This window comes from Parabacteroides caecihominis, from assembly GCF_023656785.1.
GTDB lineage: Bacteria > Bacteroidota > Bacteroidia > Bacteroidales > Tannerellaceae > Parabacteroides > Parabacteroides segnis.
Map to the genome: position 1 here is coordinate 1 of NZ_JAMOKS010000014.1, position 57,671 is coordinate 57,671.

The following is a 57,671-nucleotide window of genomic DNA, read 5'->3' on the forward strand; positions in this document are numbered from 1 at the left end:
ATTCTATCGAATCCGGGAAGTAAAGGCAGCCGTTAAAGTTGCTGTGGAGTTTTACAATCACGAACGCCCTCACTGGAGCCTGGACGGAATGACACCTTCCGAGGCCGCCGAAGGTGAAGGAGAGCTGAAGAAAAGATGGATAAGTTACCGTGAGAGAGCTATTAAAAGGCTGAAAGAGATGGGGATGACAGGATAGATCTTCCATTAAGTAAGGACTGATTATAACCTAAGACTCTTTGGAGGCTTCGCGCCTCCAGCCGTATGGCAAACCTCCGCGGTGGTTTTTTCATTACCCGTTTGGGGTGAATAGAGATTTTGATTATTTTTGCGAAAAACTGGCAGGTAGAGTTAACCTGTTTCATAAATAAGCAAGAAATAAGTCAACCGTTATTATTATTAAGTTTAAACCGAGTCAACCTTTTATATATATAAGACTGAAAGTAGTCAACTAAAAACGTTAACATACAGACCTCTGGTAAAATACATACTAAGTAAAATCTGTTTCTCCCTATTGGAACACTTGTTTCATTAGGGAGAAACATTTGTTTCATTACTATGAAACAGTATCAAGGTTGTATGTTTATATTTGAATACAATAGCTTGCAGGTTAGAAAGCATTAGTTTTTATCTTTGTATCCGTTTAAGAAAACAAAAACAAGATGGAGATTATAAGATTGACAGCAACGGATCATCCGCGGTATACTGCTTTTAGAAACATATATGATATAAGTTTCCCAATCTATGAACAACGGACTGTGGAGCAGCAACAGGATGCGTTTTCAGACAGCCGGTATCATCTGGATTGTTATATTGATCCGGTCAATGATCTTTTATTGGGTTTTATCGCTTATTGGAGATTCGACAGTTATACGTATGTGGAACATTTTGCAATCCATCCGAATGAGCGGGGGAAAGGTCTGGGAGGTTTGATTCTGAGGAATCTGATAGAACAGGAAAGTGGACGTGTATTATTAGAAATAGACCCTGTTACGGATAAAGTCTCTGCTGCCCGCCTGCATTTTTATCAGTTACATGGGTTTGTAGAAAATCCGTATCCTCATACCCATCCGGCTTACAGAAATGGATATCCGGATCATTCGTTAGTTGTTCTTTCCTCCGGGGAAACCATCCCGGATATTGAATATAAGCGGTTCGCTTCAGATTTGAATCGGGTTATAATGAAAAAGGGAAGGTGACGAACCTTCCCTTTTTCATTATATAGTTTCTTTTTATTCTTTACTCAACGCTTTCAGGGATGCGAAGAATGTGGAACCTTTACCTTCTTCCGATTCGAACCAGAGCTTTCCGTCATGCTGTTCAACAAAGTCTTTGCAAAGCATCAAACCTAATCCGGAACCTTTTTCATTATTCGTTCCATAGGACGTGAAGTGAGTATTCTGTTTTAACAACTTTTCCTGGTCTTCTTTCTTTATCCCCTTGCCGGAGTCTTTGACGCTGATAACAACATGATCTCCTTCTATCTTGGAACCGATAGTAATTGTTCCGCCTTCAAAGCTGAACTTAATAGCATTTGAAATAAGGTTCCTGATGACTGTTTTGATCATATCTATATCAACAAAACCGGATAATTCTTTGTCCATGTCCTGTAATTGGATAGTCAGTCCTTTTTGGGTAGCCATCGGGATATATATTTCTGCTGTGCTTGAAACCAGACTGTTTATATCAGTTTCCTGTTTATATACGTTTTGTTTCTTCAGACGGTTTTTGGCCCACTTAAGCAAATTATCCAACAGCAGGAAGATTTCTTCCGATGTCTTGTTCATCATCTGGAGCATTTCAAATACTTCCGGACTTACCTGGTCCTTATCTACCATCATAAGGATCGCATTGTTCATCATTTTCAGAGAACCCAGAGGCGAACGCAGGTCATGGGCGATAACGGAATAAAGGGTGTCACGGGATTCTATGGTGTTTTCCAGTTCCTGCTTAATTCGTTTAATGCTGAATAACTCGAAACGGTGGGCTACGCGCTTAACCAATTCCTCTCTCTGGAACGGTTTCGTCACATATTCTGTTGCTCCGAGTTGGTAACCTTTTACTATACTCTGCATATCACTCAGGGCCGACATGATAATAACAGGTATATCGTTTGTGTCCGGATTGCTTTTAAGATGCTGTAATACTTCGTATCCATCCATCTCCGGCATCATGATATCTAATAGTATGAGATTAGGGTGCTTGTCATGTGCCAGACGTAAAGCCTTGGCTCCGCTGTCACAGGTTAATAGCCTGTAGCCTTCTTTTTTTAATATAGCTTGTACTAACATGACGTTGGTTGGTACATCGTCAACGATCAATACTGTATATCCTGCTGCTAAATTATCCATATCAAATTTAAACTTTTCTTGATATTCAATCACTATGCGTACGCAAAAATATTAATAATGTTTGAATTTACAGGCGTTTTCCTTGTTACATTTTAGAATTATTTTTTTTATTGAATTCTTTTTGCTTTCTCCCATGCTCCATTCCCTTTATTTCCAGCTAAATAGAAAAAACCTCTTATCACATTTATATTCATGAAAGAGAAGTAGTAGGGGATAAAAAACAACTTGTTTCGAACATTTTTCTGTTCCATCATATAACCTGCATAAGCCATTATATAGAATGCGACTTGTAAAAGTAGTAAAAATATATAAGTAAACTTACCATAACAGGCTAATATTATATTTAATGGTATTAAAAGAAATAACATGACCGGTGTAATGGTCCATCGTAAGACACGATGGCTCACAAATTGAAAACTAAGCATACCATAACGGAAGATGTTGAACAGGTTTCGCAGACGCCAGACAGATTGCAATCCTCCGGCAGCAATGCGTATTTTGCGTTTTTCTTCTTCTTTCATATTGAGGGAAGCGGTTTCGGTAGCGTAGGCTTCTTTACAATAGGCTATTTTATAGCCTTTTTGTGCAATACGTAATGAAAGAATGAAGTCGTCAAGAAGGGTGTCTGACGGCATTTGTTCGAATAACTCCGTCCGTACGGCAAATAACTCTCCTGCTGCTCCGACAGCCGAATACAACCGGTAGTCTAATGCTTTCAGGGCTGATTCGTATTTCCAGTAAATGCCTTCTCCCGCCGTAGCTCCATGGGCAGTGTTTGTTTCCACTCTTTTTTCTCCGGCTACGCAGCCGACCTCCGGATTGGAGAATTGGCGGATAATTTCATGCACGGCTTCTTTATTAAGCATGGTATTTGCATCCGTAAAGATGACGTAGGGCGTTGTTATATATTGTATACCTCGGTTCAGGGCGGCTGTTTTACCTCTTCGTTCCGGTTGGAAAAGCACGGTTACTTCCGGGTATTGTTTCAGGAGTTCATTCGTACGGTCGTTTGACCCGTCTGTAACCCAAACGATTTTCAGTTTATCAGTCGGATAGGCAAGGGCATGGCTGTTCTCCATCTTGGATGCAACGATGTCTTCTTCATTGTATGCCGCAATGAAGAGGGTAACTTCAGGAAGAGGCTTAGGCAATCCTATGCTTATGGGTTTTTTGAAGAGTTCTTTTACTTTTACTAATACATATAATAATGTACCGTATCCCAGATAGGTATAGAAGACTATAAAGATACCGATCCAAAATAGCCATTCGATTACAGTGTAAAATACTTCTTGCATGGTTTTATATTTATTTATCTGATAAAAGAGATTCCGTCTATTCCTCCTTTAAGCAAAGGAAGTATCAGCTTGAATTTTCCTTGGCATAAATAAGTCAGAAAGTGCTTAGGTAAAGCAACAAAAAGCTGATATAGATATGAACATTTCCTTTCAAATGGGTCAGACAATGTCCTTTGGGCAAATATCAAACGATTGCGGGTATGAAAATATACTTGTAGCGGACTTTGCAGACCGACACTGGCACTTTCTTTATGTCCGACGATAGCCTGAGGTTCATACCAGATACTAAATCCGGCTTTATGCATGAAAGTACACCAATCCAGTTCTTCATAATATAAAAAATAGTATTCGCTCATATAACCGAACTTTTGAGTATCAGCCGTCCGGATCATCATGGCTGCTCCATTGGCAAAGGCTGTTTCCTGCGGGACATCAAACCTTCCGTCGTCTTCCCGTGAGTAGCCAATGAACTCGTTACGGAGTGTTATGTAACTCATTGGAGTGGCTCCTGCATATTGCAGTTTATTGTTTTGCGGCCAGAAAGTCGTTTTAGGGGAGACACATCCTATTTTTTCATCACTATCCAGCCGTTTTACCAGTATCTCAAGAATGGGGCGGGTAATGATCGTATCGTTATTCAGGAAAAACAAGTAATCACCGGTTGCCTGTTTGACACCGATGTTATTTCCTTCTGCAAATCCGAGGTTTATATCGTTTCGTATTACTTTTGCATCAGGATATTTTTCTTTTAACAAAGTGTAATCATTCAAACTGGCTGAACCGTTATCCACAACAATCAGTTCGTAAGGATAATTTTCATGCTGTTTTAATGATTCAATCATTTCACATGTATCTGTGACCCCGTTATAATTAACAGTGATTATGGAGACTTTTTTATTCATGATTATTCTTTTTAGTGATATGATGCGGTGTATTGTTGAAACTCATGTCTTTCTTTTTTACGCGGCAAATCGAAGCCGTGTAACTGCGTAACAGCGCTATCATCATTGATGGTAGTTTTGTTATGCTGACGAAAAAGTCCCGGGTGTACATATTCCGGGGTATTGCTAAGAGATATGTTCCTATTTTGATGATTAGCAGGCAATACCATTTAATTGCAACGGGAAACGATACGACAGACCAGAAGAGTATCATCAGGAATATCAGCAAAAAACGAACTGGTCTGGGGAAAGGGATCCATTGGATGACCTTGTCAATATATGACAGATTTAACTTTCTTATTTTAAAATCCTTTGTTATCAGGGAAAATGCAAGAATCTGAGCATGGAACCATCTTGACCGTTGTCTGATCAGAATGTCTTGTCTGGCGGTCTTTTCATCATATACATATATATCATCACTATAATCTACGAATATGTTGTCTCTGGCCAGGATGGCTTCCAGTTCTTTGTCTTCCGCAAAGGTTTTGCACTCATGCATATGTTGTTTCAGCCATTCAAAATCAAAAACCATTCCAGAACCGATCAAAGCTGATGATAGTCCAACGTTCACACGTCCTTTTCTGAATATAGTATTATTTATCTCTTCTGAAATGCCATCCCACACGGCAACGGATGTGTTTTCATTTTTCCGGGTTCTGTGGGCCTGTAATACTTTAACTGTTTGTGTGGCTTGGTTTATGCGGCTCAGAAAGTCTGTGTCGGTAATATTATCTGCATCCATAATAATAACCCGGTCAAATCCATCCAGGTGATCTAATGCATAAGATATGGATTTATGCTTCATACTTTCTTGAAAGTCAGGAGTAAAAAGAGTTATTGGCAATTGCCCCAAAGCGAGATTGGTTACCTCCTCCATATGATCAGAGATCACTACTACCTGAAATTTATCTTGGGGATAATCTTGCTTCAAAAAACTTTCAACAGATTCTTTTATTACCTGGTCTTCCTTATAGGCAGCAAAGATAACTGCAATGCTTTGTGTTTTAACATGGTCTGTCTTTCCTTTTTTTCTTTTGACAAAAGAGGCCAAAGTGAAAAAAAGATTATATCCTGTGAATATCGCAGTGATGATGAACAGGAATGTATCCAATTGAAATAGAAGGTTCATTTTCTTTTTTTACAAAAGTAAATATAATATTTAGATACTTTGAATTTCAATGAGTTTTTTTATTGCATCCTCATTTAGAATTATATTTTCTTGATCTATTGGTGTACGATGTCCCATACATTTAATTTTTGATGAATTATTTTTCTATCGCTTTTAAAACTTTATCCATTTGAGCTTCCCATGAAAGTGAAAGAATTGAATTTCTTATTTCTGATGGATTGAGCTTTAGTCTTTTATGGAAATCTATTATTTTGTTTATATTAATAGGGCTTTCATCTGCCGGTACTTTTAAAATATAGGCTTTATTTTCAAAATCACTATCTTGTTCTGAATAAATGAAAGATAATCCACGAGCTGCATATTCCCGGTTTTTTAATGTTTTTATGTTTGTTATGCCACTACGGTGGCGGGCAAGACTGCCAATCGCCATATCAGATTGTTCAAAAAGCAGATCTAAATCTCCTCCATGTTTTGCTCCATGTAGAATTATGTAGGGTTCTAAATGGTGTCTGCTAATCAAGGGTACAATATCATTGCTTTCTCTTTCTCCAAAGAAGTTACCAACAATATGAAAAAAAACTTTGTAAACAGGGTTTCCTTTATAATAATCAACAAGACCTTGTACGAGGCGATCAAATCCGTGCCAGTAGTGTATTTCTGCGACTCCAATCAGATGAAGTTCATGGGATGTATCGTTGATGTTTTGCTTTAGCTTTATTTTGCGAAAGTCTATGCCATTGGATATTTGAATAGTTGGAGTCCCAAAAATAGATTTGTAATCAGAGAAAGTAATAATGCGATATAAATATTTAGCAAAAGTTTTTCTAAAACATTTGTCTATAAACAATATTATCTTTCCGTAAAAGCTAGAGTATTCATTGTCATATGGGTAAGTCGGTATTTCCATTACAACACGAATATTGGCTTTGTGCATTTTTTTTACCATATTAATAGTAAAGGGGTTGGCATTGTGATCAGAGCGAATATATACAAAACGAATTTCCTCTCGAATTACATAATCTGCAATAGAATTAAATTCAACTCGTTTTAAAATTTTACTACTTACACCTTGTCCGTAATCTCTCAAAATATTATTATCAATCATCCTGTATTTATTTCTATCAGATTCTAACAAATAACAGGTACGTACATCTAAAGCACAATTTTTTAAGGCATCTACTTGATAATATATCTTTTTGCTGATGCCATTTGTTTCACTGAAACCATGGTATATGAGGAATAATACTTTCATTTTTTTATTTTCGATTTGATAAAGTTAATAATATTATATTCTCCTCTTATTTGCACGTATGCAACATAAATTATAGTGAATACACTACCTTTTAATAGCAGACTGGCATATATGGAACTTTTATCTGAAATATAATAGATAGGTAATAAACAAACTATTAATATACCTGTAAGTAGAGTAGGGGACAAAAACTGTTTCCAAAATTTCCAAAGATCTTCTTTAAAGGTAATCTTATACATCCATATATAACACTGTACAAAATTGATTGTAAATGTAATACATATACACCATGCTACAGCCTCCAAGGTTTTGAAAAAAAATATACCGGTCAATATACCTATAATATTGAGTAGTGTAGAAAATAAACCGCATATAAATAAACTTCTAGTATCATTTGCCGCTTGAAAAATAGAACCGGAGGTCGATAAGATGATCTGTATACCGACTGATATGGATAAGATTTGAAATACAGGAACAGAAGGCATCCATTGTTCTCCAAAAATGATTAATATGATTTCTTTGGAACAAGAACATAATAATACAGATAAAGGAAATCCTATAAATGCCAAAAAGCGAATTACCTTATTGTATGAAATTGATAATTTTGTCAAATCATTTTGAAAGTCTGAAAATATAGGATGCATTACAGGTGAAATGACATGTGTAATATTTTGAAGAGGTAACATCATCAGCCGATATGATTTTTCATAGTATCCTAACGCAACCATATCCATATATTTTCCGATCAATAGCTTATCCAGATTACGACTGAAATAATTGATCACATTAAACATGAATTGGTATGCTGAGAAGCTAAAAATTTTTTTCATGGATTGAATACCCCATGTCCGAGATAATTTTTGTGGGTTTTTCCGAAAAGAAATAATGAATAATAATATACTTGACAATATGGGATTAATGACCAGTGCATATAACCCGGCTCCCATAAGAGCTGCAATGATGGCCATACTGCCTCCGATAATTTGGATTGTTAAACTTCGGTATGCAATGAACTTAAATTCCTTTTTCTTAAACAATAATGCATTAGGCACAATATTGGCTGATGCGAAGAATAAGTTTAATGATAGCAGTTGGCATATAGTTAATAATGTATTGTTGTTGTAAAAATGAGATATGGGCCATGAAGATAAAAAAAATAAAATGGCTATGCTAATACCTAACCAAAGTGTAAAGGTAAAGATATTGCTGAAATCTTTTTTTAAGAGTGTTTTATTCTGTATGATTGCCGGTGCTATTCCGAGATCGCTGAATATATTAAAGAAAGAAATAATCACAGTAGCAATTGCCACTACACCAAAGTCTTCCGGATCTATAAGGCGGGCAAGTATCCCTGCAACGACTAAGGATACTATTATTCCTGAATATTTAGCTATTGCGGTATAGAAAACACCGGATAGAAGTTCTTTTTTAGTGGAAGTCATATGATTTACTTTTTGAAAAATGATTTAAATAGTAAAATTGCTAGATTTTTCCGAGAAACATACTTCGTATAATTTTTGATACAATGTTTAGTGATGTATAAGCGGTCCTTGAATGGCATTTTGTAAGATAACCACACTGCGGCATTGAGCATTTTAGACAAGTACTTATCGATTATGTTTTGTGTTTCTATATGATTGGACGCATAATGTAATAATTTGTCAGTAATGATGAAATAGCTATCCATATTTTTCAATGAGAATTTACTCGTCATAATTGAGTCGCAACGAAGTCTTCTCTTGAAAAAATCTTCATGTATGCACATAATTCGTTTTGCCTGTAAGTATAATAAGGTTATAAATAATTGATCTTCATGAATAATTCCGGGAAGAAAACGAAGATTTATCTCGTTTAGAAATTTTGTGTTTATAAGATTTAAGCAGGGAGACGGAGAATATTTGCTATTTTCTACCAAGAGTGTAAATAATTGTACGCCATCATATAGGATATCAGGGTTAGTACAATCTTTACGCTGATAATTGATATGAATATCAAAATTTGCTTCTTTATTAAGAATGTCAGCATCAAAAAAAATAAAATCTAAAGCATTTTTTTCACATTTGAAGAAACATGATTCTAAAGTTTCAGGTTCAAGATAGTCATCGCTGTCCATGAAATACAGATATTTTCCTTTAGCAATACTTATTCCTTGATTGCGTGTAGTAGAAGGACCTTGATTTTCTTTGCTATAGACTTGTATGCGGTCATCCTCATACGCCAATTTTTGAATTACAGATAAAGAATTATCTGTTGAACCATCATTAATAATAATAATTTCTATATTCTTTAATGTTTGGTCCATTATAGATTTCACAGCCTTTTCTACATATTTTTCGGTATTGTAGACAGGGATTATTACACTTACTTTGGGTGATTTCATGATAATCTATTTATTGGGAACTTTATAAATCTTTTAATCCGTAATTTTTTGAAAACCAAAAATCATTAGGATTATTTATATTAAAATTTTTTCTAACACCACCGAAATGGTCTTGTATGATTTCTATACCCGGTCCATTATTCCCTTCAATGAGAATCGGTCCTGATTCTGAATATGCAATATCCCATCCAATGTATTTTATTGGTGAATATTTAGAAGCAATATCTTTTGCAAATTTTATAATTTCATTCCAAAATGGGATTTTATAATTGTTAAATAAGAATTGAGTATCTGGATGTTCTGTATATGTTTTTCGATTATCGGCTATTGCTTCTTCTCCTAATAATCCAGATTCTGAATTTATTTTGATATAGATACCTCCAGAACTGGCATTGTCAATTTGCATTCCTCCGCATCCCATGCGTAAAAGAGAAAAGATAATTTTAGGTTCTTCACCTTGATTATATTCTGTTATTATGCGAAATGTATTTATAGCATATGGATAAATTTTGTTTATATCCGTATGTTGATTTACTCCTTCCTGAATAATATAACTGTTTTTTGCTATTTCTGATATATAATTTTCATCTAAAACAATATTGTCATTACGATCCAAAAAAATGTTATCCTTTTTGTTGAAAACTTTAATACCTTTTCCTCCAACACCAAATGTCGGTTTTACGAATATTTTATTAGCATTTGATTTTTTGATTAAATTATAACAATCTGTTGTGTCTATTAAATCTAACGAAGTAGACAGTTTCAAATTATTTTCAGTGAAAAATAATGTATTAGGTTGTGGTATGTTTAATCCTGTATTTATAATATGCATGAGTTTTTTATCTTCGCATAAAATATTTCTATCTTTAAATGATTTTGGATATAGTAAATAATATGCAAAATAATCAGGAATGTAGTCTTTCATTTCTTCAATATTTAGAGTACAGTCTTTTCTGTATAAGTTATACCTAAAATATTGAATAGGATAGGTATTCCAATATTTTTTTAGTATTCTTATTTCATTCTTAATGATATTTGCACTTTTTTTCTCTTCGCATGATGTATACATATCTAAATATTTCGCATAATAGTTACGGTAATAATCTCTATGCGATTTTTCTGAATTTACTTTTATGAAGTAATATAAATATTCTTTGATGGTTTTCATTGCTTTTTTGTATTAATCCATTTGTTTAATTTGAGATCAAAATATTTTATAACTTTGGCAGGATTCCCAACTGCGACCGAATAATCAGGGATGTTTTTTGTTACAACACTTCCAGCTCCTATTTGACATCTTTTTCCGATATGTACTCCCGCAACTACAACAGAGTTTGCTCCTATATGAGAATCATCTTCAATGATAACTTCTTTTTTAATCAATGGTTGCTCATTAGAATCAAGATTTCCATTTTCATATCCATGATTAAAGCCGGAAATGAAAACATGTTGTCCCAAACCAACTTTATTTCCTAGCTTAACAGGACCAATTACAACTGATCCTATGCCTATTCTCGCATCATTGCCAATGATGACATCACCAGCTCCATTATTAATGGTAGTAAAATCTTCTATCAAAGTATTATTCCCTATTATGAACTGATTCCAAGGAAAGACGTCAATCCTTGATTTGCTTTTTCGAATGATAGCTCCTTTTCCTTTTTTATGGAAAAAAGGGTTTACGAACCATTTAACCCAAATTCTGGGTTTAGGATTCTTAGGAGATGATATTAAAAACAAAACGAAATGTTTTAATGTCTCATTTTGTTTTATCTTTTGTTTAAGGTTATTATTCATTGTGTTATTTTAAAATATTCTGATAGATTTCTAATAAAGACAATGCAGTACTTTCCCAGGAAAATTTCTTTACTCGTTGTAAGCCATATTCTACCTGCTGAGTGTAATATAGATGATCATTTTCTAATAAAAGTAGCTTATTGGAAATATCTTCCTCATTGAATGGATCTGCCAATAGGCCTTTTTCTCCCGCAATTTCTGGCATTGCGGATGTATTGCCTGTAATTACCGGTGTTCCGCAAGCCATGGCTTCAAGTATAGGAATACCGAAACTTTCTCGAAGTGAAGTATATAGAAATACATATGCTCCATTATATAAATAAGCTAAATCTTTGTTCGGTATATATCCGGGATAATATAGATAAGGCTTGATATCTTCTATTCCTTGCTCTTTTAATATGCTATCCAGTTTGTCTTCTTTTAAATCAGCTATCAAAAGAGGACGTTTTTTATCAGATTTCTTTAGATATAGACTGTAGGCCTTTAATGTGCGTGGGACATTCTTTTTAGGGTCTGTGTTTCCAAGGAAAAAGAGATATTCATCCTCTTTTACGTATTTCCTAGTAACGGAAGAAATGTCGGATATCGGATAGAAATGTCGGCTATATCCATTATATATTGATGTTATTTGGTTATTAGGTAGATGTAACGCATTTTGAATACGTTTTCGCTCAAAATTGGAAACGGTAATAATCTTTTTGCATAGAGGTAAAATACGTGGAACAACCAATCGACGATAATACCATCCCATATTTTGGTACCATGACTTATTTCCGCTTTGACGTGGTTCCAAAAAGATGATATCATGTAATGTGAGTATTAATGGAACCGGACAATAGATGGGAGCTGTGTTACTAGTGCAATGTAACAGATCTGCTTTTATCTTTGCTACAGCACGAGGTAAGGCTATCTGTTCCCATAGAGGATATGTGGGACAGTTTACTTCTATAATATGCATATTAGGAGTTTCTTCCAGACAGCGGTCGTTGCCTGGACTTACAAAAATATAGTACTCATTTTCTTTGTCTATTTTTTGTAACTTCCGTATGCTTTCTAAGGCAACAAAGTCCATCCCATGTTTGTTGGAACGAAATATACGTTGTGCTTCAATGGCTATTTTCATCTTTAACAGTGTGTTTTGTATGAATAAATTGTTTATTACCTCCCCTTAATCGAAAAAGATTGAAAAACATTAAAAGAAATAATACAGGCAAACTGATAATCGCCTTTTTAAATTGTTTATCTACTAAATAGTCAGGAACAGCCAGGCTGAAAGTTATGCCGATAAAAAGTAATAATCCCCACCATTTGATTGACAAAAATATGTTAATTACACTCAGGAAACAGGCAATAAGGATAACAAATCCTAATAGCAGGATGCGGGGAGGCATCATCCATTGGAATAGTTTATCACAATAATCCCATTTTCCTCTCAATATGGCCCCTGGTAACTGGGATATTCCTGAAAATAAATTATAAAATTGGGTGGCTAACCACCGACGTCGTTGATTATAGAATTCTTTTTTACCTCTTACTTTTTCATCAAAAGTATATACATCTTCTAGATACTCGATATATATATTTTGTAAAAGTAATTTACGCTCCATATGTTTATCTTCACCTATTTTATCGATTCCCTGGATTATGTTTTTAAATAAACTGTATTCAAAAGCCATGCCTGATCCGCTTAATCCGGATGAAAAACCGAGACGTGTATGCCCCTTTCTGAAGATAGAATTATTGATCTCCTCACTAACAGCATCAAGGACGGCCGTATTTGTATCTCGATTTTTGGCAACTCTATGTGTCTGTATGGCTAGACATCCGGAGTAAAAAGCATCATTGATTTTCTGTAAAAAATCTGGTTTTACGACATTATCTGCATCGAGAATTACCACCATATCAAAAGACAGTTTTTCTTGTTCAATATATTCGATAGCTTTCTCCAATGCATAAATTTTGGTGCTCATCGGATCGGATATTTGAGTGACTTTAGCTGTTATTTCTCTTAATTTGAAAATTGTTTCTTCCTGCATTTGGTCTGAAACAACAATTATATCATATAAATCTCTGGGATAATCTTGTTTGAGAAATGATTGAATGGAATCAACGATCACATTATCTTCCATGTAAGCCGGAAATAATATAGCATACCTGCATTGTTTATTTGCTTTAGGATAAGTATAAGGTGCTTTCTTTTTTGAATAGGCAGCGAATATAAACAGATATAATACTGCTATCAAGAAAAGTAAAAAAAGGATGGCATCAATAAGTAGGAATATATATTCCTGTTTATCGATCCAGTTGTTCTTTATATTAAATAATAATTCTATCATATTTTTATCAGCTAGAAGTTTGTCTATTTTTTATTCTTATTATTAAGTTCTTTGTCAAAATATTTTCCATTCAAAATAAAACTCATCCCCATAAAAGCTATGACCATTGTTGGGAATTGTCCCCAAAATGAATTTCCATATGCGCTCAGGAACATTCCGAATATTGCACATAACCAACCTGTTAATATCCCTTTAAGCTCCGGGTCATATATATTGAACATTAAAATCCATGCTCCACGCCCTATAGTAATAAGAACCATTCCCATATATATGATTAAGCCGACTATTCCTGTTTCAACCCATATTTTAACGTACCAGGAGTCGGTAGGAATAGAAGTTGTGAAACGCCTGGATAGTTTTAACCCCAAACCGTCACCGGATAATCCCAGACCTTCTCCAAATGGTTTATATTTTAGATATTCCTTTAATTTCTTTTGGTTTTCCTTGCGGACGATGTATGAAGCATCTTCACTTGGTTTAAACGCTGTTCTCATTCTTCTGATCGATGGATTACTCTGTCCGATCATCGTGAAAGCAAAAAATACATAAATTAGGGCTAAAGATATACTTCCTGTTATTATTGATCGTGTTTGTTTGCTCACTACGGTATAAAGGGCCAATCCGGCTAAAGGGACGATTATGGCTCCCCGAGTACCGGAAAGCATCATAGTATATAAAGATGTAATAGCTACAATTATATAATAAATTTTGAGTGTTCTATTTTTTATGTGTAAAGATGCTATACCTAAAACAATACCTGCACCTCCCATATTTGAACCCATATTACTGGCATCGGTGAAAAATGAAAAATAACGTATGCCAGAATGTATTAAATGAGTTGTCGCACCTCCATTATTGAGCCATCGGGTTTCAAAAGTATCAAAGCCTATATATTTTTGCATAAATGTTTTTAGTATTGCTAATACTGTAAAAAGTGAATAGGTAAATAAGAGGGCTTTTAATATTTTATATTTTGTACATAATAAAGAGGTTAGTACTGTAATGATTAACCCATTAATAATTAATCCTCTGGATAAAATCCAACCATCTAATACCGCACTAGGATTCATAATCTCCAATATACAATAGGAAGCCCATAATAATGAAAATGCACTTAATAGATGAAAACATCTTTTCCATTCGACATTGTGATAGAGTGCGCTATGTATAATAATCAATATGAGGGTCAAGACATACAATATATCCATAATTATGCTGATTCCCTCTATTGGTATATAGCGGGTGATCCCGAGTATGAAATAATTGATAGTAAAGATGATGAATAACATTAACTGAGGATATCTCAGGATTAAAATTCCGCCGGTACATATAAAAGGAAATGTAATAATTACTGCAAATAGAGGTATATTCATGGATAATAAGGCCATAAAAATACCAGCTAATCCTACCAATATTAAAAGATAGAGAAGCTTAACAGAACGAGTTTCGACAGGTATGTAATTATTACTATCCATGTTATTCTCTAATTGCAGAGTTTCTTGCCGTTAATCCCATATAAATAATGCGGTTTGAAAGTGAACGGATAGAGGTCTCCGGAGGTAATTGACCTGTAAAGTCTTCTACTGCCTCACGTGAAGCATTATTTAAATAGAGATATAATGGTTTACCCTGAGCCATATCATGTAAGTAATTCACAAACTCTTCATCGCTGTTTTTCCATACTCTGCGAGCATTAGCAATTAAGAGATTTATGTCTGCTTTGTTTAATAGATTAACAGGTAGACTATTATCTTTAATAGCTGGATATTCTAATAAAAGAATATCTGGACGGTCATTATCTCCCATGTAGAAACTGATTTCTCCAGAAGATAAATAACTCGCATCAATTGGAAAATCTTTTCCTGCAACTAGATGCTTGACATTGAATCCGATCTCCTTCCAATATTCTGTTAGATATTGGCAAACAAAACTTTTACCTTCTTTTTTTTCTATACTTAATATATTAATATGGAATGTATGACCTTTTTTCATGTATTGCATCAGTCGGTTACAAGTATAGGCGGCTGATATTCTGTTACAGGCTTTTATAAATCCTCTGTATTTCAATTGCTGATTACCGGTGAACGCACCTAATACAGTCATATTAGTAAGTCTCCGGGTACGTTCTGCATCCCGCAAAGTTCTGTCTAGCAGCTCAACAATTAAATTTAGACCAATAATGAATATTATACTACCTGCAAATGCTGCAATGATCAATAATAATCGTTTACTTTTGTCACTGAAAAGAGGAAATGTAGGTTCTGATATTGTGTTTAATGTGGCAGAAGTTAATTGTAAATTCTTTTGTTTCATTTTTGCCATATTCAAAGCATGCAACACCTGTAAATATGATTCTTCTGTTACGTGGATTTCACGTTCTTGTCTGTTGATCTGGGTTCCAACGGGAGAGTAGGTTTTATACTGTTCAGTAAAATCTATTTTCCTTTGGTCTAATATTTTTAATTCTGCTTTAGCTTTGATATTAATAATAGTTTGGGCTAGCCATTCATTTACTAATCCGTCAATAGAAATACCCTCTTTACTTTCTTTGTAGTTATTGATCTGTTCTGTCAGAGTAGCAACCTTTTTCTCCGCATTCTTTAAGTCTTCTTTGTATTTTAATAATTCCAGGTCATCATCCTGAGTATTTTCGGTCGTAAATATTTCTATTTCTGTTATTTTTCCATTTATTTTAGATATTTCTTCTAAAGCTTTGATAAACTCGTCATTAGCCTGCACCAGCTTGACACGAACTCGCATATATTGTTCAAGACCTTGAAGTAATTGTGAAGAACTATTGATTCTGCTAATTACTTCCTCATAACGATTCTCAAAATCGGAAAAAGAACCGGCAATAGCTTTTGTTTGTTCCTGATAGTTTATTACGCTATTTTTAATGTTATAATCAGTAAGTTCATTTTCAAGTTTATTTAATTGGCTTTGTAATCTCTTTTGTTCATCCTCGTAATATTTTACGATGTCGTCAGCAGTTTTATATTTTAATTGATTATATGAAATGCGTAATTCTTCACTAAGGAATTTCACTGTTGTTAATGTGATGCCTGGATCTGTTGATGTGTAAGCAATATCAATCAGATCACTATTACCCAAGCGTTTTACAATGATTTGGGATAATGCACCATAACTATAGTAAGGAGTGAATCCGTTAAATAACTTATACAAGAAATTATGTGTATCATTTTGCTTATATTTCTCAAGGTTACTTATCGTTTTCTTAAAAGAATCTTTATCAATTAAATTCAGGACTTCTTTAGGAACAAAGCTAACTAGGTTATGATAGTTTTTGGCAGTTATATATTTATTATCTACATTGGGATCTCCATTAATAAGATTCAATGCTAATAATTTCATTGATACGGTTTCTAAAGTACCTTTTGATTTAGTAAGGTTTACCAAATTGTCGAAGGTATTGTTTACACTCATCCAATCCGGTTTACTTTCACTCTCTAATCCGGTATTAGATGTAATGCCGGTATAGATAGAAGTATTCACAGTATATTTTTTTTGCATGAACTGTGTAAAGTATGCAACTAATGCTGTGACAACTAACGTTCCTAATATTAGTTGATAGCGAATGCGATGTAGAAAACGGGATATATAGAGTGTGATATCCATAAGTCATCTGTTTATGATCTTTACATTTGTGAGCATCTCTAGTAGAGTGACAGCATTATGTAAAGCTGTTCGTCCTTCCTGATAAAGGATGATTGCATTAGTACGTCTTCCTTTCTCTATGGAAAGTTCTCCAATACCAATTTTCCCATTAATGAAGTCCTGTTCGGATATTTTCATTTGGGCGTTATACAATGCCGCAGCATCCGATTTCGCTTTTAGAGTGGCTAAAGATTGTAATACATTGTTATACGCCTCCAATATTTTTAATTTTCGTTCCTCTATTGACATTTCGTACTCGTAATCTAATTGACGGAAATGTGCTTTCTTTGCTCTTATCTTTTGTCTGTGACTAAACAAATCGCCGAAAGGTATTGATATGGATAAGCCTGCGCTATATGTACTTTGATTACTACCCAGGCTAGTCATAAACATTGGATCTTCGACTGTTTTTGTAGTAGATAACTGAACGATCTTTCCGTACTGGTACTGTCCGTATATTCTGAAATAGTCCAACCATTCTCTCCTCGACACTTTCATTTCAGCATCAGCTTCTTCCCGTTTGGCCTCATATATTTTTATAGAGGGATGATCGTAAACAGATTGTAAGAAAGCAGAAAGGGGAGGAAGTTGAACCCGTTCATAGTCGTCTAACATGGCCTGTATAGAGTCTGCATTGGCCATGGCTGTTACTTCTACTGTTGTAGCTTTGTCAAAATAGTTGCTTTTCTTTTTTTGACAGAAACAGTAGGAAGTATTTATCAGTAACAATATAATGAAAATATTTTTCATCAGATTTATACATCCTCCTTTTGGATAAATGCTGTAAACGTTCTTATAATGATCATCATATCCATATGAAAAGAAAAGTCTTTCGCATATTTAATATCCAGTTGTTTCCGCTCTTCAGCAGACATTTTTCCTGCACCACCGCGTTTTTCGACTTGCCAGAGTCCGGTCAATCCTGCCGGAGCCATGAAACGTTGGACGTATTCATCGCTTGTAAGCAGTTCGGCTTCGTAGAGGGGGAGAGGACGGTTTCCTACAACAGACATATCACCTTTTAGGATGTTGAATAATTGTGGGAGTTCATCAATACTATATTTTCGAATGAAATGACCGACGCGAGTGATTCGTGGGTCGTTTTCCAGTTTGAAAAAAGCGTTAGAACGTTCGGTTCGTTTAGTTTTCAGGTAATTATTTTCGGAAGTACTTAAATTGTCAGAGAATAAAAGTATATCCTGTTCATGCCCGCTGGAAGAGGATTGCTGAGATATCTCAGCGGCCGAAGAAGAGTCTTTGAACTCTTCTTCGGCTATACTTTTTGTATACTGATTTAATTGCTGATATTCAGCCAGCCGTTTGTCTGCATCCGAATACATGGAACGGAACTTATAAAAGTCAAAAATCTTATAGTTGCTGCCTACACGTTTTGATTTGTATACAATCTTTCCATTACTTTCGGTACGAATAGCTAATGCTGTCAGGATAAGTATCGGGGATAAGCAAAGAATAGCTGACCCCGAAGCTAGGATATCGAACGTTCGCTTCCATAAAGGCAGCCTGAATTCTGTCAAAGATGATATCTGATTATCTTTTCTGGCTTTTTCCTTTTCTTTGAAATCAATAATGACAGAAAATAATTTCTGCAAATCATCCTTGGAGGTGTTCTTTGATATCATGCAATCAGTGCCGGCTCTCAGATAAGGAATTTTCTCTTCCTTACTTAACGTTTCACTGATTAAAATAATGTATAGGGTAGGATATAACTTATGCAGTTGGGCAATAGTTGGTATATCTGTTGCCATATCGGACCTCTCCATAAAAACACAAAAATCGATGTATTCAATACTGGATAGGCAAGATTTTATCTGCTGGAAGGTGATACATTCGATGATTTTGCATTGCAAAGTTTCACGTAAGTGAGCGGCAAGAGGAATATTATGTCCCCAAAAGATATATTCCATACAAGATGTTGTTATTTACCCTAGCGTTTAGTTATTTATCTCAAAAGTCTTTTTACCCGAACCCTTAATTCTTCAGGATTAAAAGGTTTCAGAATAAAATCTTCTGCCCCTTCTTCAAAAAGACGTATTCTGTTCGCGCTACTTTCAACGCTTGACAGAATCAATACCGGAATGTGATTAAAAAGAGCATTCGCCTTTAGATAACATAAGAATTCTTCTCCGCTCATTTCGGGCATATTCAAATCGGATATCACTCCGTCAGGAATATTTCCTTCATTAAGCCAGGCTATAGCTTTAATCGGATTTTCTCTATATGTAACATCATATAGAGAAGATAAATAAAGCATTATAATCTTTGCTATCTCCGGCTTATCATCAACCAATAGAATTGACTGTTTCATGTTTTTATATACTAGTGCTGTTTTTATTTGCTTCAATGCACAAAATTAAAATAATTATTTAATAAAACGTATAAAAATCAAAGGTTTTTACAGGGGGATAGTCTTTTCTCCAAAGAATGTTATATATGAAAATTATTCTTTAAGTTTGCAAGGCGAAATCTAGTCGTTATATTGAATTGATAAATAAAGAAATGAATATACCCTTTAAAGTATTAAATATAAGCATTATACTTATCACTATGCTTTCCGGTTGTCAGCCGGAAATGCCTGTTACATCTTCAATAATAATTGATTTGGACGGCTTTTCTGTTCCTGTTAATAAAAATTTATATGGAGTAACAATTGAAGAGATAAACCATGCCATTGATGGGGGAGTATATGCGGAGATGATACAAAACCGCAGTTTTGAGGATGGAGTGCCTCCTTTAAACTGCCCTTATGATGCCAAGCGAAATGTATTAAGCACGCCTAACGGATGGACGATTCCTTTTATTCGTCCCGATTCAACACCCGGCTGGCGGAAAATTTCTTCAAATACCAGTATATGGCCTGATAATAAGGAGTTGATTAATGATAAAAATAAACGCTCTTTATTGGTTTCTGTTGCCGCTTCTTCGGAAACCGGGAGAGGAGGCGTGGTTGCAACCGGTTATAATGGACTTTCCATACGTGAGGGGGAAAAATATGAATTGTCCTTATATTTGAAGGGCGGGTCGATGATTCCTAAAAAGGTTCGTATCTTTTTAGGTGATTCTGTGGCAGAAACACCTTTGAGTGAGACTTTTGATGTTTCTCCGATATATGAATGGAGGAAATACAAACATACGTTTACCGCTTCGGAAAGCACAAACAATGCCGTTTTGGCTATTACAGCAGATACTTCTATTGTATTCTGGATGGATATGGTTTCTCTATTTCCTCAAAAAACATGGAAAGACAGGCCTAACGGTTTGCGTCCTGATTTAATGGAGATGATTTCCTCGTTGAATCCCCAGTTTGTCCGTTTTCCGGGAGGAAGTTTTGTAGAAGGTTATACGGCTGGAACATATCCGGTCTGGCATGAAACCATTGGAGATATTTCTACACGCAGGAATTTCTGGAATATATGGGCGTATGGTTCGACCAACGGTATGGGGTATCATGAATATCTGCAAATGTGCGAAGATTTGGATGCGGAACCGCTTTATGTGATTAATAGCGGGGTGACAAGCCAAAGCCGCCGGCCCCGTTATGAGGATATTACAGCTATGAACAAGTTGGTTCAGGATGCATTGGATGCGATTGCTTATGCCAATCAGCCTGCTGATTCGACTTTTGGTGCTATGCGTGCCAGGAATGGGCATCCGGAACCGTTTGACTTGAAATACATAGAGATTGGAAGTGAGAACTATGGGCAGGAATATTCAAAGCGTTTTGACCTTTTTAAAAAAGCTATTAATGAGGCTTATCCTGAAATTACCGTGATTAAGAGCTCGTTTATTTCAGGGAAAAACCGTAACGAGTGGACTGATTATCATTTTTATTCCGGTGAAGATTTCCTTATCGCAAATCATGACAGATACGAGACCGGGCAATATCTGAGAAGATTTCCTGCGGTTTTCATCGGTGAGTTCAGTATGGGAGATGTCTCTTTACAAGGAACTTTGAGGGCGGCGATAGGAGAAGCCTGTTTCCTGCTTGGTGTGGAGAGTAGTCCGGAAGTGGTAAAACACCTGGCCTATGCACCGGTATTGGGGAATGTAAATTATGATTTTCAGAGATATCCGGCTATTTCTTTTAATAATAACAGTGCAATCGGGTCTCCTTCTTATTATATGATGAAGATGTTTTCAGATAATCGGGGAGATGATTTGTTGAAAACAGAAATAGAAACATACAGCAGGCCCCAGGTTACATTCGGATATGCCGGAATCGAACTGTTTGATAACAGTTATGACTTTGAAGATGTGCGGATTGATGGCAAACCTGTAACGGATGCGATAGTCAGGACCGGAGGCTGGAAAGTAAATAACGGTACATTAACTCCCGATGCCAACCGCTGGAACTATATATTAATGGGCGATTCGATAGCTCACGACTACACTTTTTCCTTGAAAGTCAGAAGGAATAAAGGAAGCGGACAGATTCAGCTCCGTGTGCGGGATAATGGAAAAGAAGGAGAGGCCAACGACCATATTGCAGTTTCCATTGCTCCCGGAACCTGTGAGTTCTATCGTTCGTCCGGTGCGGTTAAAGACACATTGCGTTCTCCTGAACCTTATTCTTTTGAAAGCAATCGCTGGTATGATGTGAAAGTGGTTTGTAAGGATGAAGCCGTAAGTTGTTATGTCGATGATAAATTGGTGCATGAGGTTGTATTGCCTCCGCTGCCGTCGCTGGTTTCTGTCGCCACATTGGAGAAGGAGACCAATACGATTATACTGAAAGTCGTAAATACGACACAACATGAAGAAAAGACGGAATTGAATATAAAAGGCGCTAGTGTCAAAAATGATGCGGAAATCCTTCAATTGACCGGCGAGCCTTTGGTGCGTAATACATTTGATAATCCGACCCGGATTGTTCCGGTATCGAAAAATATCACTTTCTCCCTGGGCGGACCGATGGTTTATTCTTTCCCGCCCAACTCGATTACCATTATGAAGATGAAAGTCGATTAAGATAAAGAAAGGCCCTGAACAGTGACGTCCAGGGCCTTTTTTATGATTACGAAAATGTGATTAATGAACCAGCATTTCCGGAGTGATACGGGTGAATCTTTCTGCATCTGCTTTACGCAGTTTTACACTGCCGTCATTCCAGTTGGAAGGCCATCCGCCGATGATATGTCCGAGGAATACCACTTTGATTTCATGCAGGCCGGCAGCCAAAGCAACAGAAGTATCGTGGCGTGAGAAACGTTTTACTTCACCGCCATTGTTAACGAGTAATTTTCCGTCAATCCAAACTTCTTCGTTGTCAGAAGAGATATAGTAAACGCCATCTTCCGGAATATTTACATAACCGGTTGCAACGGCAGCATACTGTTTAACGCCTCTCATCGATTCGCTGGTCTTGACAACGCTGGTAAGTTCGCGTAAATCTTTCATGGTCGATTTCTTCCATTCTTTTACGTCAGCCAGCTTGGATGATTCAAGGAACATACCGTCAGTAACCTGCATTTCCAGTCCCGGAGTTGTTTTAGCAACTTCCTTAGCCGGAGCCAGGGCCTGCTTTTCTACGGTGATTGTACGAGTCTTGCTCATTTTACCGGAAGGTAATACGGAGCGGATTTTCAATATGCCGGATTCTGTGAACTCGATAGGAGCAGAGTAAACAGTTGATTCGGCAGTCGGTTCTGTTCCGTCGATTGTGTACACCACCTTCATCGGACGGGAAGTCTTAAACTCAAGAGACGCCTTGTCGGTAAATGCGACAAAATTAGATGAACCGTTCGGCTGTTCTGCTTGCGGGATATAGTAATTGATGTTGTGTGCATCCAGGCGAACCAATGCGTTATCCAGTCTGCGTTCGAAATCTTTGTAGTCCTTGCGGGTAAGCGGTGACCAACCGATTTCAGCCAAAGCCAGCATACGAGGATACATACGGTATTCCATCAAATCGGTGTTGTACATATATTCCGACCAGTTGTTGCACTGAACGCCGATCACATGCTGGCCTTTGCCTGTAGCAACCAGCGTATCGGGAACCGGATTGTAGTTATATACTTTTTCGATAGAAGCAAATCCGCCGATAGTAACCGGTTCGATCTTGTAGTCTCCTTCATATTGGTCAAGATACATACCTCCGCTTCCTGGAGTCATAATCACATCGTGGTCCATGTTAGCAGCAGCGATACCGCCGGCTTCACCACGCCATGACATAACAGTTGCAGACGGTGCAAGACCACCTTCCAGGATTTCATCCCAACCAATGATTTTCTTTCCGTATTTGCCGGAAAGATATTTTTCCATACGTTGTACGAAGTAACTCTGCAAACGTTCTTCCGCGCTGTGCTGTTTGTCGCCTTTCAAGCCTTCTTCCCTGATACGTTTCTGGCATAGCGGACATTCTTTCCAACTAATCTTCGGACATTCGTCGCCTCCGATATGGAAATATTCGCTGGGGAACAACGGAGCGATTTCATCAATCACGTCTTCCAGGAACTTGAATGTTTCTTCTTTGCCGGCACACATTACGATGTCTTCAACACCCCAGATGATACGCGGAGTACCCGGTTCGCCTTTACAAGACAATTCAGGATAACCGGCGATAGCGGCCATTTCGTGTCCCGGAAGTTCCAGTTCAGGAATAACTGTGATGAAGCGGTCGGCTGCATATTTCACAACTTCCTTGATTTCATCTTGTGTATAGAAGCCGCCGTACTCAGTGCCTTCGCCTTCGATACGTTTTGCTCCGACTTCTGTCAGTTTCGGATATTTCTTGATTTCGATACGCCAGCCCTGGTCATCTGTTAAGTGCCAGTGCATGCGGTTGACCTTGAACAAGGATAATACGTCAATCTGTTTCTTTACGTTTTCTACCGGGATGAAATGGCGGCACGGGTCAAGCATGAAGCCACGGTATCCGAAACGCGGTTCGTCTTTTACGGAAACACATGGGGTGGTCCATGCGATACCGTTTACGACAACCGGACTTTCGATTTCTGCCGGCAACAGTTGCATGAATGTCTGCATACCGTAGAACAAACCTTGTGGGGTTTTAGCTTTTACAACAACTCCATTGGCGGTTACGTCGAGTGTGTAACCCTCGTTATTTACGTCCAGTGATTCGTCGATGAGCAATGAAATTCCGTTAGAAACTTCTTTGTCTCCGACTGTTACCTGATAACCTGTTGCCAGATTCATTTTAGAAGCAAAAAATTCAGCCACAGTTTTTGCTTCCGGAGTGGAAGCCTGGAAAGCCATATTTTTGCCAACTTTAAAGACTCCTTCGTTCTGAGTCAGACTTACAGGTATGGGAATTACATTGATACCCTGATTATAAGGCATCTGTTTTGTAGGCCCTTCGCTGCATGACGCAAGGATACATAGTGCTGCGCCTGCACACATTGAAACGAGCTTCTTCATGTTATAAAGATAAGTTTATAGATAATTGTGAATTTTGTTTTTCGTAGGGGCGGCCCTAGCGGTCGTCCCGGTATTTACTCCGGTTAAACAGATATTTTTGCCGCTTATACGGTTTTATATACTATATATAATATAATGTATAGGGACGGCGGTTTAGTGCCGGCCCTATACAAGGTATTTTACCATGCGAAGATTGGATATTCTTTCATGATGCTGTTTACTTTTTCGCGAACAGCGGTGATTGTCTTATCACATTCGGGAGCAGAAAGAACAGTGTCGATTAATTCAACGATTTCAGCCATCAGCGGTTCTTTGGCACCACGGGTTGTGATAGCCGGAGTACCGACACGGATACCTGAAGTCTGGAATGCTGAACGGCTGTCGAACGGAACCATGTTCTTATTGACAGTGATGTCGGCAGCAACCAATGCTTTTTCAGCAACTTTACCGGTCAGTTCAGGGAATTTCTTACGCAGGTCGATCAGCATACTGTGATTGTCCGTACCATCGGAAATAATTTTATACCCCTTATCGATAAAAGCTTTAGCCATAGCAGCCGCATTTGCCTTCACCTGAGCCTGGTATGTTTTGTATTCCGGTTCCAGTGCTTCGCCGAAAGAAACGGCTTTAGCAGCAATCACATGTTCCAGCGGACCTCCCTGGATTCCCGGGAATACGGCTGAATCGAGTAACTGCGACATCTTTTTGATCTCGCCTTTCGGAGTCTTCTTTCCCCATGGGTTTTCGAAGTCTTTGCCTAACAGGATGATACCTCCGCGCGGACCACGTAGCGTTTTATGAGTCGTAGAAGTTACAATATGTGCATATTCCAACGGGTTGTTCAGCAAACCGGCTGCAATCAGACCGGCAGGGTGAGCCATGTCTATCATCAACAGGGCGCCTACTTTGTCGGCGATTTCACGCATACGTTTGTAATCCCATTCACGTGAATAAGCTGAACCGCCACCGACAATCAATTTCGGTTTTTCGCGCAGTGCAACTTCTTCCATCTGGTCGTAATCGACGCGTCCGGTTTCTTCTTTTACGTTATATTCTGTTGCTTTATATAGGATACCTGAACTATTTACGGGAGAACCATGAGAAAGGTGGCCGCCATGTGCCAGATTCAAACCGAGGAATGTATCCCCTGGGTTAAGAACTGCCAGGAATACGGCTGCATTTGCCTGTGCTCCCGAGTGAGGCTGGACATTTGCCCATTCAGCATTGAAGATTTGTTTCAGCCGTTCGATAGCAATCGTTTCGCTCTGGTCTACTACCTCGCAACCACCATAATAACGCTTGCCGGGATAACCTTCGGCGTATTTGTTGGTCAGGCAGCTTCCCATGGCTTGCATCACCTGGTCGCTCACAAAGTTTTCAGAAGCAATCAGCTCGATGCCTTTCAACTGGCGCTGATGTTCTTTTTCAATGATGTCGAAAATGATCTTGTCTTGTTTCATTACATGTAAAATTGGTTATTGCAATGAGTTCTCTGCTTATCAAAATGAGAGAATCGTCGCAAATTTACGATAAATTTCTGTATATATAGTCTAATTGTTATCAAAATATAAATAGAGAGGGGAGGGAAAGAGGCTGTTTTTATGCCTATCTTTGCCGTTCTCCGTATTTGTGGAAATATTTCTGTTAAAACTAAGAGTTTAAGGTATGAAAGAGAATAAATATGATGACGAAGAGTTCTTCAGCCGCTATTGCCGGATGTCGCGTTCTGTGGATGGTCGACCGTTATTTTACGGAAGGAAAACGCCGTGCTGTCTTTTTGGGTGAAGAGGTGGTGAAGTATCATAAGACATTGACTACTTATGTAAATGGATTGATTAAGTCGGGCTTTGAAATAACCGGATTGATAGAGCCGGAACCCGACCCTGCCTTACTGGATATCATTCCCGGTATGCGGGATGAATTACGCAGGCCGATGATGCTCCTTATTTCGGCTGTCAAGAGGTAATAGAACCTGTTTTCTTACTATTCTCAATTTTATACTAGTGTGTTATTGCTCAGTTGATTACAGTTTCCTCGTAGTTTCGTGTTTGGGAAACTCCAGTTCCCTGCATAGGAAACTGTAATTTCCTGCCTGGGGAACTCCAGTTTCCTGCGGAAGAAACTCGCGTTTCCTGCTTAGGAAACTGAAGCCGTTTCGGCATGTCCGGAATTTTGCTCCCCAGTGAATGACAAATTGCCAACTCAATAGGAAAAATGACCATTCCCTTAACTACTGGCTTTCTCTACTTTTGTATTGTCATCCTTTGCGTTTTAAGCGGGGAGGCTGATAGATAATAAATATTGGAATATAGATAAATATTACGAACAATTAGGTTAAAACGAATGTTCTGTTAATAACTAACTTAAAAGAGGAGAAACGAAAGATGAAAAAGTATGATGCGATAATCATTGGGTTTGGTAAGGCCGGCAAGACTTTGGCCGCAGAGTTGGGAACAAGAGGCTGGAACGTGGCCATTATTGAACGTTCGGCTGGTATGTATGGCGGAACTTGTATCAATATAGGTTGTATCCCGACAAAAAGGCTGGTACACATGTCGAAAGTAACTCAGTACAGGAAACCCTCTTCTTTTGAGCAATACGCAGAGGAATTCCGGAATGCTATTGCCGGAAAAAGGGAACTGACTGCCTTTTTACGCAAAAAGAATTTCGATAACCTCGATTCGAAAGACACCGTCACGGTCTATACCGGTATCGCTTCTTTTCGTTCTCCTCATGAAATAGAAGTGAAAGCAGGCAATGAAACCCTTCTCCTGGAGGGCGAAAAGATATTCATCAATACGGGCGCTTCCACCATTATTCCGTCAATCAAGGGACTGGAAGGTAATCCGTATGTTTATACCAGTACTTCTATCATGGAACTGGATAAGCTACCGCGCCGGCTGGTGATTGTAGGCGGTGGTTACATCGGCCTTGAGTTTGCCTCCATGTTTGCCGGCTTCGGTTCCGAAGTAACCGTGCTCGAAGGGGGCGACAAGTTTATTGCCCGTGAAGACCGCGATATCGCCGAGGCGGTAAAAACAGTATTGGAAAAGAAAGGAATTACTATTCATCTGAACGCTTTGGTGCAGTCGATTGAACACAATGGCGCCGAAGCTGTTATAACATATAAAGAGAATGTGGGAGGAGAGCTCCGGCAACTTCCCGCCGACGCCGTTTTGCTGGCAACCGGCCGACGTCCGAACACGACGGACCTGAATACGGAAGCCGCAGGCATACAGGTTTCCGACCGTGGTGCAATCGTGGTAGACGAACACCTGCATACGAACGTGCCCGATATATGGGCCATGGGCGATGTGACAGGCGGACTCCAGTTCACTTACATCTCCCTGGACGATTACCGGGTGATAAAGGATGAACTGTTCGGTAGCGGACGCCGTACGAGAGATGACCGTGTAGCTGTGGCTTACTCCGTTTTCATCGACCCGCCTTTGTCGCGTATCGGTATGGGAGAAGAAGAGGCCCTGCGTTCGGGAAGAAAGATAAGTATCGCACGGATTCCGGCGGCTGCATTCCCGCGAACACGTACTTTCGAGCAGACGGATGGCCTGCTGAAAGCGATTGTCGATACGGAAACAGGCGAGATACTGGGTTGTACCCTGTTCTGCGCCGAATCGACGGAGGTTATCAATACCGTCTCGCTGGCTATACGGGCGGGAAAAGATTACACATTCCTGAGGGATAGTATTTATACGCATCCTTCGATGAGTGAATCGTTGAACGATTTGTTTGCATTGATAAAATAACGAAATATAAAATAGAACAGAACATGAAAAAAGCAGATATCGGACTGATAGGTCTCGCCGTTATGGGTGAGAACCTGGCTCTGAACATGGAAAGCAAAGGTTTTACCGTTGCTGTATATAACCGTAGTTTCCCCGGTGAGGAAGGGGTGGTGGACCGTTTTGTGAACGGCCGCGGCAAGGGGAAGAATTTTATCCCGGCCCATTCTATCGAAGAACTGGTGGAAGCCGTTAAGCGTCCGCGTGTCATCATGATGATGATTAAGGCAGGCGCTCCGGTCGATGAGATGATTGAACAACTGCTGCCCCACATGTCGCCCGGCGATGTGATTATTGACGGTGGTAATTCCGATTTCCACGATACGGAACGCCGTGTGAAGGAAGTGGAGGCAAAAGGTCTTTATTTTGTCGGTTCCGGTATTTCAGGCGGAGAAGAAGGTGCCCTGCACGGCCCGTCCGTGATGCCCGGAGGTTCTCCCGAAGCATGGCCTATTGTGAAGGACATATTGCAAGGTATTGCAGCTAAGCTCGACGACGGGACTCCCTGTTGCCAATGGATAGGCGCAGGCGGTGCCGGACATTTCGTGAAGATGGTGCATAACGGGATTGAGTATGGCGACATGCAGTTAATCTCCGAAGCCTATTCTTTGCTGAAGAACCGTAAAGGGCTGGATAATGACGAAATGGCTGTCGTCTTTGAAGAATGGAACAAAGGGGAACTGGACAGTTTCCTGATTGAGATAACAAAGAATATCCTCCGCTTCCGCGACGAAGACGGCAAACCGTTGCTGGACAAAATCCTGGACGTTGCCAGCCAGAAAGGAACCGGCAAATGGAGTGCCATCGCTGCGATGGACGAGAACGACCCGCTGACCTTGATTACCGAGGCCGTTTATGCCCGTATGCTATCGACCCTGATATCTGAACGCGGAGAGGCTTCCAACTTATATCCCGAACCTGTCGAACTGGGTGAAAACCTGTATGTGGAAGAGATTCGCCAGGCCTTGTATGCTGCGAAGCTGATTTCTTATGCACAAGGTTTTTCTTTGATTCTCCGCGCTTCCGAACGTTACGGATGGGAGCTCGACTTCGGCACGATTGCACAGATATGGCGTAAAGGCTGCATCATCCGTTCCGTATTCTTGCAGAAGATTACGGATGCGTACAAGAAGGCTCCGGAGTTGCCGAACCTCCTGTTCGACGACTTCTTCCGCATCAAGATACAGGCCGCTTTGCCTTCCTGGCGCAAGGTGGTTGCAGAAGGCGCCCTGAGTGGCGTAGCCTTGCCAGCCATGAGTTCGGCCCTGAGTTATTTCGACGGCTTGCGCACACTCAATTCGGCAGCCAACCTGATTCAGGCACAGCGTGACTATTTCGGTGCGCATACCTATGAAAGAGTAGACCGTGACCCCGGTATTTTCTTCCACACCAACTGGACGGGCGAAGGCGGTAACACAGTTTCCGGAACTTATACAGTATAAAGGAGGAACTTGATGATGAAAAGAGCAGACAGTCAACTCCTGGTTATTTTCGGAGCATCGGGCGACCTGACAGGCCGCAAGTTGCTTCCGGCACTTTTTGAATTGTTCATTGGCGATATGTTACCCGAACATTTCGCTATATTGGGTGCGGCCCGTACGGGATACACGGACGAAGAGTTCCGTGCCGAACAGCGTAAACACATCCTGGAAGCAAGGGGAAATAAGGAAACAAACAGCGCAGAACTGGATAAATTCCTCCGGATTCTGTTCTACCTGGCATTCGATTCAACCAACTCCGCCGAATATGTAAAACTGAAAGACCGTATCCATTCGTTGCAGCAGCAGGAGAATATTCCGGACAGGATTATCTATTACCTGGCCACTCCGCCGCTGATGTACGAGTTGGTACCGAAGTATCTTCAGGAAAACGGCATGAATGTGGCTGAGACGGAAGACGGATGGCGCCGCGTGATTGTGGAGAAGCCGTTCGGCACAAGCCTCGAGACGGCCCAGGAACTGAACAAGCATCTCTGCCGTATTTTCGAAGAGGAGGAGATTTACCGTATCGACCATTATCTGGGAAAAGAGACGGTGCAGAATATCCTGGTACTCCGTTTCTCCAACGGTATTTTTGAACCCCTTTGGAATCGGAATTATGTGGATTCGGTCGAGATAAGCGCCTCCGAAACGCTGGGTGTGGAAAATCGCGGCAAATATTATGACGGGGCAGGTGCCCTGCGTGATATGGTTCAGAACCACCTGATGCAATTGATGGCGTTTGCGGCGATGGAATCTCCGGCCGTGTTCGACCCGGAGCCGATTCGCGATGAGATTGTGAAGGTGTTCCGTGCTATCCGTCCCTATACGATTCGTGAGATGAATGAATGGGTGGTCCGCGGCCAGTACGACGGTTATCGCGAGGAGAAGAATGTCGCACCCGATTCGAATACCGAAACGTATGTCGGCATGAAGTTCTTCATTGACAATTGGCGTTGGAGCGGTGTCCCGTTCTATTTCTTTACGGGTAAGAAGTTGCCGGAGAAGTCGTCGGAGATTGTCATCCATTTCAAATCGACACCGCATCAGCTTTTTGCCGGGCAATGTTCGGGCAGTTCATGCAATAAGCTGGTTATCCGCATCCAGCCGGACGAAAGCATCACGTTGCGTTTCGGACTGAAGATGCCGGGAGCCGGATTCACCGTGAAACAAGTCGGAATGGAATTCCGTTACGACTCGCTTTCAAAAACTCACCTGCCGGATGCTTACGAGCGTTTGTTGCTGGATGCTATGCTGGGAGATTCTACCTTGTATGCCCGCAGCGATGCGTTGGAGGCAAGCTGGCGTTTTATAGACCCTATCCTGCATCATTGGAAGGAAGAGGGTTCGAAGAATCTCTTCTTCTATGAGCCGGGACAGAATGGTCCGATAGAAAGAATGATGCTAGGCGCAGATTCGATGGGAGCTCCCTGCGAATCATGCGGCTGATAATAATGAAGCATATGAAAATAGAGAATTACAAAGACAACAAAGATGCGTTACGGGCATTGACTCGCCAGTTGATGGATTATATGGCCCGTAAAGAGGATGATGAACCGTTCAACCTGGCTTTGTCGGGTGGTGAAACGGCCAAACAGATGTTTGCCTTGTGGGCGGACGAATATAAAGATAAGATAGACTGGAACAACATGCGTTTCTTCTGGGTGGACGAACGTTGCGTTTCGCCGACAGATACGGAAAGTAATTTTGGTCATGCGAACAAGCTGTTGTTCGAACCGCTCCACATTCCCCGCGAGCATATCCACCGGATTCATGGTGAAGGGGAACCGGGGACGGAGGCTATGCGTTATTCGCGTATTGTGAAGGAGTATTTGCCGCGTCACGGCCAGTTTCCCTATTTCGATTGTATCATCTTGGGGATAGGAGGAGATTCGCATACGGCGTCTATCTTCCCCGACAATCTTCCCTTGTTGACCGACAGCCGCAATTATGCGGTATCGCAGCATCCGGAAACGGGACAGTTCCGCATCACGATGACGGGCCCGCTTATCCTGAACGGTTCGCCGTTGCTGGTCCCTGTATTGGGCAAAGGTAAAGCGGATACAATAGAGGAATTGAAGAAGGGGTATTCCATAACGAATGCAACGCCGGCAGCTTATATCCTGTCGCATGCGGTGGATTCGATAGTGTATACGACGCTGTAATGATAAGTCAATGTGTTTGTGCAAATACCGGCCGGTTCGTATTGGACCGGGCGGTATCTAAAGGATTCTGTGAGAAATAAGCCATTTATTTCTCAGAAACTTCTTTCCTTCTTCAACCTTTTGCGCGGCAGTCTTGTTAGATTAATGTATTAACAAAATAAAATCAATGGTTATGACAAAGATAATGAAAACATTGTGGGATGAGAGTGCCGAACTGACCGACGAAGGAATGTCTTCGGATGCCTCTGTCCTGTCTGATAGCTATACATCGGGCGACGTGAAAGACGTCACGGAAACCATTGAAGGCGGCAACCAGGAGGCAGACGACTTCAATGAAAAGAATGATGTCCCCTAAAAAAGATTCCGGGAAAAGTCGCGCACAGGAGCCTGTTAGTCTTCAGACCAAACACATGTACCCCCTTTTACAACGCATGTATGACCCTTTACGCGAAGATATGCGGCTCTGACTTTTCCCGGATTTTTATCTTTACGCCCTTTCTCCCTTTTCCGTTTAAAAGCTGATTCGTACATTTCACTTCCTATTCTGTCAGCTTCATTCTTTTCTTATAGGTTACTTCTTTTGCGACCGCTAGCTTTGTAATGTTATTTTAAATTACAAAGTGATGTTTAAAGCCATAGTACATTTTTCGATTCGCAAAAAACTGTTTGTCGGGTTGACGACCCTCTTCCTGCTAATCGGGGGGATTTATGCCATGCTGACGTTGCCTATCGACGCCGTTCCCGATATTACGAACAACCAGGTGCAGATTGTGACCGTCTCGCCGACGCTTGCCCCGCAGGAGGTGGAGCAGTTGATTACTTTCCCGATAGAGATTGCCATGAGTAATATTATGAATGTGGAAGAGATACGCTCCGTGTCGCGTTTCGGGCTGTCGCTCGTGACGGTGGTGTTTAAGGAGAGTGTCCCGACACTGGATGCGCGGCAGCTGATCAATGAACAGATACAAACCGTTGCCGGAGAGATTCCCGTCGAACTGGGCATGCCGGAACTGATGCCGATAACGACCGGGCTGGGTGAAATCTATCAGTATGTGCTGAAGGTCGCCCCCGGCTATGAGGACCGCTACGATGCCATGGAATTGCGCACGATTCAGGACTGGATTGTGAAGCGGCAGCTTTCGGGGATTCCGGGGATTGTGGAGATTAACAGTTTCGGCGGCTATCTGAAACAATATGAGGTGGCGGTCGACCCGGATGCGCTCTATTCGCTGAATATTACCATCGGCGACGTCTATTCCGCCCTGAGCAGCAACAACCAGAATACCGGCGGAAGTTATATCGAGAAGGCGAACCGCGCTTACTATATCCGTTCGGAAGGTATGATAAGCGACGCGAAAGACATCGAACGCATCGTGATTACGAACCGCGGAGGCATTCCTATCCATATCAGCGATGTCGGCACGGTACGCTTCGGTGCGCCGAAACGTTTCGGTGCGATGACCAAAGACGGCGAAGGCGAATGTGTGGGCGGCATTGCCATGATGCTGAAAGGGGCGAACGCCAATGTGGTGACGAAGGAACTGGAAGCCCGTGTGGAGAAAGTGCAGAAAATGCTTCCCGAAGGCGTCAGTGTCGAACCTTACCTGAACCGTTCAGAGCTGGTGAACCGGAATATCTCGACCGTGGTGCGCAACCTGATTGAAGGGGCACTGATAGTCTTCCTGGTGTTGATCGTCTTTCTGGGGAATGTGCGTGCCGGGTTGATTGTCGCTTCGGTTATTCCGCTGGCAATGCTGTTCGGTTTCATCCTGATGCGTGTTTTCGGCGTGTCGGCCAACCTGATGAGCCTGGGGGCGATTGACTTCGGTATCGTGGTGGACGGCTCGATTGTTATCCTTGAAGGGATACTGGCGCATATCTATACGAAACGGCTTGCCGGGCGGACACTCACGCAGGCTGAACTGGACCGGGAAGTGGAAGCCGGGGCGAGCGGCGTGGTGCGCAGTGCGACTTTTGCCGTTTTGATTATCCTGATTGTGTTCTTTCCTATCCTGACACTGACGGGGATTGAAGGCAAATATTTCACGCCGATGGCGAAGACGCTGGTCTTCTGTATTATCGGTGCGCTGATTCTCTCGCTTACCTATGTGCCGATGATGGCTTCGCTCTTTTTGAAACGGACTATCTCTGCAAAGCCGACCTTTGCCGACCGTTTTTTCGATAAGCTGAATGTGTTTTATAAACGCGGCCTGCGTTTCTGCCTGCATCATGCCTGGGCGACGGTCGGTTCCGCTTTTGCGTTGTTGGCGGCTTCGTTGCTGCTGTTTACCCGGTTGGGCGCGGAGTTTATCCCGACGCTTGATGAAGGCGACTTTGCGATGCAGATGACGCTTCCCGCCGGAAGTTCGCTGACGCAGAGTATCGAACTTTCCAGCCGGGCACAGAAGACACTGATGGAGCAGTTCCCTGAAATCAAACATGTCGTTGCCAAGATAGGGACGGCGGAGGTGCCTACCGACCCGATGGCGGTGGAAGATGCCGATGTGATGATAATCATGAAGCCGTTCAAGGAATGGACGTCGGCTTCCAGCCGTGCCGAGATGGTGGAGAAGATGAAGAAGGCACTGGAGACGGTCGAGGGAGCGGAGTTCAATTTCAGCCAGCCGATACAGCTCCGGTTTAACGAGTTGATGACGGGTGCCAAGGCGGACATCGCCATCAAGCTGTATGGCGAAGACATGGAGGAACTCTACACCCGGGCGAAAGAGGTGGCGACTTATGTGGAGCAGGTGCCCGGTGCCGCCGACGTGATTGTGGAGCAGGCGATGGGGCTTCCGCAACTGGTGGTCAGGTACAACCGCGGCAAGATTGCCCGTTACGGTATGAATATAGAGGAGTTGAATACGATTATCCGCACGGCCTATGCCGGGGAGGCGGCTGGCGTGATTTTTGAGAACGAACGCCGCTTCGACCTTGTGTTGCGGCTGGATAACGATAAAGTATCGGACCTTAACCTCGACAAGTTGTTTGTCCGCACGGCGGAGGGTATCCAGATACCCGTCAGCGAGGTGGCGAGTATCGAGCTGGTGAACGGCCCTTTGCAGATTAACAGGGATGCGACCAAACGTCGTATCGTAATTGGGGTGAATGTGCGCGATGCCGATATACAGCAGGTCGTTTCGCAGATACAGGACACGCTGGAGAAGAATATCAAGCTGAAGCCCGGTTATTATTTCGAATACGGCGGGCAGTTTGAGAACCTGCAAAATGCCATCAATACCTTGTTGGTCGTGATTCCTGTTGCGCTGGCGCTGATTTTGCTGCTGCTGTTCTTCGCTTTCAAGAGTGTGACTTATACGTTGGTGGTCTTTTCGACCGTGCCCTTGTCGCTGATAGGGGGGATTGTGGCGCTTTGGCTGCGTGGGTTGCCTTTCAGTATTTCTGCCGGGGTCGGCTTTATAGCCCTGTTCGGGGTGGCGGTGCTGAATGGTATCCTGATGATTAATCATTTCAATGACTTACGTAAAAGAAACAGATATACAATGAGTACGAACCGGATTATTGCCCGGGGATGCCCGCATTTGTTGCGCCCGGTATTCCTGACGGGGCTGGTGGCTTCGCTGGGATTTGTCCCGATGGCGATTGCCAGATCGGCAGGTGCGGAGGTGCAACGTCCGCTGGCGACTGTCGTGATTGGCGGGTTGATTGTTTCGACCGTCCTTACTCTGCTGATTATTCCGGTCTTCTACCGGATGGTTAATTCGTTTCCGCTGATGTGGAAGAAGTTCAGGAAAAGGAGGGGGACGAAGGTTGCCACCCTGGTTCTGCTGCTGGCTGTCCTGTCACCGGCGGTATGGGCGGAGGGGGTAGCAGTTCCCGACGCAGTCCCGGCAACCGTTACGCTGGACGAGGCTCTTGCCCTTGCCATGAAGAACCATCCCCGTTTGAAGACGGCCTCGGCGGCGATAGACCGTTCGCGGGCTGCTAGGGGAGAGGCCTGGGACCCGGGAGCGACTTCCTTCTCCTATTCCTGGGGGCAAATCAATGGTGAGATACGCAGTGACAACCAGCTGGAAGTCACCCAGTCGTTGGGCAACCTTTTGACTCCTTTCTATAAAAACGCCCTGGTCAGCAAGCAGGTGGCAACGGGCGAATATTATCGCGACATGGTACGCAAAGAGATAACGGCGGAGGTGAAACGTGCCTGGGCTTATTATCAGTATGCGGCAAACCTTTGTTCCCTTTACCGCGAAGAGAGCGAACTGGCAGTTCGTTTGCAGGAGGCGGGAAAACTCCGTTACGAGCAGGGCGATATCACTTTGCTGGAGCGGAATATGGCAACGACGCTGGCTGCCGACCTGCGTACCCGGCTGATGCAGGCGGAAGAAGAGCTTCAACTGGCAGTCCGCCGTTTCACCTGGGTGTGTTATGCCGACAGTCCGGTTGTTCCGGCCGACAGTACGCTGGCGTTGCTTCCGGGTGTGACCGGAGAGGCGGCGCCGTCGGAAGCGCATCTGAATTATTTCCGGAGCCTGGCAGACGAGAAGAAGGCACTGTTGGACGTGGAGCGTAGCCGTTTCTTCCCCGAACTTTCGGTCGGTTATATCCGCCAGAAGATTTCACCGCTGAACGGGTTGAATTCGTGGATGGTCGGTGTTTCCTTCCCGCTTTTGTTCTTCCCGCAGCAAAGCCGTTCGAAGCAGGCGAGGATAGATGCCGGTATTGCCCGGACGGAAGCGGAAGCGAGTGCCCGCCAGCTGAACAACAAGGTCGATGAGTTGCAAGCCATGCTCCGCCAACAGGGAGAAAATATCCGTTATTATACGACCGGTGCGCTCCCGGAAGCGGATGCCCTGCTGAAGAGTGCGCAAATACAATTCAAGGAGAGCGAAACGGATATTATGCAGTTCGTCCAAAGCCTGAACAGTGCCCGCGAGATTAGGAGAGGATATATTGAAGCGGTCTATAATTATAATATCTCTGCACTGGAATTGGAGCTTTATACGCGTTGATGAAATTACATTCAGATACAGTTTCAGAAAAAATAATAACTAATACAATAAAGATATACGAAATGAAAACGATATTAATATCTGCCGCAGTCGTGTTATTGACAGCCTGCAATACGACAACCGAAAAAGAACAGACCCCGGAACCGGTTGCACCTCCTGTCGAACCGGCAGTGGTTGCCGCCGATACTATCCGTGTCGACGCCGTCACTTCGGCGACCGCTATGCCGAATCATTCTTCCTTCAACGGAACCATGATTGTGCCTCCCCAACGCCATGCCACTGTCACCTTGACGATGGGAGGGACCGTCCATTCAACGCCCCTGCTTCCGGGCGATTATGTAAAGAAAGGTACCGTTCTCGCCACCCTCGAAAACCCAGATTTCATCCTGTTGCAGCAAAGTTACCTGGAGGCTCATGCCCAAACGGAATATCTCGAAGCCGAATACCACCGCCAGGAGCGTCTGAGTTCGCAGGAAGCAGCCTCCCAGAAACGTTTCCAGCAGAGCAAAGCCGATTACCTTTCGATGAAAAGCCGCCTGGAAGCTGCCGCTGCACAACTTACGATACTCGGAGTTATGCCCGGCGACCTGCTCAAAGACGGTATCCGTCCTTACCTGGAAGTAAAATCCCCGCTGAACGGTTACGTGACCGGAATGACCTTGAACCTGGGTAAATATATCAATGCCGGCGAACCTGTCTGCGAGGTAATCGACAAAGGCGAAACCCTCCTTTGCCTGACCGCTTACGAGAAAGACCTCGATGACCTTACCCCGGGCAGCCGCATCCAGTTCCGCGTGAACGGCATGGGAAAGCAGACGTTCGATGCTACACTGCTGTCTGTCGGCCAGGAGGTCGATGCCGTAAACCGCTCCCTCGAAATCTATGCACGGGTGAAAGGAAACCACGAACGTTTTCGTCCCGGCATGTATGTGACGGCGCGTGTAGAAAAGAAATAAGTATATTTGCAATATGAAAGTAAATATAGATAAATATGTATTGGCTGTTGTCGTCATTTCCGTGGTGGTGGCGTTCCTGACCCATTTCCCGGAACTGATATCCCTGTTCGACCATTCCGGGGAGAACAATCTTTTCCCCGGAATGCGGATGGCCGATGTTGCCAATGAAGTGTTTTTTACTTTTATTTCGCTGCTGATTCTCTTTGCCCTGAATACGTTCCTCTTCCGGTTCAACCGTCCGGCGGCACGTATCACGTGGGGAAAGATGGTGCTGTCTTTCGTCCTGACCTGGTTGATGAGCAATCTGCTGGGGAAGGTTTTCGTCTTCCTTCACCATCATTTCGACATTCCGGCGATTGATGCGATGGTGCACCATTACCTGCATCCGTTGCGCGATTTTATCATTACCTGTATCGTGACGGGTAGTTGTTATATGATTCACCTGCTTCGCAAAAGCCAGCAGGTGTTGGTCGAGAACCAGCAGCTACGCACGGAGAACCTGGTGAACCAGTACGAAGCCCTGAAGAACCAACTGAACCCGCATATGCTGTTCAACTCGCTGAATACCCTGCGCTCGCTAATCCGCGAAACGCCCGATAAGGCACAGGATTATTTGCAGGAACTGTCGCGGGTGCTTCGTTACACCTTGCAGGAGAATGAATCCCAAAGCGTCACCTTACGGGAGGAGATGGAGTTTGTCTCCGCCTATATCTTTTTGCTGAAGATGCGCTATGAAGATAACCTGGAGTTTGATATCCGGATAGACGAAGCCGCCGGGGCGTGCCAGCTTCCCCCTATGTCCGTCCAGCTGCTGATTGAAAACGCCGTCAAGCATAATGAGATTAGCAATCGTCATCCATTGGTAATCCGGGTCTTTACCGAAGGAAACCGGCTGACGGTCAGCAATCCCGTCCAGCGTAAGCTTACAGCCAGCGGAGGCTTACAAATCGGTCTGGCAAACCTGGCGAAACGTTACAACCTGCTCTTTAAGGAAGAAATCGAGGTGCGCGAAGAGAACAATACATTTATCGTAACTATTCCATTGATATGAATGCACTTATCATAGAAGATGAAAAAGCGGCCGTCCGCAATCTGACGGCTCTGCTTTCGGAGGCGGCCCCGCATATCGGGGTTGTGGCCGTATTGGATAGTATTGCAGAAAGTATAGACTGGTTCTGTGCCAATGCGATGCCCGACCTGATATTCCTCGATATTCATTTGGCGGACGGCTCCGCCTTCGAGATTTTTGAACATGTGGATATCTCCTGTCCGATCATTTTCACGACGGCCTACGATGAGTATGCCCTGCGTGCCTTCAAAGTGAACAGCATCGATTATCTGCTCAAGCCGATTGGCGGGAGCGACATACGGAAGGCGATTGGCAAACTGGAACAACTGCGTTCGGAGGTGCCTTCAAAGGAATTTGATTATAGCCGCCTGGTTCATGTGCTGAAACGGCAGGAAAGCTACAAGACGCATTTCCTGGTTCCGGTAAAGGGGGACAAGCTGCTTCCGCTATCGGTAGATATGATTTTGTTTTTCTATATCAACGACGGGCTTGTGAAAGCGGTCGTTACCGATGGGCGGGAATATACTTTTACGCAGACGCTCGATGAGTTGTCCGACTGCCTGAACCCGGATATTTTCTTCCGTGTGAACCGCCAGTATCTTATCTCCCGGAAAGCCGTATCCGACATCGACCTCTGGTTTAACGGACGCCTGTCTGTGAACCTGAAAGTCCCTGTGCAAGAGAAAATCCTGGTAAGCAAGGCGCGGGTTGGGGAGTTCAAGGACTGGTTTACCGGGAAATATACCTGAAACCCCGTTTGGTCTATTATTACTGCTGCTTCGTCTACTAAAATATCCGGGCATCGGCTGTTTGTCTAGTTTTGCTTCAAGTTCAATAATAAAAAGAAGCATGATATGAAAACAGTATGGTTGTGGTTGATGTTGGGGGGAGTTTTTATATGTCAGGAAACAAGCGCACAGGTCTGGCTGAAGACTGAATATATCGGTTCGTCCGGATTCCGGGATGCCGATAACAAAAAGGTGGGCGGCAAAGGGGATATGAAGGTGATTCAGGGAGGTGTGAATATTCCCGTATCCATGAAAATGGACGAAAACAACCACCCGACGGCCTGGATGGTCGGTCTGGGCGCTTCCTATGCTTCGATGGATAACAAGGACTTGTCGGAGTATATGGAGTCGCAAATCTTCAATGTGCAGCTGGCTGTTTCGTATATCCGTCCGTTGAGTAAGAGGTGGTCGCTTCTGGCAAGTGCCGGGGTGGGGCTTTTTATGAATACCGGCAGCCTTGCCTATGCCCGTTGGGACCATGTGATGGGGGTGGGGATGGCGGCGGCTATCTGGCATCTGCGCGATAATCTGGATTTGGGGATGGGAGTTGCGCTGAATACCAGTTTCGGTTATCCGATGGTTTTTCCGGCTCTTTTTGTGGACTGGCGGCTAGAGGGGCGTTATATGGTGAATGTCTCGATGATGGACGGAGTGGAGATATCGGGCGGGATGCAGTTGCATAAATTGCTTCGGCTGAAGCTGGTCAGTTCGATGAACGGTATGCTTGCTTTCGTGGAGCATGACGGCAAGGATAAGATATTCACCCAGCAGTATATTACGACCGGGTTGCAACCGGAACTGACTATCACGAAGTCGCTGTCCGTTTCGATAACGGTTGGCTTGTCCGCTTACCGGGCGGCCTTTTATGATGACCGCACGCTGAAAGCGATGTTCAAGTCGATGGACAGGGAGTGTGACCCGCATTTCTCCCCTGCTTTTTATACGAGTATAGCCATCAAATATGGCTTTTGAGTGGAGGATATGTGTATCTTTGTTCTTTATTTGTGAAATAATTAAACCCCTATTATGCCGAAGTCGGAAGGAACCTATAACAGCTTTTTGATTGATTTTCTGATAGCTCCGAAGTACAGGTTCGGGAGGCATTTGCTGCTGGTACTGTTCTTTACTTTTGTGGCGTTCAATATGCCTTATCTGACTTGCGCCGGTTTTCTGGATGAGGTGGGCGGTATGATTGGGTATGTTAGCCTGCTGTTGCTGGCGTTTTATCTCGGAGGGATTTATCTGCACATGTATGTCCTGTTGCCCGGATTGCTGTTGAAAAACCGGTATGTGTTGTATATCATTATCGTGTCCCTGCTTATTCTGGTTATGATTGTAGTCTCTTTCGGGAGCGATTACTGGCTGAACCGGTATTCCGGGCAGGAGCCGGGGTATTATTCCTTTTTCTATAAGAACCGGATAATGGCAATTGAGATTGTAAGTAACTTTTTCCTGTACGGGTTGCTGATTGCCGGCACTTCCATCACCATCCTGCTTCGTCATTGGATGGGATTCTACCAGCGGAAGAACGAACTGGAGAAGGTGAACCTGAAAACTGAACTGGAATCTCTGAAAGACCAGATAAACCCGGAGTTCCTTTTTAATATGCTCGATGAGGCAGGTAGACAGACCTTCGATAACCCCGAACAGGCATCGAAGGTGTTGATGGAGTTGAGCAGGCTGCTCCGCTACCAGTTGTACGACGGGAAGCGGGAGAAGGTGCTGCTTATTTCCGAGATATCGTTTATCGAGCGTTTCCTGGAACTGACCAGGATGAAGTATGCGAACCTGAGCTTTACCGTGACGAAGGAGGGGGAGATCAGCCGTAAACTGGTGCCGCCTTTATTGTTTATTCCTTTTGCCATTCATTATATAAAGCAGCTGTCGTCGGAAGAGTCCCGGATGGATATTCATTTCTGTTTCCGGGCAGGGGAGCGGGAGTTGTTTTTCTCCTGTATCTGTTTTGCTCCGGGACTGCCGGACGGGCAGAAAGAGCATAACGAAGGTCTGGAAGATGTGAAGCACCGCCTCGATTTGCTGTTCAAAGACTCTTATAAGTTGGAGGCGGTGGATGACGGGGCCCTTTGTAAAACGAATTTATGTATCAGGTTATGATAAATGCATCCGGTTTTCTGCTGCGTTTGCTGATTGATTCCCGTTACAGGGTTTTCAGGCATTTCCTGCTGTTCTTTCTCAGTATGCTGATCATATCCGTGAATTTTTATCTGGATTTGATAGAGGGGAAGGAGTATTTGATAAGAAGTAGTATTGCACAGAGTTTGATACTACTTATACCTATTTATTTGAGCGTATTTATATTGACCCCGCGTTTACTGCTGAAGAATAAGCTGGGGAAGTATGTTATCTCCGTGTTTTTGGTTATCGCTGTGGCTCTTTTATTTTCTTATCTGCTGCGGCAGGAAGATATCGAAAGAGAGTATAAATTGTATCAGTTTTGGCTGGCAGCCTTCTTTTTTATCTCTTCCATCATCCAGTTGAGCTTGATTATTGCGGGTGCATCGGCGGTGATTGTTTTCCAGGATTACGTGAAATACGGCCAGCGCATCGATGAACTGGAGAATGCGACGATGCAGTCGGAACTGGAACAGTTGAAGAATCAGATAAACCCGCATTTCCTGTTCAATATGCTGAATAACGCGAATGTGTTGATTAGGGAGAATCCGGTGGAGGCGGTTCATGTCCTGTCCAAGTTGAAAGACCTGTTGAAGTATCAACTGAAAGACAGTACTTCCGAAACGGTTTATCTGGCGGACGATATCCGTTTCCTGACCGATTATCTCAATATGGAGAAGATACGGCGTGATAATTTCGATTTCATTATCTCTACGGAAGGGGAAACAGCGCATATAACCGTTCCGCCTTTATTGTTCATCCCTTTTGTGGAGAATGCCGTGAAACATAATAACGATAACAGGAAACTGTCGTATGTGCACCTCTATTTCAAAACGGAAGAGGAGCAGCTTATCTTTATCTGTATCAATTCGAAGCCGGCCGAACAGAAAGAGAAGCCTGTCGACGGGGGGATAGGTCTTGCCAATATCAGCCGCCGCCTGCAACTTCTGTATGATACGGATTGTTCTTTGCAAATAAATGAGACGGATATAACATATACGGTCAATCTTCGTTTAAAACTAAAAAACTGATTAGTATGAATTGTATCATTGTAGATGATGAACCGCTAGGTCGTAAGGCAATCCAGTTGTTGATACAGGATACGCCGGTGTTGTCTTTGTGCGGAAGTTTCGGAGATGCCGTGTCTGCCGGGAAGTTTATGCAGGCGAGTCCGGTGGACCTGGTGTTTCTGGATATCAAGATGCCGGGGGTGAACGGACTGGAGTTTGCCCGGATGATTCCGTCGGATACGCTTGTCATCTTTGTGACGGCTTATGCGGAGTATGCCCTCGATAGCTATGAGGTGGATGCGATAGATTATCTGGTGAAACCGATTGAAATCGAACGTTTCAAACGGGCGGTACAGAAAGCACATACCTATCATTCCCTGCTGAAAACCGACAACAGCAAGAACCGGGTGGAGTCTGTTTCCGCCAATCATATCTTTGTGAAAGCGGAACGGCGCTATTTCAGGATACAGCTGGAAAATATCCTTTTCATCGAGGGGTTGAAGGATTATGTCGTGATACAGACTCCCGAACAGCGGATTGTGACGAAGATGAATCTGAAGTCGATTCATGAGATGCTTCCGAAAGATGTTTTTCTGCGAACGAACAAGTCTTATATCGTGAACTCCAATCATATAGCCTCGTTTGACAACAATGATGTCTTTATTGGAAAGTATGAAATATCGATAGGGAATAGTTATCGGGATGCGTTCTTTGAGAAGTTTTTTATGAAGAATAATCCGGCGGATTGAGTACTGTTCTTTTGAAAATCCCGTATATTTGTCGTTGGAAAATAAATAAAGTGAACAAAAGATGCCTAAAATAGCCGCTGCCTTTTCCATTAAGAGTTATGGATTATACACAGCCAGGGAACGCGAGTCGAAGGATTAGGCAGGATAAGTTTGTGGGAGATTGATATGAAAGAATCAGTACGGATATTCCGTTTTATCATAGTGGGGACCCTGAATGCTCTTATTACCGCCCTGGTTATTTGGGTGTTGATGAAGGGGGTCGGGTGTAATTACCTTTGGTCGAACATTGCCGGTTATGTTGCTGCGTTGGTTAATAACTTTTTTTGGAGCAAATACTGGATATTCTCCTCCCGGAATGGGAAGTTTGAACGTGAGGTGCCTCTTTTCCTTGTCGCTTTCGGTTGTGCTTACGGTTTACAGTTTCTCTCCCTGCTGTTGATGGTTGAGATAGGTGATATGAATGAATACCTGGCGCAGTTCCTGGGGTTATTCGTATATGGCGCCGTCAATTTCACGATGAATAAACGGTTGACTTTTACTAGAAAACAATGATTTCTTATCCGGTAGTGACACTATTCAAACTTTATCCTTCAGGCTTCAGGAATATATAATCCTTGAAAAATAAGGAATCCAACTGAAGGGTGCCACATTCCAGATTTTGATCCCGACAGATAGGCACCCGTTTGCCAACCGATAGTTATTTGTTTGTCTGCGGGTAGTTATCCGCTCCAAAAAGCATAGGTGTTTTGAAATGTTAAGTCAGGACTTTTGAAGACAAAACATATATGCTTTGAAGACAAAAGTCCTATGTTTTGCCGGAAGTTACTTTATCCGGAATTTCCGTATACATTTTTTTACAATTCTATCCCTTCAGCCGTATATATTGAAAAATATTCTCTCCCGGCAACTGAAAGCTGAAAGCAATAATTTGAAAAGAGTGTATAAAGTTTCTATATGGTCCAATCTGCGTCATCTGCGTGCCATATAGAAACAAATGCTATGACTCGAATCTGATAATAATTGAACCTGTCTATCCTCATGACCATATTGGCATTATGCTTGTGTCGTATTCTTCCAAATCCGTACCATATAAAAGGGCAGGTGTGTGAATGCGAATACAAAAGAGATGATTAGCAAAACCTTGCTTTCATCCCAACCCACTGTTTGCTGGTGCCACAACCCGGTGATAACGCAGAGGACGGAGAGGGCGATACCTATCATGTTCAGCGAAAGCTGCCCTTTGCGATGTTGTTGCATATATTCCAGTTTACTATGTTTGATACCGTAACAGGCATAAATATCCAGTCCGATCAGCATCCAAAGTATTAAACGAATCCATGTGTCGGCCGGAAGGAAAAGCATCATGCAGAGACAAGTCACGATTCCGAGAACCGGTACAAGCGGAACGAACGGCGTTTTAAAAGCACGTTGCACGTCCGGCATCGTTTTCCTTACCACTAATACGCCTGCACAAACCAGTGTAAAGGCAAACAAAGTCCCTATACTCGTCATCTCCCCGGCTACCCGGGCAGGTACGAAGGCCGCCAGCAATCCGACCAGCAACATGAAAAGCAGGTTGCTGCGTGCCGGAGTTCGGAATTTCTCATTGATATGCGAAAAGAACGGAGGCAATAACCCGTCGCGGCTCATGCTCAGGAATACGCGGCTTTGTCCGAGCAACGTAACCATAATCACTGAACAGTAACCAAACAGGATAGCCAGTACGATTGCCTTATTCAGCCAGGGATAATCCGGTTGGATGACCCCGGCGGCATCCGCATGTCCCATATGTGAAATAGCTACGGCAACAGGTGCAATCCCTTCCTGTCCGTTGAACTGGCTGTAATGTGCCACTCCGGTCATCACATGGGCGAAAAGCATATAAAGGATAGTACAAACCAGCAGGGAAACAAGAATCCCGATCGGCATATCCCGTTTCGGGTTTTTAGCTTCCTGTGCGGCAGTCGATACGGCATCGAATCCAAGGAAAGCGAAGAAAACGATTGCTGCCCCGCGAAGCACACCGGAGAAACCGTATTCACCTAACGTCCCGGTATTCGCCGGAATATAAGGAACATAATTCTCCGTATTGATATATTTCCATCCTAAAGCGACAAATACCAATACGACCGAAACTTTGAGGAAGACAATTATCCCGTTGAAAATCGAACTCCCTTCCGTCCCCCGTATCAGGAAAATACTCATCAGTACGACAATAAGAAAAGCGGGTATATTGACTATCCCTCCGTCCCAGGGACATGCTGTCAACGTATGTGGCAGATGGATACCCAACCCTTCGAGGAATACGACCAGATACCGGCTCCAACTGATACTGACTGTTGTTGCGGCTACGGTATATTCAAGTACCAAATCCCAGCCGATAATCCAGGCAATCAGTTCTCCCATCGTAGCATATGAATAGGTATAGGCACTTCCGGCAACCGGTATCATGGATGCAAATTCGGCATAGCATAATCCGGCAAAACAACAGCCTAATGCAGCAATGGCAAATGATAAGGTAATGGCAGGACCGGTATATCCGGCAGCAACGGTTCCGGTGATAGAGAATAATCCGGCACCGATGATAACCCCTACACCCAGTGCGACCAGACTCCAGGGGCCTAATACCCGTTTCAGCGTTTTACTACCCGACTCGTTAGCCTCCGCCTGTAAAGCGCCTAACGGTTTCTTTATAAATAATCCCATTCTTCTGTTTGTTTAGGTGTGGCTGCGTCAAAAGCCTCTTTTGTCATAGCGAACCCGATGCAGCCTCACAGTATTTCAATAATCGGCCGCAAAGGTAGGGATTACAGGAAAAATATACAAATTCAGTTATGAATGGACAATCGTTCCCAGATGTAATCGGGAATCAGCTTCCAGAAGAATACCAGTGTGACATACCGCCAGTCGATAATGACTGTCCGTTTCTTTCGTTTCAAAGCCCTTACAATCCGTTGTGCTACCCGTTCCGGACGCATCAGCAGCGGATAGTTATCATTTTTTAGCAAAGCCGTTTTCACGAACCCCGGACGTATATCGGTAAAAGTTATCGGTAGCTTTTCCATCCTGGCCAACTGTGCCAGTGCGTCGATATAAGTATTCTGGAAACGTTTGGTGGCGGAATAGGAGGGTGCCACTCCCAAGCCTTTGGTTCCGGCAATGGAACTGATGACGGCCAGGTGTCCGCATCCCTGTTCCTTGAAATAATGGTAAGCGGCAGTGACCATGCGGGTGAAACCGATTGCATTGGTATTGACGGTAGCCAGTTCAATGTCCGGATTCAAAGTCCGGTTCTGATTGCCGACACCGGTACTGAGCAGGAACAGGTCCATGCCTCCCAGCTTATCGATTAGCAGGTGGAGCTTGTCTACCGCTTCCACCTCAGTCACGTCGAGCTGTTGTATCTCTGTCTGCTCGGGAGCCTGTTCCCTGAATGCTTCCAGCCGTTCCAGCCGGCGTCCTGCCACTCCAACACGCCAACCCAGTTGACGATATATCTTTGCCACTTCGTAACCGATGCCGGAAGTCGCCCCGATGATAACGATTCTTTTCACGATTTCTTTTTATTTAAAGACTAATAGAAGAACAAATGTAAGCAAAACTTTATTAATTCAACGCTTTGATTCTTACTTATTGATATTCTATATTTCACACATCCATCTTTTAGACTGTTCTTTACTTGTTCATTCAATATATTCTTAATACCTTGCCACCGTGTTAGCTACAGCTTAAGAGATTCATTGTCCTATAAATAAAATAGCATGAAAATAAACAATCTCATCTTACTGGTATCCCTTTTAATAATGGGAAGCCAGGTCGTAAGCTCCCAATCGAAGACAGGCGACTTACCGGTATTTGATTTCTCAAAAAACTATCCTCAGAAGAAGTTGCGCCTTCAGGATATGGCGGAAATAGAGTATGTGCCTTTGGAGACAACGGATGATATTTTGTTGGGTGGATCGTCGGTACTTTCAGCTGTTACCGATAAATATATTCTTATCCATGAATCCCGATTGGGTGATATATTTGTTTTCGATCGTAAAACAGGAAAGCTCTATTCACATTTCAATCACAAAGGACAGAGCGGGCGGGAATATACATGGATTAATGTCGGTACAATTTTAGATGAGAAGAAGGAAGAAATCTATGTGTGTTCCCAATTCATTCAGGTTTATTCTCTGAAGGGAGACTACAAACGGACATTGAAAATAAATACATTTGATAATGAAATGAGTATTTTCAATTTTGACGATGAATCTCTACTTATCTATGAAGGTGTAATAATTGAACCTGGTCGTGAAAGTAAGACTAAAAAGTCCCCTTACCGTCTTGTCTCCAAAAAAGATGGTAGCCAGCTTTCTGTATTAGACATTCATTTTGAAAAAAGATATACAAACAAAATAGCTCAATCATTGGAGGGTAATATGTGGAGACCTTTTGGAATTTATTATTCACAAAATATGCATTACGGTCCGGATCTAATGATTGCGGATATTTCATCCGACACATTGTTTCGGTTATCCCCGGATAAGGGATTAATACCCTTATTAACCCGCAAGCCATCGACTCATGCTCCTGAACCTCGGAATATATGGATACCTTTAGTAACAACTGATAAGTTCATGTTGATGGGTACGCTTTTATTGGATTTTAAATCACTGAAAGGCGGACCGATCCCAACGTTTATGTATGAATTTAAAACCGGTGAAATAAAGAAGACGCCGATTTTGGATACAGAATATGATACAAGGGCTTGGAGTCAGGGAAGATGGTCGCCGGATGCATCGCCTGATATCGCACGGAATATGGTCGCTGAAATGATTCAGGCATCAACGGTTATAGAGGCTTATCATGGAAAACGTTTGGTCGGGAATGGTATGAAGATTGCAAAGACACTTGTCGAAGACGATAATCCGGTAATCAGGATTATTAAATTCAAGTAATAAATATATTAGTACCGGTAGTTGCTTACTTATTGGCATTTATACAATAATTACTATATTTGTGGAAACAAATCTTTAAACCATATTTATACCATGAAACATTTATTTTTTGGAAAGCTATTGGTTGTGTTGCTCTCCCTTTTCTGTGTATGTTCGGTATCCGCACGCAAACCTATCAAGACGTTGTTGATTACCGGGCAAAACAATCATAACTGGCAAGTTAGCCATGTTGTCTTAAAGCAAATACTGGAAAACTCCGGTCGTTTCTCCGTAGATTTCGCTGTGTCTCCTTCACAAGGACAGGATATGTCCGGTTTTGTGCTTGATTTTGCTCCGTATGAATTAGTTGTGTTGGATTATAACGGTGATTCATGGCCGGAAGAAACAAATAAGCGTTTTCTGGAGTTTGTGCAAAATGGCGGGGGAGTGATCGTTTATCATGCGGCAGATAACGCTTTCTCCAAGTGGCCGGAATTTAATAAGATATGTGCCCTGGGAGGATGGGAAGGACGAAATGAAAACTCCGGTCCTTATGTGTACTGGCAGGATGGCAAACTAATCAAGGATAGTTCTGCCGGTCCGGGCGGTTCGCATGGAAAACAGCATGAATATGTGTTGAACGGGCGCGATAAAGTTCACCCCATCGTAAAAGGATTGCCATTGAAATGGCGTCACACCCAGGATGAACTATACGACCGTATGCGTGGTCCGGGTAATATCGGAGACTTGCTTTATACGGCTTATTCGGATAAAGAGACTGGAGGTTCAGGACGTGAAGAACCGCTGATCTTTACCGTCGATTACGGAAATGCCCGTATCTTCCATACCATGCTCGGACATGCCGGTGCTACTGTTGAAGATAATACAGCTATGCAGTGTACAGGCTTCCAGGTCTTGTTGCTGCGCGGTGCAGAATGGGCAGCAACCGGAAAGGTAACTCAGAAAGTGCCCAAAGATTTCCCGACTGAGACACAAAGTAGTTACCGGAAGGATTATAAGGAAAAGAAATAAATAGATATTATTTTCTTTTGAAAGAAAAGCAATTAAGAAATCAAGGCTGCATCTGGTTTTTACCGGAGCAGCCTTGATTTTTTATCTATCCTTCTATGAAGGAAAAATAGGTTTATTCAGCTCGTAATGTATCTGCCGGAGCAATTTTAGATGAGAGGTAAGCCGGATACCAGGCTCCCAGTGTGATAAAGAATGCCATGAGCAGATAAGTCGATATCAAACCGGCAAAGACGCGGAAGAAAGTGACCGGCATAACATTCGTGTCAATCAATTCCATTTTCGCAATATTGATGCAGATGATAGCGGCAGGGATAGCCACCAGGCTTAATAACAGCCAGCCTTCTCCGATCATCATTTGCAATATCTGGCGGCATGTGGAGCCAACAGCCAGGCGGAGGCCGATTTCAGATTTCCTGTACTCATTACGGAACCAGAAAGTGCCGATGATTCCCAAGAATATATTGAAGATCAGGAATGCCATAAAGGCTATCCGGTAACGGATGGCATCTGTCACTCCGTTTGTCAGATAAAGTCTGTTTCTCAGGTCGTCGTAAGAGTCGACTCTGGAAAGTATGAAATTACCGACATTTATCTGTTCCCTTATATCCCGTTGGAAATCTTCTATGAATTTTTGTTTGTTGAGCCCGGGTTTTACCCGTATACTGATTTCTAACGACCAGGCGAGTTGTTGCTCATTCCATTCCTTGAAATAGGAAGTAGGCAACAGAAAGTAAGCCGCTCTTTCTTCCCGGCTGTAATCGTCACGTTTTAATATCCCGCAAACACCTCCTATCCGAAAAGAATTGTCATTCTTCATGTAAATAGAACGTCCTTTAGCCTGTTCTCCGGGGAAAAGTTCTTCAGCCAGTTTACGGGAAATGACAATGTTCTTTTCGGTCAAAGCATCTTTTAAAGAAGATCGGTCTTCTTCGTTCAAGGGGCGGACTCTGAATACATCGAAGTAGGAAGGAGTAACCGGTAAATATTGGAACTGCACTATTTTCGAACTGTCTTTTCCCATTTGGTTATCCATATAACTGGGGTTATAAGGACTACTATTCTGTGTCAGGCAAACTTCTTCTACTTGTGGATATTGTCGGATACGTTCTAAAATAGATAGGTATAGGCTACCTGCCTCTTCCGTGTTTTCATGGTGAATATAGTTGGGACTACTTTGCGGCACAGTTGTGAGCCGTACTTGGTAAGTGTCTTTTATGTCGTAAGCGCTATTGATTGAATTTGCATATCCGATCGTTATGAAGTAGTCCATAATATACCATAATAAAATGAATACCAGGAATAATTCAGCGGCAATCCAGGCATTTTGCCGGCGTTGTTTCCATAAAAGATTTAAAAGATGATGTATCATGATTCTAGTTATTTATCGTTTAAAGCATCGACAATGGGACGTCTGAGTGCACGCCAGGCAGGAACGAGAGCGGACATCAGATTTAAAACCAGGCAGAAGATCAGCGTATATCCGAAAATTGCGGGGTTGATCAGCATGCCGGGAGAAAGATCGATAGAGGCGGTGAGCGAACTGCCGTCCCAGTCGTAATTACCCAGCAACCATCCTTTCAGTATAAATATCAATCCGTAGGAGATCAATAATCCGATCAGTCCGCCTAATAATGTGAGCAGCAGGTTTTCATATAATATCTGCAAAAGCAATGTTCTGTTCTGGGCCCCGAACGCTTTACGGATACCTAATTCTTCCATGCGTTTTTTCATGCGTGATGCAGTCATTCCCGTCAGATTGATGGAAGGAACCAACAACAGAAGGAGTACTACTGAAAAGATTTGTATAAAGACTTTCATGAATTCCGGACTGGAGAAGGAATTTGTGCGTAACCAGGCACGTAGAACGGTGTCAGGCTGTTCGTTTAGTACAAAATTATATTGTGGAATATTTGCACTATAACGCCGACAATTTTCTTCGGCTTCCCGGCGGATTGCGTCAAAGTCGCCCGATTTCTTTGCCAGGATATAAAGCTGCATATGACCTAAGATAAAATCACACCATTTACTTCCCTGTATCTGTGAAGGACGGTTGGTGAAAGGTATCCACATTTCAGCGTAACAGAATTGTGCTATGGAAGGTACATCTTCCACAACGCCGGAGACCTGGTACTCTTCAAAGTTCAGCAGAAATGTTTTACCTGTTGCATCCGATGTATTGAACAGCCTGCGTGCCAGTGATTCGCTCACGACAGCTTTTCTGATTCCGGAGGTAAACTCTTCTTCCGTATAAGGTTTTCCGGCAAGGAATCTGAACTGGAATATTTTCCAGAATGTAACATCTGTACCCATGACAAGTCCGTTGTATACTTCATCACTCCCCGGGGTTTGTATAAATTCGGTTTGTTCTCCGATCGGGAGGATGGCAGTGACAGCCTCCGGAGTCTGCATTGAATAAAAGCATTCTTTGATGGTCGGATAAGAAAGCCGGCTACTTCCGTTTCCCTGACCTTCCACTTTGTTTAGAATTTTTCCGTGCTGTATGACCAGCATCCGGTCACGGTTGGTTTCCGGAGCGATATTTCCAGTCCGGAAATAATATAAGATAGCCAGTACCATGACCATCGTAATGGCCAGACCGGTACCGGTTATATAAATGATGCTAAAGAACTTGTTTTGTCTCAGCATCTGCATAGCCTGCCTGAGATAGACCTTATACATAAAAGACTTTGTTATTATTGTTTGGAATCTATAATAACAAAGTCTGTGCCATAAAGGTAAATGCCTGTTGTTCAGTCTATGGACATACTTTTTACTGTTCGTTATCGGACATAGTGTTCATTTTTGTAAGGCTTATTATTCCATCTTCCAGCGAAAAATGTTCATCGTGATCGGCCAGGTAGCGGATTACGGTGATGATCTTGTCGGCGGGAAAAGGTAGATTCTCCGTCAGTTTCTTAGCCTCCTGCGGACCGTCGGTCAAAGCCTCCTGCAATGCGTCACGGATGGCATTGAACGTATGGTTGTTCAGGCCTGAATCGTTTTTTGCCAGACATACATCGCAACAACCGCAATCGGAAGTCCCTTTTTCACCGAAGTAAGAGATCAGCATCCGGCTCCGGCATATCCGGTTTTCGTTGATGTATTCCATGACCCGGTTGATACGGCTTTCAAAACGTTCTTTACGCTCTTCGTAGGCCGAACGGGGGATAGACAGATATTTAATCTCCTCCCGGGTACGGGTATAGATAATGAGAGGTGTTTTCTTATGAGGGATGTAATTGACAATCCGGTATTTGGAAAGTCTGACCAGCACTTCATAAATCTCCTGCTGACTCAGTCCGGTACGGGTAGAGATCAGCCCTTCATTAATATATACGTAATCCGAGAACAGGCCGGTGTAGGAACGGAGTATCGTTTGTATAACCTCGTCCGTCTTTTTATCCTGATGCAGGTATTTGTAAAGCTCGTCACGTGTGGCGGTAAATACCAGACGAGAAGCATTTTCCTGTTCTTCCGTATATTCTATGTAGCCTGCCAGTTCAAGTATCTTTAGGGCATGATGTGCTTGTAGATGCGAAAATTTATAGGCAGTGCAGAAATCGACCAGGGAGAAGTCGTGTACTGTATCCAGTCCGAAGCCCATTGCTATCTGATAATAATTACCTAAAGCATCGTACACCCGACTGATAAAATCCCTGTCCGGAAATTCATCGGCCAACCGTTTCTTTAACTTTGTACAATCTATATTGGAACACAAAGCGACAGCGTAGGCCCTCTGTTCATCCCGTCCGGCGCGTCCGGCTTCCTGATAATACTCTTCCAGTGATCCGGGCATATCCATGTGGACCACCAGGCGTACGTCCGGTTTGTCGATACCCATCCCGAATGCATTGGTCGAGACAATTACCCGGCACTCGTTATTCTTCCAACGGTTCTGGCGAAGGTTTTTGTCGTCGCGGTTGAGGCCGGCATGAAAGAAATCGGCCGATATGCCGGCTTGCTGAAGCAGGACTGCAATTTCCTTTGTCCGTTTCCGGTTGCGCACATAAACGATGGCCGTTCCGGGAACTTTTCCCAGAATGTATATCAATGAGTTTATCTTATCTTCCGTCTGACGGACGATATAGGACAGGTTCTGACGGACGAAACTTTTCCGGAATACATTCTTTTCCCTAAAATGTAGCCGTTCCTGGATATCATTCACTACCTCCGGAGTCGCTGTTGCTGTCAGGGCAAGAACCGGCACACCGGGAAGATCTTCCCGGATATCGGCGATGCTCAGGTAAGAAGGACGGAAGTCGTATCCCCATTGCGAAATACAATGGCTTTCGTCGATAACCAGCAGGCAGACATTCATTGCCTGTAGCTTGCTTTTGAATATATCGGTCCCTAACCGTTCAGGCGAAACGTACAGGAATTTATAATCACCGAAGATACAGTTTTCCAGCTGGGCGATAATCTCCTGGCGGGTCATGCCCGAATAGACGGCAGTTGCTTTTATCCCCAACCGGCGCAGATTATCCACCTGGTCTTTCATCAGAGCGATCAGCGGGGTTACGACAATACATATTCCTTCCATTGCCAAAGCCGGAACCTGGAAGGTAATCGATTTACCTCCCCCTGTCGGCATTAGCCCGAGTGTATCTTTCCCCTCACAAACGGAGTGAATAATATCTTCCTGTAAAGGACGAAAAGCAGGGTATCCCCAATACTTTTCTAATATCTTATGGTAGACGTCCACCGGTTCCCTTCATATGTCATCGACCTTTATGTCTTTAACCATGAGTTGCAAGGTCGTGTTTCCGTTATATGTATTCTCTTCAATCGTATAGCAGATATTAAAAGGTTTCATCCCTTTAATATGCGGGCTGTGCTGATGCATTCCGAAAGCGATGCCATGGATGGGCGTGTTCGATTTGTCGTCTATCAGTTCCAACTTGATATGTTCCAGTTCTTTGCCGACCAGCTTGCTTGTTCCGTAATCTTTCACGTTCAACGAGCAGAATACCGGTTTCTGGTTGTCCGGTCCGAAAGGATTCATTTTTTTCAGTTCGCTCATGAACTTGGTATTGATGTCCTTCAGGTCAAGAACGGCGTCAATGTCGATTTGCGGGATCATCTGTTCGGGGATAATCTCGTCGGCAGCCAGCTTCAAGAAACGTTCGGTAAATTCGTCCAGATTTTCTTCTTTCAAAGAAAGGCCGGCGGCATAGGTATGTCCCCCGAAGTTTTCCAGCAAGTCACGGCAGTTTTCTATAGCCTTATAAATATCGAAACCGGTAACTGAGCGGGCAGAACCGGTGATTAGTTCAGATGATTTGGTCAGCACAACAGCCGGGCGGTAATATTTTTCCGTCAGGCGCGACGCAACGATTCCGATAACTCCTTTATGCCAGCCGGGATTGTAAACGATTATCGCTTTCCGGTCTTCCATATTGGCGAATTCATCGATGATGGCGTTGGCCTCGTCGGTTATTTTCTTATCGAGTTCGCGTCGTTCGTCATTGTATTGGTTGATGTTTTCACTCTTCTCGCGGGCTGATTCTACATCTTTGGCGAGAAGCAGGTCGACTGCTTCTTTTCCGTTCATCATCCGTCCGGATGCATTGATGCGCGGACCGATCTTGAAAACGATGTCGCTGATGGTTATCTCTTTCCCGGTAAGTCCGCAGATGTCGATGATACCTTTCAGTCCCAGGCTGGGATTACTGTTCAATTGCTTTAGTCCGTAATAAGCCAGGATACGGTTTTCTCCCGTAATAGGCACGATATCGGAAGCAATGCTGACAGCCGTCAGTTCCAGTAATTTCTCCAGTTCGGAGAAAGGAAAGTTATTGCTTTTGGCAAAAGCCTGCATGAATTTGAAGCCTACGCCACAACCGGACAGATGCTCGTACGGATAGATGGAATCAACGCGTTTAGCATCCAACACCGCAACGGCATCGGGCAATGTATCATCCGGCATGTGATGGTCACAGATAATAAAGTCAATGCCTTTTGTCTTTGCATACTCAATCTTTTCGATTGCTTTGATTCCACAGTCGAGCGAAATAATTAATGTGACTCCGTTGTCGGAGGCATAATCAATCCCTTTATAAGAAATACCGTACCCTTCGTCATACCGGTCGGGGATATAATAATCCAACGTCGATGAATAGGGTCTTAAATACTTATACACAAGCGATACGGCAGTCGTGCCGTCTACATCGTAGTCGCCATAAACCAGAATCTTTTCTTTATTGCCCAAGGCTCTGTTCAACCGTTTCACCGCCTTATCCATATCCGGCATCAGGAACGGGTCATGCAGATCGTTCAGATTGGGTTTAAAGAACTTTCTGGCTTCTTCAGCCGTCGTAATCCCTCTCTGAACAAGCAGGAGACAGATGACCGGGCTGAAACCGATTTCGGCTGCCAGTGCATCTCTCTTATGTAATTCTTCTTCTGTCGGGGTTTGAAAATTCCATTTGTTAATCATTATATATTGTTTTTTTCTTTTTATCTCCCTAAAAATAATGTGCCAATTACTAATGTGCCAATATGCTAATGATAATACCTTATAAAATCCTGATTCCCAGGATTGGCACATTTGCATATTGGATTATTGGCAAATTATTATTTTTGAATCCGTAAAGTTAGAAATTAAAATGGAGAATTTTGGTGGGGCTGGCGAAATATTAACAATAAAATTTCCAGTTTGTGAAACCTGATACACTTCCTATGGTTGTTCAATGGTATCAGCCGGCGGTGGAAAACTTTCATTTGCTTGGCGGTGGTTGTGGCATACAATTATTTTCTGTTTATATCGTTAGTTGGAAAATAAACCTGTATATTTGTCACAATATTCTAAAAAACAATGACGGAAGATATTAAAAAAGCCTGCGAAGTGATGCAGGAAGGGGGTATAATCCTTTATCCGACAGATACTATCTGGGGGATCGGTTGCGATGCGACCAACGAGGATGCCGTACAGCGTGTGTACGAGTTAAAGAGAAGAGCAGACAATAAGGCTATGCTGGTTCTTATGGATAGTTCTGCCAAATTAAATATGTACGTGAACGATATTCCGGATATTGCCTGGGATTTGATAGAAGTAGCGGACAAACCGCTGACTATTATTTATTCGAATGCGAAGAACCTGGCAAAGAATCTGCTGGCTGACGACGGTAGTGTAGGTATCCGTATTACCAATGAAGAATTTTCCCATAAGTTATGTGAGCGTTTCCGTAAACCGTTGGTCTCTACTTCTGCCAATGTGAGCGGGGAATTGTCTCCGGCCAATTTCTCTGAAGTGTCCGAGGTAATAAAAAATGGTGTGGATTACATCGTTTCCTACCGCCAGGATGATATGAGCAAGGCACAACCGTCGAACATCATTAAATTGGGTGCCGGAGGTCTTATTCAGGTGATCAGATAATAATGAAAAGAAGCAGAGAGGCCGCAAAATACATATTATCGGATTTTATATCGGCAGCCGTAGCCTGGTTTTTATTTAACTGGCTGCGCTATGAAGAACTGGCAGTATATGAGGGCGCTACTTCCTTTACCAGCTATCTGGGGTATGTACAGGTGGTGAAGGGACAGTTGTTCGTTCCGTTCTTTTGGCTGATATTATATTATTTTTCGGGTTACTACAACAAACCATTCGGTAAGTCAAGACTGACGGAGTTATTCTCTACGTTTGTGACGACACTAATCGGAGTGGTATTTATATTTTTTGTTGTGGTGCTGAATGATTTGCCTCGCTCTTTCCATATTTATTATGAGTTGTTCTTCGTCCTTCTCGGATTGCAGTTCTTTCTGACGTATATTCCCCGCCTGGTAATTACACAGAGCGGTTTGCGGAAGATTAAAAGCCGGGAGTTGGCAATGAACGTGCTCATTATCGGTGCCGGGAAGAAAGCAACCCGTATTGCAGGTGATTTGCACCGGATGGGATACCATATTTCAGGTTTTATTCCCGAAGATGATGCGGCTCCGGTAGAAGTGGATAAAGAGCTGGTTGCCGGAACTTTATCCGGATTGGCTTCGGTTGTGGCAGATAAGAAAATTGATGAACTGGTACTGGCTGCCGAAACGGAGGACAACAA

General features: G+C 42.7%; 45 protein-coding genes and 1 pseudogene (1 of these 46 running past the window's edge). 22 read left to right on the top strand and 24 right to left on the bottom strand.

What is annotated here, in order from left to right; all coding sequences use genetic code 11:
* On the top strand, window positions 1-196 hold a 196-nt coding region (locus NBH14_RS13065; RefSeq protein ID WP_250817505.1), incomplete at its 5' end, for an integrase core domain-containing protein.
* A 463-nt stretch (window positions 197-659) separates the two neighbouring features.
* The gene (locus NBH14_RS13070) at window positions 660-1,196 is read left to right on the top strand and encodes a GNAT family N-acetyltransferase (RefSeq protein WP_186959720.1); all 537 of its coding nucleotides are present in this window, start codon (window positions 660-662) and stop codon (window positions 1,194-1,196) included.
* Window positions 1,197-1,229: 33 nt separating this feature from the next.
* Here the strand turns inward: NBH14_RS13070 and NBH14_RS13075 are convergent, their stop codons facing one another.
* From NBH14_RS13075 to NBH14_RS13150, 16 genes are all read right to left on the bottom strand, one after another.
* Window positions 1,230-2,348 carry a hybrid sensor histidine kinase/response regulator gene (locus NBH14_RS13075; protein ID WP_186959719.1) on the bottom strand — a complete coding sequence of 373 codons (1,119 nt, stop codon included), beginning with the start codon at window positions 2,346-2,348 and terminating at the stop codon, window positions 1,230-1,232.
* 107 nt (window positions 2,349-2,455) lie between these two features.
* Entirely contained in the window at window positions 2,456-3,643 is a 1,188-nt protein-coding gene (locus NBH14_RS13080; RefSeq protein WP_186959718.1) for a glycosyltransferase family 2 protein, read from the bottom strand.
* Between the two features lie 14 nt (window positions 3,644-3,657).
* Window positions 3,658-4,545 carry a glycosyltransferase family 2 protein gene (locus tag NBH14_RS13085; protein WP_186959717.1) on the bottom strand — a complete coding sequence of 296 codons (888 nt, stop codon included), beginning with the start codon at window positions 4,543-4,545 and terminating at the stop codon, window positions 3,658-3,660.
* Window positions 4,538-5,713: a glycosyltransferase family 2 protein gene (locus NBH14_RS13090; RefSeq protein WP_186959715.1), complete on the bottom strand. Its 1,176-nt coding sequence runs from the start codon at window positions 5,711-5,713 to the stop codon at window positions 4,538-4,540. The genes NBH14_RS13085 and NBH14_RS13090 overlap by 8 nt, the downstream gene beginning before the upstream one ends.
* A gap of 136 nt (window positions 5,714-5,849) precedes the next feature.
* The gene (locus tag NBH14_RS13095) at window positions 5,850-6,965 is read right to left on the bottom strand and encodes a glycosyltransferase family protein (RefSeq protein ID WP_186959714.1); all 1,116 of its coding nucleotides are present in this window, start codon (window positions 6,963-6,965) and stop codon (window positions 5,850-5,852) included.
* The gene (locus NBH14_RS13100) at window positions 6,962-8,407 is read right to left on the bottom strand and encodes a lipopolysaccharide biosynthesis protein (protein WP_186959713.1); all 1,446 of its coding nucleotides are present in this window, start codon (window positions 8,405-8,407) and stop codon (window positions 6,962-6,964) included. The genes NBH14_RS13095 and NBH14_RS13100 overlap by 4 nt, the downstream gene beginning before the upstream one ends.
* A 5-nt stretch (window positions 8,408-8,412) precedes the next feature.
* A complete protein-coding gene (locus NBH14_RS13105; protein ID WP_186959712.1) occupies window positions 8,413-9,345 on the bottom strand; it encodes a glycosyltransferase family 2 protein in 933 nt (310 codons plus the stop codon).
* Window positions 9,346-9,367: 22 nt separating this feature from the next.
* Window positions 9,368-10,513 carry a sugar-transfer associated ATP-grasp domain-containing protein gene (locus tag NBH14_RS13110; protein WP_186959711.1) on the bottom strand — a complete coding sequence of 382 codons (1,146 nt, stop codon included), beginning with the start codon at window positions 10,511-10,513 and terminating at the stop codon, window positions 9,368-9,370.
* Window positions 10,510-11,142 (bottom strand): acyltransferase, encoded by a 633-nt coding sequence (locus tag NBH14_RS13115; protein WP_186959710.1) that lies wholly within the window; start codon window positions 11,140-11,142, stop codon window positions 10,510-10,512. The genes NBH14_RS13110 and NBH14_RS13115 overlap by 4 nt, the downstream gene beginning before the upstream one ends.
* 4 nt (window positions 11,143-11,146) lie before the next feature.
* Entirely contained in the window at window positions 11,147-12,265 is a 1,119-nt protein-coding gene (locus NBH14_RS13120; RefSeq protein ID WP_186959709.1) for a glycosyltransferase family 4 protein, read from the bottom strand.
* Entirely contained in the window at window positions 12,249-13,478 is a 1,230-nt protein-coding gene (locus tag NBH14_RS13125) for a glycosyltransferase family 2 protein (RefSeq protein WP_186959708.1), read from the bottom strand. The genes NBH14_RS13120 and NBH14_RS13125 overlap by 17 nt, the downstream gene beginning before the upstream one ends.
* Window positions 13,479-13,501: 23 nt before the next feature.
* On the bottom strand, window positions 13,502-14,953 hold the full coding sequence (locus tag NBH14_RS13130; protein WP_186959707.1) for an O-antigen ligase family protein: 1,452 nt from the start codon (window positions 14,951-14,953) through the stop codon (window positions 13,502-13,504).
* Between the two features lies 1 nt (window position 14,954).
* On the bottom strand, window positions 14,955-17,114 hold the full coding sequence (locus tag NBH14_RS13135) for a GumC family protein (protein ID WP_186959706.1): 2,160 nt from the start codon (window positions 17,112-17,114) through the stop codon (window positions 14,955-14,957).
* Between the two features lie 3 nt (window positions 17,115-17,117).
* The gene (locus NBH14_RS13140; protein WP_186959705.1) at window positions 17,118-17,903 is read right to left on the bottom strand and encodes a TolC family protein; all 786 of its coding nucleotides are present in this window, start codon (window positions 17,901-17,903) and stop codon (window positions 17,118-17,120) included.
* Window positions 17,904-17,908: 5 nt separating this feature from the next.
* Entirely contained in the window at window positions 17,909-19,078 is a 1,170-nt protein-coding gene (locus NBH14_RS13145) for a sugar transferase (RefSeq protein WP_350464044.1), read from the bottom strand.
* A gap of 35 nt (window positions 19,079-19,113) precedes the next feature.
* Entirely contained in the window at window positions 19,114-19,479 is a 366-nt protein-coding gene (locus NBH14_RS13150) for a response regulator (protein WP_007656214.1), read from the bottom strand.
* 191 nt (window positions 19,480-19,670) lie between these two features.
* On the opposite strand from NBH14_RS13150, the gene NBH14_RS13155 reads away from it, so the two are divergent.
* Window positions 19,671-22,139, top strand: coding sequence for an alpha-L-arabinofuranosidase family protein (locus NBH14_RS13155; RefSeq protein WP_186959703.1), 2,469 nt, complete (start codon window positions 19,671-19,673; stop codon window positions 22,137-22,139).
* 60 nt (window positions 22,140-22,199) lie between these two features.
* Here the strand turns inward: NBH14_RS13155 and NBH14_RS13160 are convergent, their stop codons facing one another.
* Window positions 22,200-24,548: a family 20 glycosylhydrolase gene (locus NBH14_RS13160; protein ID WP_186959702.1), complete on the bottom strand. Its 2,349-nt coding sequence runs from the start codon at window positions 24,546-24,548 to the stop codon at window positions 22,200-22,202.
* A 179-nt stretch (window positions 24,549-24,727) separates the two neighbouring features.
* Complete coding sequence (glyA, locus tag NBH14_RS13165) at window positions 24,728-26,008, bottom strand: serine hydroxymethyltransferase (RefSeq protein ID WP_122328979.1); 1,281 nt, start codon at window positions 26,006-26,008, stop codon at window positions 24,728-24,730.
* A 269-nt stretch (window positions 26,009-26,277) separates the two neighbouring features.
* Between glyA and NBH14_RS13170 the strand changes: the two are divergent.
* From NBH14_RS13170 to NBH14_RS13240, 15 genes and pseudogenes are all read left to right on the top strand, one after another.
* Window positions 26,278-26,514 (top strand): annotated as a pseudogene (locus NBH14_RS13170) (class I SAM-dependent methyltransferase); the annotation flags it as partial.
* Window positions 26,515-26,932: 418 nt separating this feature from the next.
* Window positions 26,933-28,312, top strand: a complete 1,380-nt coding sequence (locus NBH14_RS13175; protein WP_186959701.1) for an FAD-dependent oxidoreductase — start codon at window positions 26,933-26,935, stop codon at window positions 28,310-28,312.
* A gap of 23 nt (window positions 28,313-28,335) precedes the next feature.
* The gene (gene gnd, locus NBH14_RS13180; RefSeq protein WP_186959700.1) at window positions 28,336-29,790 is read left to right on the top strand and encodes a decarboxylating NADP(+)-dependent phosphogluconate dehydrogenase; all 1,455 of its coding nucleotides are present in this window, start codon (window positions 28,336-28,338) and stop codon (window positions 29,788-29,790) included.
* 15 nt (window positions 29,791-29,805) lie between these two features.
* Complete coding sequence (zwf, locus tag NBH14_RS13185) at window positions 29,806-31,275, top strand: glucose-6-phosphate dehydrogenase (RefSeq protein WP_128133984.1); 1,470 nt, start codon at window positions 29,806-29,808, stop codon at window positions 31,273-31,275.
* Window positions 31,276-31,289: 14 nt separating this feature from the next.
* Complete coding sequence (pgl, locus tag NBH14_RS13190) at window positions 31,290-31,991, top strand: 6-phosphogluconolactonase (protein ID WP_186959699.1); 702 nt, start codon at window positions 31,290-31,292, stop codon at window positions 31,989-31,991.
* Window positions 31,992-32,163: 172 nt separating this feature from the next.
* The gene (locus NBH14_RS13195; RefSeq protein ID WP_186959698.1) at window positions 32,164-32,346 is read left to right on the top strand and encodes a hypothetical protein; all 183 of its coding nucleotides are present in this window, start codon (window positions 32,164-32,166) and stop codon (window positions 32,344-32,346) included.
* Window positions 32,347-32,614: 268 nt separating this feature from the next.
* Window positions 32,615-36,964: a CusA/CzcA family heavy metal efflux RND transporter gene (locus NBH14_RS13200; RefSeq protein ID WP_186959697.1), complete on the top strand. Its 4,350-nt coding sequence runs from the start codon at window positions 32,615-32,617 to the stop codon at window positions 36,962-36,964.
* A gap of 62 nt (window positions 36,965-37,026) precedes the next feature.
* A complete protein-coding gene (locus tag NBH14_RS13205; RefSeq protein WP_186959696.1) occupies window positions 37,027-37,920 on the top strand; it encodes an efflux RND transporter periplasmic adaptor subunit in 894 nt (297 codons plus the stop codon).
* Window positions 37,921-37,933: 13 nt separating this feature from the next.
* Window positions 37,934-38,971 (top strand): sensor histidine kinase, encoded by a 1,038-nt coding sequence (locus NBH14_RS13210; RefSeq protein WP_186959695.1) that lies wholly within the window; start codon window positions 37,934-37,936, stop codon window positions 38,969-38,971.
* On the top strand, window positions 38,968-39,738 hold the full coding sequence (locus NBH14_RS13215) for a LytR/AlgR family response regulator transcription factor (protein WP_186959693.1): 771 nt from the start codon (window positions 38,968-38,970) through the stop codon (window positions 39,736-39,738). Before NBH14_RS13210 ends, NBH14_RS13215 begins: the two co-directional genes overlap by 4 nt.
* 105 nt (window positions 39,739-39,843) lie before the next feature.
* Window positions 39,844-40,749, top strand: a complete 906-nt coding sequence (locus NBH14_RS13220) for a DUF6268 family outer membrane beta-barrel protein (RefSeq protein ID WP_186959692.1) — start codon at window positions 39,844-39,846, stop codon at window positions 40,747-40,749.
* A gap of 54 nt (window positions 40,750-40,803) precedes the next feature.
* On the top strand, window positions 40,804-41,892 hold the full coding sequence (locus NBH14_RS13225) for a sensor histidine kinase (RefSeq protein ID WP_186959690.1): 1,089 nt from the start codon (window positions 40,804-40,806) through the stop codon (window positions 41,890-41,892).
* Window positions 41,889-42,941: a sensor histidine kinase gene (locus NBH14_RS13230; protein ID WP_250817507.1), complete on the top strand. Its 1,053-nt coding sequence runs from the start codon at window positions 41,889-41,891 to the stop codon at window positions 42,939-42,941. The genes NBH14_RS13225 and NBH14_RS13230 overlap by 4 nt, the downstream gene beginning before the upstream one ends.
* Window positions 42,942-42,946: 5 nt before the next feature.
* A complete protein-coding gene (locus NBH14_RS13235) occupies window positions 42,947-43,669 on the top strand; it encodes a LytR/AlgR family response regulator transcription factor (protein ID WP_186959687.1) in 723 nt (240 codons plus the stop codon).
* Between the two features lie 165 nt (window positions 43,670-43,834).
* On the top strand, window positions 43,835-44,221 hold the full coding sequence (locus NBH14_RS13240) for a GtrA family protein (RefSeq protein ID WP_186959686.1): 387 nt from the start codon (window positions 43,835-43,837) through the stop codon (window positions 44,219-44,221).
* A gap of 501 nt (window positions 44,222-44,722) precedes the next feature.
* Here the strand turns inward: NBH14_RS13240 and NBH14_RS13245 are convergent.
* Complete coding sequence (locus NBH14_RS13245; protein ID WP_186959685.1) at window positions 44,723-46,375, bottom strand: amino acid permease; 1,653 nt, start codon at window positions 46,373-46,375, stop codon at window positions 44,723-44,725.
* A gap of 122 nt (window positions 46,376-46,497) precedes the next feature.
* On the bottom strand, window positions 46,498-47,223 hold the full coding sequence (locus tag NBH14_RS13250) for an SDR family NAD(P)-dependent oxidoreductase (RefSeq protein ID WP_007657158.1): 726 nt from the start codon (window positions 47,221-47,223) through the stop codon (window positions 46,498-46,500).
* Between the two features lie 207 nt (window positions 47,224-47,430).
* On the opposite strand from NBH14_RS13250, the gene NBH14_RS13255 reads away from it, so the two are divergent.
* Together NBH14_RS13255 and NBH14_RS13260 are read left to right on the top strand one after the other, a co-directional pair.
* Complete coding sequence (locus tag NBH14_RS13255; protein ID WP_186959684.1) at window positions 47,431-48,612, top strand: DUF4934 domain-containing protein; 1,182 nt, start codon at window positions 47,431-47,433, stop codon at window positions 48,610-48,612.
* A gap of 93 nt (window positions 48,613-48,705) precedes the next feature.
* Window positions 48,706-49,623: a ThuA domain-containing protein gene (locus NBH14_RS13260; protein ID WP_186959682.1), complete on the top strand. Its 918-nt coding sequence runs from the start codon at window positions 48,706-48,708 to the stop codon at window positions 49,621-49,623.
* Between the two features lie 112 nt (window positions 49,624-49,735).
* Here NBH14_RS13260 and NBH14_RS13265 read toward each other — a convergent pair whose 3' ends face one another.
* From NBH14_RS13265 to recJ, 4 genes are all read right to left on the bottom strand, one after another.
* Window positions 49,736-50,992: an ABC transporter permease gene (locus tag NBH14_RS13265; RefSeq protein WP_186959681.1), complete on the bottom strand. Its 1,257-nt coding sequence runs from the start codon at window positions 50,990-50,992 to the stop codon at window positions 49,736-49,738.
* Between the two features lie 8 nt (window positions 50,993-51,000).
* A complete protein-coding gene (locus tag NBH14_RS13270; RefSeq protein WP_186959680.1) occupies window positions 51,001-52,302 on the bottom strand; it encodes an ABC transporter permease in 1,302 nt (433 codons plus the stop codon).
* 91 nt (window positions 52,303-52,393) lie between these two features.
* Window positions 52,394-54,325 carry a RecQ family ATP-dependent DNA helicase gene (locus NBH14_RS13275; protein ID WP_186959679.1) on the bottom strand — a complete coding sequence of 644 codons (1,932 nt, stop codon included), beginning with the start codon at window positions 54,323-54,325 and terminating at the stop codon, window positions 52,394-52,396.
* 9 nt (window positions 54,326-54,334) lie between these two features.
* Window positions 54,335-56,059 carry a single-stranded-DNA-specific exonuclease RecJ gene (recJ, locus tag NBH14_RS13280; RefSeq protein ID WP_007657149.1) on the bottom strand — a complete coding sequence of 575 codons (1,725 nt, stop codon included), beginning with the start codon at window positions 56,057-56,059 and terminating at the stop codon, window positions 54,335-54,337.
* A gap of 378 nt (window positions 56,060-56,437) precedes the next feature.
* On the opposite strand from recJ, the gene NBH14_RS13285 reads away from it, so the two are divergent.
* Both NBH14_RS13285 and NBH14_RS13290 read left to right on the top strand, forming a co-directional pair.
* Window positions 56,438-56,998 carry an L-threonylcarbamoyladenylate synthase gene (locus NBH14_RS13285; protein ID WP_010802933.1) on the top strand — a complete coding sequence of 187 codons (561 nt, stop codon included), beginning with the start codon at window positions 56,438-56,440 and terminating at the stop codon, window positions 56,996-56,998.
* Window positions 56,999-57,000: 2 nt separating this feature from the next.
* Window positions 57,001-57,671, top strand: partial view of a sugar transferase gene (locus NBH14_RS13290; protein WP_186959678.1) — the start only. It continues 730 nt past the right edge of the window; 671 of the gene's 1,401 nt are visible here — the first part of the coding sequence; it begins with the start codon at window positions 57,001-57,003; the stop codon falls past the right edge of the window.

Coding starts and splice junctions, on each gene's coding strand:
- NBH14_RS13070 (WP_186959720.1), top strand. CDS start 660: ATGGAGATTATAAGATTGACAGCAACGGATCATCCGCGGTATACTGCT.
- NBH14_RS13075 (WP_186959719.1), bottom strand. CDS start 2,348: ATGGATAATTTAGCAGCAGGATATACAGTATTGATCGTTGACGATGTA.
- NBH14_RS13080 (WP_186959718.1), bottom strand. CDS start 3,643: ATGCAAGAAGTATTTTACACTGTAATCGAATGGCTATTTTGGATCGGT.
- NBH14_RS13085 (WP_186959717.1), bottom strand. CDS start 4,545: ATGAATAAAAAAGTCTCCATAATCACTGTTAATTATAACGGGGTCACA.
- NBH14_RS13090 (WP_186959715.1), bottom strand. CDS start 5,713: ATGAACCTTCTATTTCAATTGGATACATTCCTGTTCATCATCACTGCG.
- NBH14_RS13095 (WP_186959714.1), bottom strand. CDS start 6,965: ATGAAAGTATTATTCCTCATATACCATGGTTTCAGTGAAACAAATGGC.
- NBH14_RS13100 (WP_186959713.1), bottom strand. CDS start 8,407: ATGACTTCCACTAAAAAAGAACTTCTATCCGGTGTTTTCTATACCGCA.
- NBH14_RS13105 (WP_186959712.1), bottom strand. CDS start 9,345: ATGAAATCACCCAAAGTAAGTGTAATAATCCCTGTCTACAATACCGAA.
- NBH14_RS13110 (WP_186959711.1), bottom strand. CDS start 10,513: ATGAAAACCATCAAAGAATATTTATATTACTTCATAAAAGTAAATTCA.
- NBH14_RS13115 (WP_186959710.1), bottom strand. CDS start 11,142: ATGAATAATAACCTTAAACAAAAGATAAAACAAAATGAGACATTAAAA.
- NBH14_RS13120 (WP_186959709.1), bottom strand. CDS start 12,265: ATGAAAATAGCCATTGAAGCACAACGTATATTTCGTTCCAACAAACAT.
- NBH14_RS13125 (WP_186959708.1), bottom strand. CDS start 13,478: ATGATAGAATTATTATTTAATATAAAGAACAACTGGATCGATAAACAG.
- NBH14_RS13130 (WP_186959707.1), bottom strand. CDS start 14,953: ATGGATAGTAATAATTACATACCTGTCGAAACTCGTTCTGTTAAGCTT.
- NBH14_RS13135 (WP_186959706.1), bottom strand. CDS start 17,114: ATGGATATCACACTCTATATATCCCGTTTTCTACATCGCATTCGCTAT.
- NBH14_RS13140 (WP_186959705.1), bottom strand. CDS start 17,903: ATGAAAAATATTTTCATTATATTGTTACTGATAAATACTTCCTACTGT.
- NBH14_RS13145 (WP_350464044.1), bottom strand. CDS start 19,078: ATGGAATATATCTTTTGGGGACATAATATTCCTCTTGCCGCTCACTTA.
- NBH14_RS13150 (WP_007656214.1), bottom strand. CDS start 19,479: ATGAAACAGTCAATTCTATTGGTTGATGATAAGCCGGAGATAGCAAAG.
- NBH14_RS13155 (WP_186959703.1), top strand. CDS start 19,671: ATGAATATACCCTTTAAAGTATTAAATATAAGCATTATACTTATCACT.
- NBH14_RS13160 (WP_186959702.1), bottom strand. CDS start 24,548: ATGAAGAAGCTCGTTTCAATGTGTGCAGGCGCAGCACTATGTATCCTT.
- glyA (WP_122328979.1), bottom strand. CDS start 26,008: ATGAAACAAGACAAGATCATTTTCGACATCATTGAAAAAGAACATCAG.
- NBH14_RS13175 (WP_186959701.1), top strand. CDS start 26,933: ATGAAAAAGTATGATGCGATAATCATTGGGTTTGGTAAGGCCGGCAAG.
- gnd (WP_186959700.1), top strand. CDS start 28,336: ATGAAAAAAGCAGATATCGGACTGATAGGTCTCGCCGTTATGGGTGAG.
- zwf (WP_128133984.1), top strand. CDS start 29,806: ATGAAAAGAGCAGACAGTCAACTCCTGGTTATTTTCGGAGCATCGGGC.
- pgl (WP_186959699.1), top strand. CDS start 31,290: ATGAAAATAGAGAATTACAAAGACAACAAAGATGCGTTACGGGCATTG.
- NBH14_RS13195 (WP_186959698.1), top strand. CDS start 32,164: ATGACAAAGATAATGAAAACATTGTGGGATGAGAGTGCCGAACTGACC.
- NBH14_RS13200 (WP_186959697.1), top strand. CDS start 32,615: ATGTTTAAAGCCATAGTACATTTTTCGATTCGCAAAAAACTGTTTGTC.
- NBH14_RS13205 (WP_186959696.1), top strand. CDS start 37,027: ATGAAAACGATATTAATATCTGCCGCAGTCGTGTTATTGACAGCCTGC.
- NBH14_RS13210 (WP_186959695.1), top strand. CDS start 37,934: ATGAAAGTAAATATAGATAAATATGTATTGGCTGTTGTCGTCATTTCC.
- NBH14_RS13215 (WP_186959693.1), top strand. CDS start 38,968: ATGAATGCACTTATCATAGAAGATGAAAAAGCGGCCGTCCGCAATCTG.
- NBH14_RS13220 (WP_186959692.1), top strand. CDS start 39,844: ATGAAAACAGTATGGTTGTGGTTGATGTTGGGGGGAGTTTTTATATGT.
- NBH14_RS13225 (WP_186959690.1), top strand. CDS start 40,804: ATGCCGAAGTCGGAAGGAACCTATAACAGCTTTTTGATTGATTTTCTG.
- NBH14_RS13230 (WP_250817507.1), top strand. CDS start 41,889: ATGATAAATGCATCCGGTTTTCTGCTGCGTTTGCTGATTGATTCCCGT.
- NBH14_RS13235 (WP_186959687.1), top strand. CDS start 42,947: ATGAATTGTATCATTGTAGATGATGAACCGCTAGGTCGTAAGGCAATC.
- NBH14_RS13240 (WP_186959686.1), top strand. CDS start 43,835: ATGAAAGAATCAGTACGGATATTCCGTTTTATCATAGTGGGGACCCTG.
- NBH14_RS13245 (WP_186959685.1), bottom strand. CDS start 46,375: ATGGGATTATTTATAAAGAAACCGTTAGGCGCTTTACAGGCGGAGGCT.
- NBH14_RS13255 (WP_186959684.1), top strand. CDS start 47,431: ATGAAAATAAACAATCTCATCTTACTGGTATCCCTTTTAATAATGGGA.
- NBH14_RS13260 (WP_186959682.1), top strand. CDS start 48,706: ATGAAACATTTATTTTTTGGAAAGCTATTGGTTGTGTTGCTCTCCCTT.
- NBH14_RS13265 (WP_186959681.1), bottom strand. CDS start 50,992: ATGATACATCATCTTTTAAATCTTTTATGGAAACAACGCCGGCAAAAT.
- NBH14_RS13270 (WP_186959680.1), bottom strand. CDS start 52,302: ATGTATAAGGTCTATCTCAGGCAGGCTATGCAGATGCTGAGACAAAAC.
- recJ (WP_007657149.1), bottom strand. CDS start 56,059: ATGATTAACAAATGGAATTTTCAAACCCCGACAGAAGAAGAATTACAT.
- NBH14_RS13285 (WP_010802933.1), top strand. CDS start 56,438: ATGACGGAAGATATTAAAAAAGCCTGCGAAGTGATGCAGGAAGGGGGT.